This is a genomic window from Bradyrhizobium rifense (genome assembly GCF_008123425.1).
Taxonomy (GTDB): Bacteria; Pseudomonadota; Alphaproteobacteria; order Rhizobiales; family Xanthobacteraceae; genus Bradyrhizobium; species Bradyrhizobium rifense.
Map to the genome: position 1 here is coordinate 63360 of NZ_VSSS01000042.1, position 56022 is coordinate 119381.

The window sequence follows — 56022 nt, forward strand, 5'->3', positions numbered from 1 at the left end:
GCGCTCGCAATGACGGAATTGAGGCAGGCGCTGCGCCCTCTCTCGACCCCTCCGCACATTTTGTGACGTTCACAATTCGTCCCAATGACGTGCGACGAAAAGTGCGTGGAGAAATTTGTGCGGAGTCCAGCCTCGGCAAACGTCTACATCACGAGGGCAGCGGTCGCGCGTTCTGCGACCGCAGCGAGTTGAGGCCTGCCTCCGATGAAGTTTTCCTTTCCGATCTCGATGGCTGTTGCCGGCATCGCGTGCGTCGCCGCGAGCATGAGCGCCTTGGCCGCCGACCTGCCTGCAGATCCTCCCCTGCGCGGTGCGCCGGTTTATGGCTGGCAGGGCGCCTATGTCGGCCTCGCCGGCGGCGGCGGCTTTGGACGCAGCAAACATACCGATCATCTGACCGGGCTCGACGATACGCCGCGGTTCAACGTCAATGGCGGCATTGTCGGCGGCACGGCCGGCTACAACTGGCAGCTCGCAAGCTGGGTGTTCGGTGTCGAAAGCGATTTGTCGTGGACCGGACAGAACGGCAGCTCGCTCGACAGCGGCCCCGCCGGCAATCCGGATTTTTCAAGCTTCACGAAAGTGCAATGGCTCGGCACCGTTCGCGGGCGCATCGGATATACGCCCGGAAACGTGCTGCTCTATGCAACCGCGGGCTATGCCGGTGCAGGCATTGAGGCCGGTCTGAAGTCGACTGCAACCGGCGCCGTAGAGGACAGCACCTCGTCGTGGCGATCCGGGTGGACCGTAGGTGCAGGTGCCGAATGGGCGTTTGCGCCGGCATGGTCGGCGAAGATCGAATATCTCTATGTGAAACTGAACGACGGCGGCTTCGCCACGCCCAATCTCGGTGCGGCCTTCGATCGCAGTCACGTCGCATTCGACGACAACATCGTGCGCATCGGCGTGAACTACTATTTCAGCGGCCTGCCAATACGACACTATTGAGACGCCCGCACGACGCGCGGCCTATTGTCCGATAGCGTTAAGTTTAGACTCATTCGCACGCTGATTTCTGCTATAGGTCGCGGCCAACAGGCGACAGCACGGCAGCAACGATCGCGCCGATTGCACACAAGCCGATTGCATACACAGGGACTTAAGCGCGATGTCGAACAACACGACGCCGTCGTCGAGCACAGCCACGCGCCGTGCGATCCTATCGAGAAGCCTTGGTGCGGCCGCAGCAGGCGTTGCCGCGAGCGCGATGACAACGCGCGCCGCGATGGCCGACGGCAGGCGCGTCACAGCCAATTTTGTTGGTGGCGGCGGCCGCGCCGCCGCTGGCGGCAATTGCTTCCTCAAGGGCACGCGGATTTCAACGGCAGACGGTGAGCGCAGGATCGAGGATCTCGTCGTCGGCGATCTGCTGCCCACGATGTTCGGCGGCCTACGCGCGATCCAGTGGATCGGCCGCTTCAGCCGCACCAGGAGCGATTCCACCAGACCCTGGACCAGGAGCGCACGGCCGGTCCGCATCGCCCGCTCGGCGCTCGCGCCCAACGTGCCGCACACCGATCTCTACGTGACCCAGGGTCACGCCGTGCTCGTCGACGGCCTCCTCGTCCCCGCAGGCAACCTCGTCAACGGCACGACGATTGCGCTCGACGCGGCGGATGCGCACGAAACGCTCGAATTCTTCCACATCAAGCTCGCGACCCATGACGTGATCTTCGCAGAAGGCGCGCCTTGCGAAACGCTGCTCAAGGTCGACGAGACCATGAGCAACTTCGCGGAGTATCTCCGACAGCACGGCGAGCAGGATGCGCAGGAGGCCCACTGCGCGCCCATCGTCGGCCATGGCCGCCGCAGCGCGGTGATGACGCGCGCCCGGCGGCTGGTTTCGCCGTGGCTCGGCCCGCAGAAGATCGACGTCATCGGCGCCCGCCTGGGATCGCGCACCACAGGCATCATCTGAGCTTTGCCAGCTCGCTGCGTGATTTGGATCACGCAGCGTATGACGGTGATCGCAATCACGGACCGGAACTCGAACGCGGCCTAGCTTCCTCGCAACCAATCTCGCATCGAGATGAGCCCGAGGGAGCACACATGTTCCGCCTGAAATCCGCCCTGATGACCGCCGGCCTGCTGGGAAGCCTGTTCGGCTTCGCCTGCGGCCCCGCTTCCGCACAAGTCGCCCCTGTCGAACCGGCAGCACCCGCCGCGCTGCAAGGCCCGGAGCAGCGGGTGGCGCTGGTGATCGGCAATTCGAACTACCAGAACGCGCCGCAGCTCGCCAATCCCGACAATGACGCGCAGTCGATGGCGCAGTTCCTCAACTCGGCCGGCTTCGAGGTGATCTCGGCGACCAACCTCGGCCAGAACGACATGCTGCGCGTGGTAAAGGATTTCTCGGCAAAAGTGTCCGCGCGCGGTCCGAATACGGTGGCGATGGTCTATTACGCCGGTCACGGCGTGCAGCTCGCCGGCGAGAACTATCTCGTCCCTGTTGACGCGAAGGTCTCGAACCAGACCGAGCTCGTCAACGACTCGGTCCGTCTGGTCGACGTGATGTCGACGCTGGAGACGATCCCGAGCCGGATGCGCATCGTCATCCTCGACGCCTGCCGCAACAACCCGTTTCCCAACGTCAACGACGCCGGCCGCGGCCTTGCCATCGTCGATGCGCCGAACGGCTCCATCGTCGGCTATTCGACCGCGCCGGGCGCCGAAGCGCTCGACGGCAATGGCGGCCACAGCCCCTACACGCAGGCCTTCCTGAACGTCGCGCGCGAGCCCAACGTGCCGATCGAGCAGCTGTTCAAGCGCGTGCGGCTCCAGGTCAACCAGACCACCAGCGGCGCGCAGATTCCGTGGGAGAGCTCCTCGCTCACCTCCGACTTCACCTTCTTCGGCGACACGGCGGTCGCTGCCAACCGCGCGCCGGTGAACGCACCGGTGGTGCAGATGGCCTCGAACCTGCCGAGCCGTTCGACGCGCCAGGCCTATGACTACGTCGTGTCGGAGGGCCGGCCGGAATACTATCAGGAGTTCATCCAGATGTATCCGCACGACCCGCTGTGCGACCACATCCGCTGGCTGCTGTCGAACCTTCTGCTCACGCAAGCCTGGCACCAGGCGGTGCTGACGAACTCGCCGATCGGCTATCAGGCCTTCTATAAAAACTACAGCAACACTCCCTATGCGCAGATGGCGCTGAAGCTCGAGACGCAGCCGAAGCTGATCCCCCTGATGCAGGCGACCAAGTTTCTGGCTCCGCAGAGTATTGCCCCGACGCTCAAGATCGGCAATCTCGGCCAGCCCAAATACATGCCGCTGATCCAGCAGGGCAATGGCGGCTCGCAGATGAATACCAATCTGCCGGTGGTGCAGAAGCCGGTCGACGGCGTCAGTAAGATCGTCACCCTGCCCGCGCCGACCAACACGACGACGAACAATGGCGGCATCGGCAAGATCACGACACTGCCGGTAACCACCACCAATCAGAACACCGGCAACAACAATGCCGGCACGGCCAATGGCAACCCTGGCAAGGTCGTGAGCATGCCCGTGACGATCGGCAAGGGCGGTACGACCGTCGATGCGAAGCCGGTGAACGTTCAGACGCAGAACAATCCGATCCGTATCAATAACGGCGTGAAGCTCAACAACAACCCGGTGAACAAGGTGCAGGTCCTGAACAACCAGCAGAACAACCGGCCGCAGTTCAATGCGATGGGGAATGGCGGCGGCAACAACCTCCGTCAGTCGATGAACCAGTCAAACGGCGGCAACAACCACCGCAGCTTCATGCACTGATCGCATCAGCCACACATGACGAAGGGGCAGAGCGGCAACGCTCTGCCCCTTCGTCATGTCAGAAGCTCAAAAACTCAGGCCACTAGCTCGGCGAACAGATCCGCATCGACGTTGCCGCCGGAGAGCACGATGACCACGTTCTTCCCAGTGACGTCGAGACGCCCCGCAAGCAGAGCAGCAAGGCCCACCGCACCGCCGGGCTCGACCACGAGCTTCAGCTCGCGATAGGCAAAGGCGACGGCCGCGCCGACTTCCTTGTCCGACGCGGTCACGCCGCGCGCCAAAAGCTTGCTGTTGATCGCAAAGGTCATCTCGCCGGGGATCAGCGCCATCAGCGCATCGCAGATGGTACGGCCCGCCGGCGCGTGCGGCTCGCGATGGCCTGCGGTCAGCGACAGGCCGTGATCGTCGAATGCCTCGGGCTCGGCCACCACGATCTCGGCTTGCGGATAGCGCGCCTTCACGGCGGTCGCGACGCCTGCAATCAGGCCGCCGCCGGAGGCCGGCGCCACCACGATGTCGGGTGAGAGGCCGAGCGTCGCCATGTCCTCGGCAATCTCGCGGCCGGCGGTGCCCTGCCCTGCGATCACGAAGGGATCGTCATAGGGCCTGACCAGCGTCGCGCCGCGCTTCTCGGCGATGCCGCGCGAGATCGCCTCACGGTCGTCGCGGTCGCGATCGTAGAGCACGACCTCGGCACCATAGGATTTGGTGCGCTCACGCTTCGAGAGCGGCGCGTCCGCCGGCATCACGATCGTCGCCTGCATGTCGAGGATTTTTGCCGCCGCCGCCACGCCCTGGGCGTGGTTGCCGGAGGAGAACGCGACGACGCCGCCGGCGCGCTTGTCCTGCGGGATCGAGAACACCTTGTTGAAGGCGCCTCGGAACTTGAAGGAGCCGGTGCGCTGGAGCATCTCCGGCTTCAGGAACACTTTTGCGCCGACGCGCTCGTTGAGCACGGGAAAGGACAACAGCGGGGTGCGGACGGCGAAGGGCGCGAGCACGCGCGCTGCGGCATCGATATCGGCAGGGCCGATCGGAAGGGGCTGTTCGGTCATGTCAGATGTTATCGCGACGGATGCGGCGCGGGCAAGACACCTCCGCGCGAGGATCCCATAGCGTTTTCGAGCGAAGTGGATACCGGTTCGCGTGAAGAAAAACGCGTCAAAACAAGAATCTACACTTCTCAGGCGGCAAACCGGTCCGGGTCCGCCCCATTCCGAGCCGGCAGCACCGCGCCAACCGCAAAAATGCTGTCCACAAAAGCCCTCGCCGAGGCTTCCCAGGTGTAATTGGAGGCGAATTCGACGCAGGCCTGCCTGGAGATATCGAGCGCCGCGAAGCAGGCATGGCGCAAATCATGGTCCAGCGCACCCACCGGCGCATCGCCGATGACGTCGCGCGGCCCCTTCACCGGGAACGCCGCGACCGGCAGGCCGCTCGCCAGCGCCTCGAGCAGGACCAGGCCGAACGTGTCGGTCTTGCTCGGGAACACGAAGACGTCGGCCGCCGCATAGATATCGGCCAATTCCTCGCCGTGCTTCTCACCCAGGAAGATCGCGTCCGAATAGGCCTCTTCCAGTGCGTTGCGCGCCGGGCCGTCGCCGACGATCACCTTGGTGCCGGGCAGATCGAGGTCGAGGAACGCCTCGAGGTTCTTCTCCACCGCGACGCGGCCGACCGAAAGGAACACCGGGGCCGGCAGGCAGAGGTCGATGGCGCGAGGATGGAACAAATGGGTGTCGACGCCGCGCGGCCACAGCACGACATTGTCGAAACCGCGCTCGCCGAGCTCCCGGGCCAGCGCGGGCGTTGCCGCCATCACGGCCCGACTCGGGCCATGGAAACGCCGCAGCGCCCGCCAGATCAGGGATTCCGGAACCGGCACCCGGGCGCGGACATATTCGGGAAAGCGGGTGTGGAAGCTGGTCGTGAACGGCAGCTTGCGCTGCCGGCAATAGCGGCGGACCATCAGGCCGATCGGCCCCTCCGTCGCGATGTGGATGCTGTCGGGCCGCGCTTCCTCGATCAGCTTTGCGATCCGCGCCGGGCGCGGCATGGCGAGCCGCACGTCGCGATAGCTCGGCATCGCAAAGGTGCGGAACGATTGCGGCGTCAGGAACGTGAACTCGACACCAAGACCTTCGACGGTCAGCGTCTTGGCGGCGTCAGCGAGCTTGGTCAGCGTCCGAACCACCCCGTTGACTTGCGGGTGCCAGGCGTCGGTCGCGACCAGGATGCGCATCAAGCCGCCCTTGCCGCCACCTGCGGCACCTGTGCCGGTTTCTGCGCGTGGTCCGCCCAGGTGATGATCTCGAAACGGCCGTCATCGTGCTCGACGAGCGCAGTGCAGCTCTCGACCCAGTCGCCGCAATTCATGTAGCGGATGCCGTTCTCGTCGCGGATTACGGCGTAGTGGATGTGGCCGCAGATCACGCCGTCGGCGTCATGGCGTCGTGCTTCGGCCGAGAGCGCCTGCTCGAACGCGCCGATATAGTTGACGGCGTTCTTGACCTTCTGCTTGGCCCATTGCGACAGCGACCAGTAGGGCACCTTGAACAGGCGGCGGAAGAAGTTGACGAAGCGATTCATCTGGATCGCGAAGTCGTAGGCCTTGTCGCCAAGATGGGCGAGCCAGCGCGCGTTCTGCACCACAAGGTCGAAGATGTCGCCGTGGATGACGAGATAACGCTTGCCGTCCACGCCGGTGTGGACAGTGTTCTCGACGACGTCGATGCCGCCGAAATGCGTGCCGTAATAGTTGCGCAGGAACTCGTCGTGATTGCCGGGCACGTAAATGATCTTAGCGCCCTTGCGCGCCTTGCGCAGCAGCTTCTGCACCAAATCGTTGTGCGATTGCGGCCAGTGCCAGCTCGATTTCAGCGCCCAGCCATCGACGATGTCGCCGACGAGATAGATCGTGTCGGCATCGTGGTAGCGCAGGAAGTCCAGCAAAAGGTCGGCTTGCGAGCCGCGGGCTCCGAGATGAACGTCGGAGATAAACAAGGTGCGAAAGCGCCTTTCAGGGCTCTCGTCACTCACATCGTAACTTCCCATGCGACAGCCTGTAACAATGTCCCGTGACAGGGGGATGACCAATTGAACCTTTGAGGCACCCTCAGATACGAATCAAACCTCGCCTCGCCCTCCCCGCGAATATCAGTCGCATGCGACAATCAGGCGACATGAGGCGGCACTGGGTGCCCGCAAAAGTCCGGGCCGGAGCGCGGCACACACCAAATGACGCGAGTCGTAGGCGCGCTATTTTCCGGAAACGACGATCGTCCGAACAATGAAGGCGATGCGTTCACTCCGCGCGCTGAGCCTAATTCGGCCCGAACGTTCGAGTTCAACGAGCCCATGCAGGGCCGCCCAAAAGGTCTCGGTCGCGACCTCCACATCGACGCAAAACGGCGTCACGACCGCCGCAAGCGCTTCGAAACCGGCCCGTAGTTCCGGTCTGGTCCCGGCTTCGGCGAAGCGCAGATTCGTCGGAAGAGTGAACATGGCCTCATAGAGCGCTGGATTGCGGAGTGCAAAGGCGAGATAGGCCGTCGCGACATTCTTGATGGCGTTTCGTCCGGTCGGCCCGCTTGCCGCCTCCCGAAGAGCCACGGCGATGTCCCGGAAACCCTCGAGGGCTACTGCGGTGACGATCGCATCCCTGTTTTCGAAATGTGAGTAGAGGACCGGCTGACTGTGTTCGATCTCGTCGGCAAGCCGACGGATCGTAACGGCGTTCCATCCCTCGCGCTCCGCGATCACGCGCGCCGCCGCGACGATCCGGCGTTCACGTTCAGCACGCTGCCTGTCTTTCCGCTCGGCGATCCCCAACCTTCGATCTCCCAGGCCAAGATGGTCGACACTTATTATCGATGCTTGACGATCTAGCAATGCTAGACTACATAACCTAGCAACGCTAGATTATCGTGGATAGATAGAAATGAATCTCATGCATTGGCTTCCGCTTGGAACAGCAGTGCTCCTGGCTTTCGGGATCATCGCGATCGGCACCCAATATGTCGTGAGCCCGAGGACCGCGACGCGCAGTTTCGGCCTGCCGCTCCCTGAAGACGGCGCCAACACTGACTGGTGGCTTCGCCTCAAGGGCGTTCGCGACATCGCGTCGGGATTGACCGTGCTGGCATTCATGGCGTGGGGTGTCCCCCGCGGGGTCGGCATCATCCTGCTTGTTGAAGCCATCATCCCCATCGGCGACATGCTGGTCGTGCTTGGCCGCAAAGGCTCTGCAAGAAGCGCGTTCGGCATTCACGGCCTCACGGCGGCAATCATGGTTCTGGCAGCCATCCCCATGATGATGGATGTGCCCTGAGATGGCCCATGTTGTTTCTGTCTGTCTGCTCGTCGCCGGACCCTTTGGCGCAGGCCTCTACAACGCGATCGGCACGTCCGCGACGCAAAGCAGCTTCGTTCGATGGGGTTACCCGCGCTGGTGGGGCAGCCTTACAGGCGGACTGGAGATGGTCAGCGCCCTTCTGATTGCGCTCCCTGCCAGTCGCGTTGTTGGCCTGGCGCTAGGTGCGGCAATCATTTTGGCCGCGGTTCTGACCGTCCTGCGCCACCGCGAATTTTCGCACCTTGTACCGCTTGGAGTGTTTGCCACCTTGATGGCTCTCGCAGGAACGTTGTCTTGAGGGCCGACAGTGCCGGCCCGCGATCCGCAGCCGGCGTCAGTAAAACTTGTGGAAATGATGGATCGGCCCGTGGCCGTGTCCGACGCTGAAGCGGTCGGCAGCTTCAATCGCCGCACTGATCCAGCCCTTGGCGTTGCGCACGGCCGTCTCGAGAACCTCGCCCTTGGCGAGGCCCGCCGCAACCGCCGAGGACAGCGAGCAGCCGGTGCCATGGGTGTTGCGCGTGGCGACGCGCGACGCCGCAAGCGCGATCGTTTTGTCGGCGCTGACGAGATAGTCGATGCTCTCACGGCCCTCGCCATGCCCGCCCTTGATCAGGACCGCGCGGCAGCCGAGTTCGAGCAGACGACGCCCCTGGCTTTCGATCTCGGTCTCGCTTCGCGCGATCGGCTCGTCCAGTAACGCGGCCGCCTCCGGCAGATTGGGCGTGATCACCGACGCCAGCCGCATCAGCTTCGTACGCAACGCCTCGACTGCTTCCGCGGCGAGCAGGCGATCGCCCGAGGTTGCGACCATCACGGGGTCGAGCACGATATGACGAGGTTTCCAGCGCGCCAGCGCAGAGGCGATCGCATCGATGCTCCCGGCTTGCGCCACCATGCCGATCTTCACCGCGCCGACATCGAGATCGGAGAACACCGCATCGATCTGCGCGGTGACAAATTCCGCGGGCACCGCATGAATGCCTGTAACGCCTTTGGTGTTCTGCGCCGTCAGCGCCGTAATCGCGGACGCGCCATAGACCCCGAGCGCGGCAAAAGTCTTCAGGTCGGCCTGAATGCCGGCGCCGCCGCTCGAATCGGACCCTGCGATGGTGAGCGCCACGGGCGTCGTCATCGCGGAAGACACTTGCTTGATAAGGACACCGCCATGGCCTGTCCTAGCGCGCTCGCGGGGCCCCAGCAAGCCGGATCGGCCGCGATTCGCGGCACCGGCGAATCAGCCAGCCGTAATCCGGCGAGGCGCTGTCGACCCTCGACCATGCAAACGCTGCAAAATTTAGCCCGATATCGCCTTGGCCCTTGGCGTCGATACCGAGGAGTGAGACGTTAGCGGTGCAACCGTCCAACGACAATGTTGCGGGCTCGCCCCTGGCCCGCAAGTCTATCGGAGTGGAATCATGTGGGCCTACTTCGAACGCATCCTCGACTCCTCGATGTTTTCACCGCACGGCATCTGCCTGCTCTGGGAGCCCGAGCTGATCTGGCTGCACGTCGTCTCGGACGCCTGCATTGCACTGGCCTATTTCTCGATCCCGTTTGCGCTCGCGATCCTCGTCACCAAACGGCGCGACCTCCAGTTCGGCTGGGTCTTTTGGGCGTTCGCGATCTTCATCATGGCCTGCGGCCTGACGCACGTGCTGTCGATCTACACGCTCTGGGTTCCGATCTACGGCATCGAGGGCCTGGTCAAGGCAGCGACAGCGATCGCGTCGATCTTCACCGCAGCCGCGCTCTGGCCGCTGCTGCCAAAAATCCTGACGATCCCCTCCCCGTTCGAGCTGCAGAAGGTTCGGGCCGCACTCGAAGAGGAGGAGATCAAGAGCCGGGACGCGACGCTGTTGCTCAAACAAGTCGGTGACGCCCAGCGCGCGATGCGCGAGAGCATGACGCGCCTCACCGCCGTGGTCGAGACCGCGGTGGACGGCGTCATCCTGTTCGATGCGCAAGCCCGCATTCTGCTGTTCAACCCCGCCTGCGAACGGTTGTTCGGCTATCGCGCCGACGAGGTCATGAATCTCGACATTGGAATGCTGATGTCCGACGAGAAGAGACCCTCATCCACCAGTCATGCGCGGCGTCTCGCAACCGGGGAAGCCGCCGGTCTGCGCAAGGACGGATCGACCTTCCCGATGGACCTTTCGGTGGGCCAGGCGTGGCAGGACGGCGAGCTGATCTACGTCGGCATCGTTCACGACCTGACCAGACGCAAGCTGACCGAGCAGCAGCTCCAGCAGGCGCAGAAGATGGAGACGGTCGGCCAGCTCTCCGGCGGCATCGCCCATGACTTCAACAATCTGCTGACCGTCATCATCGGCAATGCCGAGCTTCTGAGCGAGCAGCTCAAGACCCGGCCCGACCTGCGGCAATTTGCCGACGACATCTGCGAGTCCGGCGAACGCGGCGCTGAGCTGACGCAGCGGCTGCTCGCGTTCAGCCGTCGCCAGCTGCTCCAGCCGCGGGCGATCGATTGCCGCGACCTGCTGCAGTCCATGCTCAAGCTGCTCAAGCGGACCTTGCGTGAAAACATCGAGATCAAGGCGACATTCGGTCCTGGCACCATCCAGGCCTTTGCCGACCGTGCCCAGCTCGAATCCGCCGTGCTGAACCTTGCGCTCAACGCGCAGGACGCGATGCCGTCCGGCGGACATCTGACGCTGAGCACGGAGCTCGCCGCAATCGACGAGGACTATCGTGCCATGCACCCGGAAGTGGCATCTGGCAGCTACGCGCTGATCTCCGTCACCGATGACGGTGAAGGCATGACACCCGAGGTGATCGAGCGCGCGTTCGAGCCGTTCTTCACCACCAAGGAGGTCGGCAAGGGCTCGGGGCTCGGGCTGAGCATGGTCTATGGCTTCGCAAAGCAGTCTGACGGCCATGTCGCGATCTATAGCGAGCAGGGTCTGGGGACGACGGTCCGGATTTACCTGCCGCGCGCCGGCGGCGGACAATCGCCGACCGACGTGCTGGACAGCGAGGACACCGCGCCGCGCGGGCACGAGACCATCCTGATCGCGGAGGACGATCCGTTCGTGCGCTCCTCGGTCATCCAAAGGGTCGAGGCGCTCGGCTATCGCGTCGTCGCCGCCGTCAACGGCAACGAGGCCCTGCAGCGGCTGCGCGCCGACCCCGGCATTGACATGCTGTTCACCGATATCGTCATGCCCGGCGGGATGAGCGGCTGGGAGCTCGCCGACCAGGCCCGGCGGATTCGGCCGGGCCTGCCGGTGCTGTTCACCTCGGGCTATGCGCTGGAGACCCTGGTCGAGCAGGGCCGTGCGCAGGCGGAAGCGGTGGTCCTGACCAAGCCCTATCGCAGGACCGAGCTCGCCCAGCGGCTCAGGGACGCCTTCGCCGCGGCGACGGTGAATTCGTAGGGCAAAACCGGTATTTGCGCGCGGGTGTCTTATCCCCGCGGGCAGCAAGTCCGCTTGCTAAATCCGGCCGGTTTTGGCCTATTAGCCGGAAGAATACGCTTTCGGAGTGACTGCAATGGTTCCCTTCTTCGTCCAGATCAAATGCAAGCTTGGCCAATCCTATGTGGTCGCCAATGCGCTTGCCGAAGCCGAGATCGCCTCCGAGATCTACTCCACGGCTGGCCATTACGATTTGCTGGTGAAGTTCTATGTCGACAACGACACCGACATCGGCCACTTCATCAACGAGAAAGTGCAGGTGCTGCCCGGCATCCAGGACACGCTCACCATCATCACTTTCAAGGCGTTTGGCGCCAGCTAGCCGGCGCAATTGGCGCAGGCCGCGATGTTGCGCCGCCGGGCGCCTGTGCTAGCGTCCGGGCCTTCGAATTGCGATCTTTGGAATTGAAGTGAGTACTGCAAGTCATGGTACTATAAGTCATGGCCCTCACCACGACGGTGCCGCTGCTGATCAGCCAGCAATTCGATAGTGAAGTCGTGTTGGCCAACTATCAGAATGGCGTCTACTATAACCTCGACGGCAGCGCTGCGCAGATCTGGCTCGGCCTCAAGCTCAACCGAACGGTTGAGGAGATCGGACGCGCGTTGGCTGCCGCGACGGACGGCGATGTGACGTCGATCACGCAACAGGTGCAAGCCTTCGTCGACAGCATGCTGGCGGAAGGCCTGATCGCGAACGGTGCCGCCGATGCGCGCAGTGAGGCCCCCATCGAGACCTGGACACCGATGCTGTCGGGCGCATTCGTCGCCCCGGAATTCCAGCGCTTCGACAATCTGCGGGAGCTGTTGTTGATGGATCCCGTGCACGATGCCGGCGAAGAAGGCTGGCCGCTGCGCGAGAACCAAGAAAAACTACAAGAGAACTAGATGAAAGCTAGCGATCTCATCCGGCGGGAGATCGCGGGGGTCTTCGCCAGGACAGCATCAGAGCCGATCGAAGCGCAGGCGCGCTGCGGGCCGTTCGCCTTGCGCCTCAGCTTCGCGTCGCAGGATCTGGCCCGCATGTTCCTGCCGGCCTATGTCCAGCGCGCGGGAGACAGCGTCGATCTCGACCTCCGCTTCATCACCGCTGCCGACCATGATCTCTCGGCGCTGGTGCCGGAGGCCTCTGAAAAACCGCGGCTCCTGATCGAGGACGGCATCTATTCGGTATGGCAGCCGGCCATCATTCCCGTGCTGTACGCGATCGATCTGGTGGCGCGGCGCGGCATCGCATGGCTACCGAAGGGCGAGGCGCCGCCCTGGATCCGCAGCCGTCCCGCGATCTCGCTGATCCACGCTTTGATGCACGAGACGCCCTGGTGCGCCGTCCATGCCGCGGCCATCGGAAGCACGGCAGGTTTCACGCTGCTCGCCGGTGAAGGTCACAGCGGCAAGACCACTGCGGCGCTCGCCTGCGTCAAGGCCGGCTGGCGCTACGCGGGCGACGACTTCGTCGCGGTCAACAGCGCCACCGGCGCGATCGAGCCGCTGTTCTGCTCGGCGCGGCTGCGCCCTGCCCTGGTCGACGCGTTTGGCGACCTCATCGGCGACACCACGCCGGTGTCGGATTTCAACGGCGAACTGCGCCACGAGCTCAGCCTTGCCAATCTCGGCGAGCGCATCGGCGGCGGCAAGTTGCGGGCGCTCTTCATTCCGCGCCGGCGCGGTGCGACGTCACCTGAATTCACGCCTGCGAAGCAATCGGATGCATTTCGCGCGCTGCTGCCGACCACGGCCTACGAGCTGCCGGGATGGCCGAACAGGATTGCCGAAAAGGTGGCGCGGATCGCAGGTCTCGCGCCCGTGTTCTTTGCCGATACCGGCACCAGGCCTGCCGAGATTCCCGCCGCGTTCGCCGATCAACTGCAACGGCTCTGAGGCCGCACCGACATGCGTGTCTCCGTCATCATCGCCGCCTACAATGCCGAGGCCTACATTGCCGAGGCGGTCGCGAGCGTGCTCGGCCAGACCGTGCCGCCCGATGAAGTGATCGTCATCGACGACGGCTCGACCGACGGCACACGCCATGTGCTCGGCCAGTTCGGCGACCGCATCACCGTGCTCACGCAAGACAACAGCGGCCAGGCCGTCGCCGTCAACAAGGCGCTCGCGACCGCGCAAGGCGATCTGATCGGCTTCTGCGATGCGGACGACCTCTGGACGCGGCGCAAGCTCGAGCTGCAGCTGGCGCTGCTGGAGCGTCAGGGCGACGTCGAGGCCGTGTTCGGCAAGGTCGAGCAATTCGTCAGCCCCGACGTACCGGACGAACAGCGCGAGCGCCTCAGGCCCGCGGTCACGGTTATGCCGGGCGAGCTGAAGCAATGCATGCTGATCCGGCGCGCTGCGCTCGACCGCGCCGGGCCGTTCGACGAGAGCCTGCCCGCGACCTTCTTCATCGCATGGCTCGGCCGCGCCAAGCAGCACGGCCTGACAAGCGCGCATGTCGACGACGTCGTCGTGCGCCGCCGGCTGCATCTCGGCAATGGCGGACGCATCAACACGGACGCTCAGAACCGCGAGACGCTGCTGGCGCTGCGCAAGGCTATCAAGGCCCGGCGCCCGCCGGAGTGAACACCGTCACGCCGTTGATCGCGACCTGCTTCACGAACAGCCCGAGCAGGCGGGGATCGATCGAATGGCCGATGTCCGCCGGGCGCTGGCCATCGAGCATCCGCAGCGCAACGACGATCTTGCGTTGGCCGCGGCCTACGACGCTTGCCTGCAGCGCGATCTTGTACGGCATCGCATCAGCGCGCCCCGCCGCCATCTGCTGGACCGATCCGATGCCGGCATAGGCGACGAAGCGAAAATTGTCCGTGCCAGGCGGCAGGAACGGCACCACCACGAGCTCCACGGCGACGGGATCGCGCGTCTGCTCGCCGACGGGCACTTCAAGGACCGCGAAGTGACGGTCGGTCCACCGCCCCTCGTCCTCCGGAATGGAAAATCCCTGCCCGAACCAGACGCCGCTCCCGCGCGACGGATACGCCGCGCGCGCAATCTGCTGCCAGATCCGCTTCAGGATCGCGTCTCTGAAGTGTGGGAAATGCACGATGCCTGCATCGAGCGCCGCGATCGCCGCGCCGGGCAGTTTTGGCCAATCCCACACCCGGAACGGCGCCTTGAAGCGCGCGCGAAGTGACGTGAAGAAGGCGACGCCGAATTGCTGCCATGGCGTGCGCTGCGCGCGCGGCACCGCGCGGATTGCGATCTCGATCGACTTCCCCGGCGGGCCGTAGTCCCACAATTGCTCCACCAGACCATCGGGAATGAGGGCCGGCATCTCGCGCGCGACCACGTCGAGCAATTGCGCCGCAAACAGGCTGCCATTGTAGCGCGTCACGATGGCGCGGAAGCGGTCCCAATCGACCTTCGCGCCGGCTTTGCTTTCAAGCACATGGACGAATTCGAGCGCGCGCGACACCATCTCGTTCTGATCGGCGGGCTCCGGCCGCATCGCCGCGATCGCCAGATGCTCGGCAACACCGGGGATCAGCACCTCATGGGTCAGCAGCGTCCCGGTCTCGGCGGTCGCGAACAGCTCTTCAGTAAAGCCTTCGTCGTCGAGCCAGAACAGGGCCCGCCAGTGCAGGTCGATGGCCCGGGCGAAGCCGGCCCGCGACATCGCCACCGCATGGATGTCGCGATCGAAATCGGATTCCTGGAACAGCTCGACCCGCATGCCGTGGCTGCGGAAACCGGCCTGCCGCAGCAGCTCGATCGCGCGCGGCGCATCAGTGCGGCGGACCAGGAGATCGTAATCTCCCGTCATGCGCTTCGCCATGTAGCTCCCGTCGCGCGCGAACAGCGCGCCGCCCTTGATCAGCAGCGCGGCGATGCCGGCGGCCTTGAGCGCTGCGGACGCCGCGACGACATCGCGCACCCGCGTCGCATTCGACAGCCAGACATGCTTGACGACGCCGCGCATCTTTTTGGTGTCGGCATCGACAATGCCGGCCATGTCGGCGGTCGCCACAAGCAGCGGCATGGTGCGGTAGACGACCTCGTCGGCCGCATCGAGCGGCTCGGAGGCGCGCCAGGCCCGAAAGGCGTCGATGGCGATTTGGCCCTGTCCGAGAGCGGCGCGAAACAACGTGAGATGACGGGGGCCGAGCGCAGCCGGGAGCTTTGGCACGATCTCAACCGAACGGCTGAGCCGCGGGGCGCGCTTCGTGCGATACGGTAAAATCACACGTCGAAGCGATCAGCCACAGCTGCACGAAAAACTCACGCCCCATTGCGACGCAATTCCAATTCCCGGATTGGCGACGATGCGGGCGCAATCACGGCGTGTCAATTGGAAAGGGCCTGCTTCAGCCGCCACCCTCCTTGCGTTTGGGCGGCGTCGGGCCGTCGACCGGCGGCAGCGACTTCAGATAGGCGGCCATCGCGGCGCGATCCTCCGGCGTCAACTGCGCGAGGTTCCTGATCACCGGCCGCATCGAGCCCGATGCGCTGTCGCCTTCGGGCATGTCGCCGGTCTCCAGGAAGTCGGCAATATCCTTCTCGCTCCAGCCGCCAATACCCTTCTGCGTGATGTTCGGTACCCAGCCCTCACCTTCGGGATTGGGACCACCGGCGAAGCGTTCGCCCCGGTTGATCCCACCGAGGGCGTTGCGCGGGCTGTGGCATTCGGCGCAATGACCAAAACCGTTCACGAGATAGGCGCCGCGATTCCATTGCGCGGACCGCGCTGCATCCGGCATGACCGGCCTGACGTCCATGAACAGCAATTTCCAGATGCCGACATTGCGGCGGATGTTGAAGGGAAACGGCAGATCGTGGTCGCGCACCCGGCCGGTCACCGGCGGCAGCGTCTTCAGGTAAGCAAAGAGATCGCGGACGTCGTCGACCTTCGAGATGTGGTAGGAGGTGTAGGGAAACGCCGGAAAATAGTGCGTGCCCTCAGGCGAGATGCCGCGCATCACCGCGTTGACGAAATCGGCCTCGCTCCAGCGGCCGATGCCGTAGGTCGGGTCGGGGGAAATGTTCGGGGCATAGAACGTTCCGAACGGCGAGCCGAGCGCCAGGCCGCCGCCAAGTCTGAGACGATCAGGCTGATTGGGCACGGCATGGCAGGACGAGCAGCCGCCGACATTGAACAGCTCCTGCCCATTGGCGAGATCAGGCCCGCGCGTCGGCGCCGGCAAGGCCAAAGCGGTCGGCGCAGTCAGCCACCAGTAGGCGGCAAAGGCTGCGACAGCGGCGATCAGGATGACAGAGATTATTCGTCGCAGCATTTAGGATCCTATCGGGCTCTGGCGAATTTACGGGATGATCCCGCGGTCGCTCCAGCCACGAATAATTTAGATGGTTTGATCGGAATCCGGGAATAAAGTCCGAACCGCACTGTTTGCAAGTTGACAGCAATCAGGCGTCAACAGGGAGAGACCCATGAACAAAGCGCTTTTTGCCACGCTGGCGCTCGGAGCCGCCGTCGCATTCGCAGGCTCGGCCAGTGCGGAGAAACTGAAGGCGACGCTGGACGGCAAGTCCGAAGTGCCGGCGACCACCAGCAGCGGCACCGGCACGGCCGATCTCGACTATGACGCCGCCACCAAGAAGCTGTCCTGGAAGGTGAGCTATTCCGGCCTCTCCGGCCCTGCCACCGCCGCCCACTTCCACGGCCCCGCCGAGGTCGGCAAGAACGCCGGCGTCGCGGTCCCGATCGCGGGCATCGCCACCAGCCCGGCCGAAGGCTCGGCGACGCTGACCGACGCGCAGGCCTCAGATCTCCTCGCCGGCAAGCTCTACGTCAACATTCACACCGCGGCCAACCCGGGCGGCGAAATCCGCGGCCAGGTGACGAAGTAAGTTTTGTAATAACTTCATCGGCGAAGGCCGGGCGCACCAAGCGTCCGGCCTTTCCGATTCCAGCTGGGACGAGTCAGGCGGGACGCTTGCGTACGGCGACCTGATGGCTCCTGAGGATCACCTCGGCATCGTCGTGCCAGGCGAGAAAAATGTCGACGGCGGGCGCAACGCGCTCCGAATCCGGATTTTCCGGCTTCCAGGTGTAATCGTCCATCAGCATCACACCGCCCGGGCGCAGCAGGCGCCAGGCGCCGAGGCAATCGATCATCACGTCGTCGCGCTGATGGCTGCCGTCGACATAGATGAAATCGAACACCGCATTCTCTTCGCGCAAGCTGCCGAGAGCCTTGATCGAGGTGCCGACGATCTTGCGCAGCCGCGGACCATAGGCGGCGAGGTTGCGATCGAAACGCCCGGCATCTTCGTCATTGAAGAGATCGACGCAGGTGAGATGGGCGCTGGCGAAGAATTCGAGCCAGAACAGCGCAGAGCGCCCTTCTTTCGAGCCGATCTCGAGCACGCGACTCGTCGTATCGCGGATGTCCTTGAACAGCGCGCTCCAGGCGACCGTGCGCGCGGCGACGTAATCGCGCCGAAATTCCTTGCCCGCAAAGATGTGCGCGTAAGGGTCCTGGGCCCGCGCCAGCTCGACAACCCGCGCGCGAAGTCGTGCCTCCCGGGCAGGATCGCTCATGAGAGGCCGAACCTTGGCTGAACGATGGCACCGGCCATTGTGCCACCGATCTGAAGCATTATGATCGCCTCCAGAGCCAAGGGGCGCAACATGACCACTCCCAACGCGAATTATCCGGCCTTCTCTGACACGCTATCGCACCAAGGCGCCTGCCGGAAGCCTGCTCGCGCGCTATTACACGTCCTGACCGGCGCCGTCGTTGCCGGAGCGCTTGTTGCGTTCTCCGGTCCGGTCGTCGCGCAAACCGACATGGAAAGGCAGGCTCAATGCGAGTTGTCGGCGATCCGCGATACGAGATCGCCCCTCGCCGTCCAGTACATCCGTTCGGCCTGCAACTGGCTGGTGGTCAATGGCGACTCCCTGCTGAATGCGTCCAGCAAGGGCTATTACATCTGCCTCGTGCGGCAGCTCTCTGGCGCCCAGTCCAACGAGGCAGCCGCGGCCATCATGTCGGCATGCCGCACGTCCAATCCGCTTTGAGTCCCGTTCAAGCGGCGTTCAGCGCGTGCTCAAGATCCGCGATCAGGTCCGACGGGTGCTCGATGCCGATCGACAGCCGGATCGTGGAGTCCAGCACGCCGATCTTGCGGCGGATGTCGGCGGGCACGCCGGAATGGGTCATCGTTGCCGGCAGGCTCGCCAGCGATTCCGTTCCGCCCAGGCTGACCGCGAGCTTGAAGATCTGCAAGCCGTTGAGGAATTTCTCGGCCGCCGCCTGACCACCGACGATGTCGAACGAGAACGTCGATCCCGCACCTAAGCATTGCCGCGCGAACACGCGCCCCGCAGGCGAGGTCTCCTCGTGATGGCCGAGATAGTGCACCTTCGCCACCTTGGCGTGGTCGCGCAAGAAATCCGCGACGAGGCGCGCGTTGCTGTTGGCCTTGTCCATGCGCAGGCTCAAGGTTTCCAGCGAGCGGTTGATCATCCAGCAGGAATGCGGATCAAGCTGGGTGCCGATGGCGCCGCGCAACGCCTTGATGCCCTTCATGATCGCCTTGGCGCCGAGGGCCGCGCCCGCGATCAAATCGGAATGACCGCCGACATATTTGGTCAGCGAGTACAGCGAAATATCAGCGCCATGCTCGATCGGCCGCTGAAACACCGGCCCGAGCAGCGTGTTGTCGCAGGCGATGATCGGCGTGTGGCCCTGGGCCTTGCCGATGGCGTCGGCGACGCGGCGCATCAGCGCGACATCAACGAGGCCGTTGGTCGGGTTGGCCGGGGTCTCGATCAGGATCATCGAAACCCGGCCCTTGCGCATCGCCTCCTCGGCGGCCTGGTTGACCGCCGCCTCGTCGACGCCGTCGGCAAAGCCGACCGCGCCGATCGAGAGCCGCGCCAGCGTGTTGGTCAGCAGCGTTTCCGTGCCGCCATAGAGCGGCTGGGAGTGCAGGATGACGTCGCCGGGACGGATGAAGGCCAAAATCGTCGTCGAGATCGCCGCCATGCCCGATGAGAACAGCGCACAGCTCTCGGTGCGCTCATAGACCGCGAGCCTGTCCTCAACGATCTCGCTGTTGGGATGGTTGAAGCGCGAATAGACGAGGCCTGCGCCCATGCCCTCCGGCGGCTCGCGCCGGCCGGCGACGAAATCAAAGAAGTCCTGCCCGTCCTCGGCCGTCCTGAACACGAAGGTCGAGGTCAAAAACACCGGCGGCTTGATAGCGCCTTCCGACAGTTGCGGATCATAGCCATAGGTCAGCATCAGCGTTTCCGGATGCAGCATATGGTTGCCGATATGGGTCTTCGACGGAAACGGTTTGACCATGGCCTGCCTCGCTGTTGACTGAGATCGTCGCCGCGCGTCGGAACTCCGGACGTCGTGACGCATCAACGCCGCGACGGCGCGAGCAAACATAACCACTCTGACGGCGATCCGTCAGGCCATATGAACAGAATTTGCTTGTGAGCTGCCGTAGCCCGGATGGAGCGAAGCGCAATCCGGGGCAGGCCTATCCGCTTCGACAGTTCACCGGATTTCGCTGCGCTCCATCCGGGCTACGAACTGGAACCGCTACTTCAGCTTCAGCCGATACGTCTCGTGGCAGTCGGTACAGCGGTCGTTCATCGCAGTGTAGGCGGCCTTCAGGCTCGCCACATCGGTGACCTTGCCCTTGACCTCGGCGATCGCCTTCTGCACCGGCGGAATCTTGGAGTCGAAATCGGCCTTGTTCTGCCAGACCTTTGGCGAGGAACCATAAGTCGCGTTCACAACGTCCTGCTTGGGATTGACCTCGAAGGTCTTCGCGATCTTGGCGACGTCAGCCTCGAGACTGGCGATCGCCTCGTCGACGGCTTTCTGATTGTAGGGAATTTCGCCCTTCGTCATCTTGAGGATGACGCCGTACATGCTCTTGGCCTGCGAGCGCATCAGATTGTCCTGCTGGACGGCAATATCCTGCTGCGCCATCACGGCGCCCGCACCCAGCACCAGGGTGCCCGCGACAATCAAAATTCGTTTCATCGGCGTGTTTCTCCGGCTCGCAAGTCGGTTTGGGGGAAGGTCATTCATGGTTAGAACCCGGCGGCGGGCGATTATTCCCGCCGCCGAGAAGCCGCGCTCAAAGCATGATCCGGAAAAGTGCGCAGCGGTTTTCCGAAAAGGTCATGCTTAAACAACAACCTAAAGCGCGATGAGATCATCGCGCTTTAGAGGCTGTGGCGGCGATGATGCTCGTTGATCGCGATCCAAACACGTTCTGGTGTCGCCGGCATGTCAATGTGGTCGATCTTGTATTCGCGCCAGAGCCCGTCGACGATGGCGTTGACGACGGCCGGACAGGAGCCGATCGCGCCGGCCTCGCCCGCGCCCTTCACGCCCATCGGATTGGTCGTGCAGGGAATATTGTTGGTCTCGAACACGAAGGACGGGCCGTCGGCCGCGCGCGGCAGCGCATAGTCCATGAAGGTCGCGGTGATGAGCTGGCCATCGCCCGCGCCATAGACCACCTGCTCCATCAACGCCTGGCCGATGCCCTGCATGGCGCCGCCATGCACCTGGCCCGCCAAAAGCAGCGGATTGAGCGTCTTGCCGAAATCGTCGACGATGACGTAGTTGACGATCTTGATGATGCCGGTCGCCGGATCGATCTCGACTTCCGCGACATGCGTGCCGTTGGGATAGGTGCCGTCGGCGCTGGCAAAGGTCGCGCTCGCGTTCAGCTTGGACGGATCGGCCCCCGGCCGCTTGGCGAGATCGGCGAACGAGATCGACCGGTCGGTGCCGGCGATGCGCACGATGCCATCGGTAATCTCGAGGTCGCCGGCGCTGGCTTCCAGCGCCTGCGCCGCGATCTCCTTGAGCTTTTGGCCGAGCTCGCGCGTGGCGCGCTCGACGCTGACGCCGCCGGAGGGGATCGAGGCCGAGCCGCCGGTGCCGAGGCCGGTGGCGATCATCGCGGTGTCGCCCTGGTGGACGTGCACGCGCTCCGGCGCGACGCCGAACTGCTCGGCGACGATCTGCGCATAGGCGGTCTGGTGGCCCTGCCCGCTCGATTGCGTGCCGATCAGGACGGTGATGTCACCATTGGGGTCCATCCGCACATTGGCGGTCTCCTCGCCCATGGTGCCGCAGACCTCGACATAGCTCGCAAGCCCGATGCCGCGGATCAGGCCGTCCTTCTTGGCCGCCTTGGCGCGCTTGGAAAACTCTTTCCAGTCGCCGATCTCCATCGCGCGCTTCAGATGCGCGGCGAAGTCGCCGGAATCATAGACCTTGCCGGTCGCGGTCTTGTAGGGCAGCGCCTTCGGCTGGATGAAATTCTTGCGGCGAATGCCATCAGGCGTCATGTCGAGTTTTCGCGCGCAGGCATCGACCAGCCGCTCGATGACATAGGCCGCCTCGGGCCGGCCCGCGCCGCGATAGGCATCGACCGGCACGCTGTTGGTGAAGACGGTCCGCACCCGGCAGTGGAAAGCCTGGATGTCGTAGAGGCCGGGCAGCATGCCGGCGCCGCCATGCGGGATGTAGGGGCCGAAGGTCGACAGATACGCGCCCATGTCGCCCATCAGGTCGCAATCCATCGCGAGGAATTTGCCGTCTTCAGTCATCGCCATCTTCGCGGTGGTGACGTTGTCGCGGCCCTGCGCGTCGCCCATGAAATGCTCAGTGCGGTCCGCGGCCCATTTCACCGTTTTCTTCAGTTGCTTTGCCGCGACCGCCACCAGGGCGTATTCGCGATATGGAAACAGTTTTGTGCCGAAGCCGCCGCCGACGTCGGGGCAGATCACCCGCATCTTGTCGGTCGGGATATTCAGCACGTTCTGGCACAGGATGTCGCGCAGCCGGTGGCTGCCCTGGCTGCCGATTGTGAGCGTGAGATGATCGTTCTTGGCGTCGTATTCGCAGACCGCCGCGCGCGTCTCCATGAAGCTAGCGACCACGCGCGGATTGACGATGGAGATCTCAGCCACCGTATGCGCCTTGGCAAACGCAGCTTCGGTCGCGGCCTTGTCACCGATCGAAACGTCGAACAGCACATTGCCGGGCTTGTCCGGCCAGACCTGCGGCGCGCCCTTTTTGACGGCGTTGACGAGGCCGGTCACCGACGGCAGCGGGCTCCATTTGACCTCGATGGCCTCGATCGCGTCGCGGGCCTGGTCGATGGTCTCGGCAACGACGAAGGCGATGCAATCACCGACATGGCGCACCTCGTCCTTGGCGAGGATCGGGTAAGGCGGGCCGGTGAACGGATCGGTCTCGAAATTGAACAGGCAGGGCAGATTGCCGAGATCGCCAACCTCTGCGGCGGTCAGGATCAGCGCCACCCCGGGAAGGGTGCGGGCGCGGCTGGCGTCGATGGTGAACTTGGCATGCGCATGCGGCGAGCGCAGCATCAGGCAGCGAAGCGCGGCCTGCGGCGCGTAATCGTCGGTATAGCGGCCCTTGCCGCGGATGAGCGCGTCATCCTCCTTGCGCAGCACGCTTTGGCCAACGCCGAACTTGATGGGAGCCGCCATTTTCTTGTCCCGTCCTATGGTTGTTTTGCCGGCATACTGCCGTGGAAAAAGTGGCAAGGCAAACGGCTTTGTCGGTACCGGACCTCAATCCCGGGCGTGGCGACTTCTGCCAAACGGCCGCAGCTCGTAGGGCAGGAACAAATCCTCGCTGGAAAAGCTTGTATTTGCGGAGACGGAATCCGGAGCGGGACGGTCGCCAGCGTGGTCATACCATGTAACGCCCGTGTGGCCGCGTTTACGTCCCCAATGAACGAGCGGACCCATGCCCAACCCGACCGAAGAACAGATCCGAATCCGTGCACATCAATTGTGGGACCTCGCCGGACAGCCTGAGGGGCGCGAGGACGAATTCTGGCACGAAGCCGAACGCGAATTGAAGGACGGCGCCACAAACAATCCCGACGAGAAGTCCGAGACGTTCCTGGAGTAGCAGGCACGGGTGCAAGACACGCCTGAGAACAAGCAGCCATTCTCGCCGCCGCCTGCTCTCAGAGCGCATGTCCACGTCTCGCAGTTGATCATTTACATCCCACCACGGTTCAACAGATACCGCGTGCTGTCTCTCAGCGTATCGATCGATCGCTGAGGCGTGAGATGGTCGATCTCGCCGCGCGTCAGGCCGATGTCCCTCAGCTCCCTATCACTCAATTCCTGCAACGAGAGCGGTCGGTTCTGGCGCCGCTGCTGAAACGCACGCCAACATTGCTTGACCAAGCCGAGGATACTTCGCGTCGGTCCGGCGGCGTTCTCGTCCGACAAGGCGTTGTCCAGCGCTGCAGCGGACGCCTTGAGGCGTGCTGCCAAAGCCTGGTCGACGGCGTTCTTGGCCGACACGATGGAGAGCTTGGGGACGCGCCTTGCGGCATCGCCCTCAATCCCGGGTGAGATGTTCGTCAGTTGAGGTGGCATCGCATGCTCCTGCTGTTGTGCCGGCAGGGAGCGTGGCCAAACAAAAGGCCCCGTCCGATGCCGGCGGGGCCTGGTGGAAAAGATGTCGTCGACGAATTCCTAGCGCGCGACTCCTTCCACGGCCCAGCCGAAGCGGGTCATGTTCGAGAAGTTAACGTTGCGCGACCATTTAATCATGGCGAGGCCAATAGCACGGTAATCGCGCAAAATCAAGAGATGTGCGGAGTTTGGCTGCACCCAGGAGGCGAGCCTCCGTCTCAGCCGTCGCAGGCTGCTCCGAAATGCGCGGTCGCAAGGGTAAGTGACATTCGTTCAAGTTGTACGTTTAATTTAACCCGCGCGATACACCCTATGGTTTAGTGAGGTCCCAGTGAGAATGGGCACCTCGTATGATCAGGGATGTTTTGAGCTCTGCGGCTGCAAGGCCGGGCGTCAGCAGCCTCCAACGATCCGAGGTCGCGGAACGGACCCCGCGAGAGCATCATCTCGCCAACGTGGATCGCGAATCGCGGGCGCACACGTCCGGGGCCGCGCCTGGCCGATGACCATGCCCCTACTTACAAGGGTGGACGCCTCGCCCGCCTCGCCATTTGACCCTCGGCTGGAATCCCTGCGCGGCCTCGCCTGCCTGACGGTATGCGTATTCCACGCGACGCACGTATTTGCGAGCAATCCCCAATCGGTTTTCTTTGACACGCTGCTGCTGGCCGCCAATCCGGCCGCGGCCGTGATGTTCTTCTTCGTGCTCAGCGGCTATGTGCTCGGGGCCTCGCTGGAGCGCGACCTTGCAATCGCGCCTTACCTGGCGCGGCGGCTGTTCCGGCTGATTCCAGCGTTTGCAGCAGCGGTCGTGTTCGCTTTCGCCTGCGAGCGCCTTTTGCGCCTAGATCCCGCCCCGGCCGGGCTCACAACCGGCTTCCAGCACCTGTTCTGGCCGCAACCGACCTGGCACGATCTGTGGGACAATCTGCTGCTTGGCTCCAATCGGGTGAACGGTCCGACCTGGACGCTGTTTCCCGAATTGTTGGGATCCATGATGTTGCCGTTCGTGGTCGCTGCGCATGGCAGGATTGAACCACGATGGCGCTGGGCATTGTTCGCCGCGGTCACGATCCTGCTCACGAGCAGCCCTTACCGAACGCTGCTGTGGTTCTATTTCGGCTGTTTTCTCGTCAAGGAGTTTGCCGCGCTGCTCGCTGGTCGAAGGCAGCTTGCCACGGTCGCGTTCATCTCGGGCCTGGTCGGACTGGAGATAGCCGGCTCCTACGATGAGTTCTATACGGTGGGCATTGTGCTGGTTTCGGCCACCGCAGCCGCGCTGATGATGGGTGCGGTGGTGTCGTCGCGCGACATGCTGCGGTGGACAACGACCGCGCCGCTCCGCTTCCTTGGACGAATCTCGTTCAGCCTCTACCTCGTGCACTGGCCGATCTTTTATGTCTGTGCCCTGGTCGCGGTTAACTGTGGCTCGATCGTACCGACACAGATTTGGGGCAATCTGTTCGTGATGGTGACCTCACTTGTCGCGGCGATCGGCATCGCAGCACTGGCGTATCGGTTCATCGAAGCCCCTTCGATTCGCGCAGGCGCGCTCGCGGCACGCCTCCTTGCGGAGACGTGGAGAAGCCGGGCAGTTGTTAACAGCGCCGGCTGATATCTGCTCTAACCACGCACCAGCGGGACCAGCCAGTTGCGGCCGAACAATACCAGGATCGCGAGCGCATAGACGATGGCGCCGCCGACGGCCAGCAGCACCAGAGTCATTTCGTCCCGGAAGTGCATCGCGCCTAACCCTGAGGCGCTGAAGCGTGCGATCAGCCAGAAAGCGGCCGCCAGGATAATTCCGGTCAGCAGGAATTTGCCGAGCGACAGCAGCCAGGCACGATCAAGCACGAGAAAGCCTCGTCGCACGGCGAAGAACAGCACCAGCAGCAGATTGGTCCAGACGCCGACGGCTGTTGCGAGCGCCAGGCCGATCTGGGCGAACGATCCCATCAGGGCGAGTTTCAGCGCGACGTTGACCGCGATGCCCGACAGCGAGGCGCGAACCGGCGTCGCGGTGTCCTTGCGCGCATAGAAGGTCGCGACCGCGCTGCGGATCAGCACGAAGGGGATCAGCCCGATGGCATAGGCCGCGAGCGTGCTGCCTGCGGCAACCGCATCGGCCTTGGAGAACGCTCCGCGGGCGAACAACGCCCGCATGATCTCGTCGGGCACGGTGAGGAAGGCCGCGACGAACGGCACCGAGAACAGCAGCGTGAAATCGAAGGCGCGGCGTTGCGCCTTCATCGCGCCGTCATGGTCGTTGGCCGTGATCCGCCGCGACATCTCCGGCAGCAGCACCGTGCCGATCGCGATGCCGATGACACCGATCGGCAGCTGGTTGAGTCGGTCGGCATAATAGAGCGCCGAGAGCGCGCCCGCGGGCAGGAAGGTCGCGATGATGGTGTCGGCGAACAGCGCGACCTGCGTGCCCATCGAGCCCAGCGTCGCTGGTCCCAGTGCCCTGAAGAAGCCGCGGACGTCCTCGTCGAGCTTGAGCGGCGCGAAGCGCGGCAGGCCGCCATGACGGGCGAGGTCGCCTGCCAGCAGAAAATATTGCAGGAAGCCCGAGATCAGCACACCCCAGGCGGCGGCATGGCCGGCTGTCGGAAACCAGGCGGCGAGCGCCAGCGTCATCATCATCGCGACGTTGAGGAAGATCGAGGCGGCGGCGGCGCTGGCAAAGCGCTGCATCACATTGAGCATACCGCCATAAAGCGTCACCAGCGTGATCAGCAGCAGATAGGGAAAGGTGATCCGGGTCAGCTCGATCGCGAGCTTGCGCTGCTCGGCATCCTCGCTGAAACCGGGCGCAAGGATGCTCATGGCCTGCGGCATGAACAGCCAGGCGACGATCAGCAGCACCACCTGCGAGGCCAGCAGCAGCGTGAAGATGCGGTCCGCAAACAGCCGCGCCGCCCCCTCCCCGCGCTCGCCATGGACGTGGGCATAGGCCGGCACCCAGGCGGCGTTGAAGGCGCCCTCGGCAAAGATCGCGCGGAAATGATTGGGCAGCCTAAGCGCCACGAAAAAGGCGTCGGCCACGGGGCCGGCGCCGAGGATCGCCGCGAGCATGATGTCGCGGGCAAATCCCGTCAGCCGCGAGAGCAGCGTATAACCACCGACCGTGAAAATGCGTCCGAGCATGCGTCCCTTCTAGAGGAAGAGACTGCTCGCTGCAAAATCAGGGCAGGTCAGGCCGACAGCGCGCCGCGCACGGCCGCGATGATTCGCTCCTGATCGGCTTCGGTCAGGTAGGCGTGCATCGGCAGGCTGATGACGTCCTGCGAAAGGCTCTCGCAAGCAGGCAGGCCGCCGTCGGCGACCGGATACTGCTTGTAGGCGGTCTGCTGATGCATCGACTTGCCATAATAGATCGCGGTCGGCACGCCCTGCGCCTTCAGCGCGGCGGCAAAGCCATCGCGGTCGGTCCCCTCAGGGAGGCGGATGGTGTACTGCGCCCAGACCGAGGTATTGCCCGGCGCCAGACGCGGCACGGTCACGACGTTGGACAGGCCCCGCGCGTAGCGCTCGGCGACCTTGTTGCGGGCGGCGATCTCGTCGTCAAAGATCTTCAGCTTCTCGATCAGGATCGCGGCCTGCATGGTGTCGATCCGGCCGGTCAGGCCGAGGCGGACGTTGTCGTATTTGTCGACGCCCTGCCCGTGCACCCGGATGCTGCGCAGCGTGGCCGCGAGCTCGTCGTCATCGGTGAGGATCGCGCCGCCGTCGCCGAAACAACCGAGCGGCTTTGCCGGGAAGAAGCTGGTCGTGGTGGCCAGCCCGAAGGTGCCGAGCTTGCGACCCTTGTAGCTGGCGCCAAAACCTTGCGCGGCATCATCGATCACGAACAGGCCTTCGGCCTTTGCGATCTCGGCGATGGCATCGTGGTCGGCAGGCTGCCCGAACAGATCGACCGGAATGACCGCGACAGGCTTCAGGCCAGCCTTGCGCGCGGCCGCGATGGCGCGCCTGAGCGACTCCGGGCTCATGTTGAAGGTCGCTTCGTCCACATCGACGTAGACCGGCGTCGCGCCCATCCGCGCCGCGGGCGACGCGGTCGCGATGAAGGTGAACGACGGACACAGCACGGCATCGCCGGGACCGACATTCTTCGCCATCAGCACCATCAGAAGCGCATCGGTGCCGCTGGCGCAGCCGATGACGTGCTTGGCGCCGCAATAGGCCGCGAGCTGCTTCTCGAGCTCCGCGACTTCGGGTCCGTTGACGAACTGGCAATGGTCCATCACGCGCTTGACCGCGGCATCGAGCGAGGCGCCGAGCCGGACGCGCTGCGAGGCGACGTCGATGAAGGGAATGGGTTCGGAACGCAGATGCTGGTTCATGGTCCGGTTCTTGGCGCCTTCTTGCGTGGTCGACATGGAAAGGGTTTTAGCCGGCGACGCGGCGCGGGCCCTTGCGGGCGGGCGAGCTGGCTGCGGGCCGCGACGGCGTCTCGAGGCACTGCGTCGCGATCTCGAGGCTGGCGACGCCCTCGTCGCCGGTGACCGCTGGCGTCTCGCCGTTGCGCACGGCCTTGAGGAAGGCGATCAGCTCGGCGCGGAGCGGTTCGTCATGGCCGACCGGCAGATGCCGCATCGAGTAGCTGCCATCAGGCTTGAAGCCGAAGCATTCGGTGACCTGGCGCGTCAGCAGGTCGCCCATCACGTATTTGCCGCGGGTCGCGACCGTGACGCTGCGCGCCTTGAACGGCGTCAGCCAGTTGGTGTTGATGTGCGCAAGCACGCCGTTGGCGGTGCGGAACTGGAGCAGCGCAATGTCCTCGCGCTCGGCGACCGCGCTCGACAGCTGCGGCTGCACTTCGACGATGTCGGATTCGGTGAACCAGCGGATCAGATCGATGTCGTGCACGGCGAGATCGATGACGACGCCGACATTGGACATGCGCGGCGGGAACGGGCCGACGCGCGTGATCGCGATCGAGAGGATGTCCTCGCCCGCGATGGCCTGCTTGACGGCGGCGACCGCCGGATTGAAGCGCTCGACATGGCCGACCATCAGCGTGACGCCGGCTTTTTGCGCGGCGGCGACGATCTCGCGGCCTTCCGCGACCGTGGATGCGATCGGCTTCTCGACCATCACATGGATGTTCTTGGCGATGCAGGCGAGCGAGACCTCGTGATGCAGATGGGTCGGCGCCGCGATGGTGACGGCATCGACGCCCTCAGTGAGGAGCTCGTCGAGCGTCTCGAAGCTCGCGCAATTGGCGAGTTCCATCGCGCGCGTACGATGCGCCGGCGAGGGATCGACCACGCCGACCAGGCTGATGCCGGGCAGACCGCTCAGCACGCGCGCATGGTTGCTGCCCATCACGCCCGCGCCGATGACGCCGACGCGCAGGCCGGCCTGTGCCGGTTGTGACCCTTTGGAACTCATCTGATCGAACCCCGATTCAACGCAAATCCCCGGGCCGCTTCTAGCACGGGTGCCACATTTGTGGCGAATGCCGGCCAAACTGCCCGGACACGATTTGATTCAAAAAGTTACACGTTCTCCGGGCCTTAAGCCGCCTAAAGCGGACTTTTCAGGCCCGGATCCCGTGATTCGGAGTTTGCTGGTTACGACCTTTGATAGTCGTCTTCAATCCGGATGATGTCGTCTTCCCCGAGATAGGAGCCGGTCTGGACCTCGATCAGTTCCAGCATGATCTTGCCGGGATTCTCCATCCGGTGGACCGCGCCCATCGGGATGTAGATCGACTCGTTCTCGTGCACCGTCTTCACGGTCTCGTTCACGGTGACGCGGGCGGCACCACGGACCACGATCCAGTGCTCGGCACGGTGGTGATGCTTCTGCAGCGACAGCCGCCCGCCCGGCTTGACCACGATTCGCTTGACCTGATGGCGCTCGCCATTGTCGACCGACTGGTAGCTGCCCCAGGGGCGATGCACCTTGAGATGCTCCTCGGTCACCTTCGGCGCGACTGTCTTGAGTTTTGTGACCAGCCGCTTGAGTCCGTTGGCATCCTTCTGGCGCGAGACGAGGACTGCATCCGCAGTCGCAACAACGATAAGGTCGTCGACGCCTTCGAGCGCGACCAGCGCGGAATCGCTGGTGACGTTGCAATTGCGGGAGTCCTCAAACACCGCGGTGCCGTGCGCGGCATTGCCTTGCGCGTCCTTGTCCGACAATTCCCACACCGCGTGCCAGGAGCCGACGTCGGACCACCCGCAAGACACCGGCACCACGGCTGCGCGCGAAGTCTTCTCCATCACCGCATAGTCGATCGAGATCGCCTTCGCGGCGCCGAACGCCTGCGGCTCCAGCGTCACGAAGCCGAGATCGCGGCCGGCGTTCGTGACCGCACTGGACACCGCCTCCACGCTTGCCGCATCAACCTTGCGATATTCGTCGAGCAGCAGGGCCGCGGGGAACATGAAGTTGCCGCTGTTCCAGAGATAGCCCGAATTGACGTAGTCGGCGGCCTTCACGGCATCCGGCTTCTCGACGAAGCGCGCGACCGCGTGCACCTCGCCGGAGATCACCTCACCCGGGCTGATATAGCCGTATTCGGTCGCCGGCCGCTCCGGCTTGACGCCGAAGGTGACGATGCGCCCGGTGCACGCGGCAACCAGGCCCTCGCGGCACGCCGCGACGAAGGCGGCATTGTCCTGCACCACATGGTCGGCAGCGAGCGCGAGCACGATCGCTTCACTGGTGCGGTTCTGCGCGAACGCAGCACCTGCGGCGATCGCGGGACCGGAGTCGCGCCGCATCGGCTCGAGGATCACGTCGGCCTCGATGCCGATCTCGGCGAGCTGCTCCAGCACGATGAAGCGATAGGACGCGTTGGTGATGACGATGGGGCGATCGAACAGCGAGGCATCCGAGACGCGCGAGAGCGTGTCCTGGAAGGTCGAGCGCGCGCCGAACAGCGGCAGGAACTGCTTTGGGCGCACCTCGCGCGAAGCCGGCCACAGCCGCGTGCCGGCGCCGCCGCACATGATCAGGGGGATAATGCGTTTGTCCATCGTCATTTCAAACCTTGTAGTGGTCGCGATACCAGGTGACAAAATTGTGGACCCCGTGCTCGATCGGCGTTGACGGTGCAAAGCCGGTGTCGCGCATCAAATCCTCGACATCCGCGAACGTTTCCACCACGTCTCCCGGCTGCATCGGCAGCAATTCTTTGACCGCCGTCCGACCCAGCTCCCGCTCGAGAAGTCCGACGACATGCATCAGCTCTTCGGGGCGGTGATTTCCGACATTGTAGACCCGAGACGGCGCATTTGCGGCAGCCGGATTGTCCGCAGGCACAAGATCAATCAGCTTGGATACTACACGGGTCACGTCGTCAATATAGGTGAAGTCGCGGCGCATTTTGCCATGGTTAAAGAGCCGGATCGGCTGGTCCGCCATGATGGCGTTTACAAACAGAAACATGGCCATATCAGGCCGTCCCCACGGGCCGTAGATGGTAAAAAAGCGCAAGCCCGTGACCGGCAGCCGGTAGAGATGACTGTAGGACTGCGCCATCACCTCGTTGGCCTTCTTGGTCGCAGCGTAGAAGCTCACGGGATGATCGGTCCGGTCCTGCACGGAAAACGGCAGTTTAGTGTTGGCGCCATAAACGGACGATGACGAGGCGTAGACGAGATGACGACAACCGCAATTCCGGCAGCCCTCGATCAGGTTGAGAAAGCCCTGCAGATTGGAATCGACGTAACTCTGCGGATGCTCGATCGAGTGGCGCACGCCGGCCTGGGCGGCGAGATGCACGACCTCCGGAAAGCGATGCCGCGCAAACAGCGCCATCATCGTCTCGCGATCGGCGAGATCGGCCTGGACAAAGGAGAAACGGCGCTCGTTGCCGAGTTGCGCAAGACGCGCCTGTTTCAACGCCGGATCGTAATAGCTGTTGAGATTGTCGAGCCCGACCACGGACCGCCCCTCGGCCAGCAGCTGCCGGGCGACGTGAAAGCCGATGAAACCGGCGGCACCCGTGACCAAAATCGCCCGATCCGTCATCCTGTTCCCAAGCGATCCCCAAAGCCAGCCCGCGACGCCTCTTAGCCGGTATCGAGGGGGCGCAATAGCCCGCACGGTTCATAACCGCTTCCTATAACGGCTATTGCAAGATCGGCGCCAAAACCATACCAAAGCGGCCGAATTCGGCGCGTCGCGTCGGGTTGCCCCGAAACCCTGTTGAAGCGGGTGAAATGCGCCGAATCCTTCTGTCGACAGCCAAGATCGTGATTTCGGCGGCGCTGCTCTATCTGGCGCTGCGCAAGGTCAACCTGTCCGAACTGTTCTCGCGCTTCACCGTGTCCAGCCTATTCTGGATTGGCATGGCAATCGCGGTCACGTTCCTTCAGATCTTCGTCGGCGTATTGCGCTGGCGCGAGGTCAGTGCCGCATGCGGCGCGCCGCTCGGGATCGGCCGGGCCATGCGCTACAACGTGATCGGCTCCTTCTTCAACCAGACCTTGCCGTCCGCGATCGGCGGCGATGCGGTCCGGCTCTGGCTGGTGGCGCGCGCCGGTGCCGGATGGCGTGCGGCGACCTATTCGATCTTCGTCGATCGCGCGATCGGCCTCGTTGCGCTCGCGATCCTCATCGTCGCGAGCCTGCCCTGGAGCTACACGCTCATCACCGATCCGCACGGCCGTTCGGCGCTGCTGCTCGTCGACTTCGCAGCACTGGCCGGCGGCATCGGCTTCCTGATCTTCGGCGCGCTGAAATGGTCGTGGCTGAAGACCTGGTGGGCCACCCACCATATCCACGCTTGCGCCGTGATCGCCAACCGCGTGATCTTCAACCGCACGCGCGGACCTGTCATCGCGATCCTATCGCTGCTGGTTCACGTGCTTGCCGTCGTCATCGCCTGGTGTGTGGTGCAGTCGATCGCAGCACCGGTCAGCTTCGCGCAGGTCTTCCTGCTGGTGCCGCCGGTGATGCTGATCACACTGATGCCGATCTCGATCGCCGGCTGGGGCGTGCGCGAGGCAAGCATGGGGCTCGCCTTCGGCTTCGCCGGGCTGGCGGCCAATGAAGGCGTCAACGTCTCGCTGCTGTTCGGCGCAGTCTCCTTCATGGTTGGCGCATTCGGCGGCCTGGTCTGGATCCTCAGCGCGGAAAAAGCCGCGCAGGGCTCGGCGTCGATTGGGGAGCGTGAATAAGGGTTCACAAGGTCGGCACGGACGCACCGCGACCGCAGCAGTTATCTATCAACCTTCGGGGTTGTTTCCTATAATCTCCGGCGCGTAGCATCACGGATCCGGAATGAAGATCAGCGTCATCACTGCCAGCTACAACTCCCAGGCGACGATCGGCGCCACCATCGAATCCTTCCTCGCCCAGACACATCCCGACAAGGAGATGCTGGTGGTCGACGGCGCCTCGAAGGATACGACGCTGAAGATCGTTGAGTCGTTCGGCTCCAGCGATATCCGCGTGATCTCCGAGCCCGACAAGGGTGTCTACGACGCCATGAACAAGGGGCTACATCTGTTCAAGGGCGACGCGATCGGATTCCTCAATTCCGACGACACGTTCCACAACGACAGCGCGCTGGCCGCCATCGCGGCGGCGCTGGAACAGGCCGACGTCGTCTATGGCGACCTCGACATGGTCACCGATCACCAATCCAAGACCCTCGTGCGGGCCTGGCGTGGCGGACACTACGGTCGCTACTCGTTTCAGCTCGGCTGGGTCCCGCCGCATCCGACGTTCTACATGCGGCGCCAGGTCGCCGAGACGGTCGGCGACTACGATCTGAGCTACATCACGACCGCCGACTACGATTACATGCTGCGTGCGCTGGCGCTGAACGACTACAGGGTCGCCTACCTTCAGCGCGTCATCGCCGATTTCCAGATGGGCGGCATCAGCACCCGCGGCTGGCGCGTAACCTTGCGTGCCAATCTGGAGTGCCTGCGGTCGCGCCGGCAGCATCTGAACGCGCCGGTCGTCGATGCCGCGTTCTTCCTGCGCTTTGCCCGGCGAATCTTTCAACTCCGCTCGCCGGCGTCCCTCAAGATGCAGCGCTCGCGTTGACGCTGAACTCCGGAACGGCATCCTTCAGGATGGTCCTGATAGTGGCGCGATCGTCATGCGCGATGGCGAGCTCGAGCGCGGAGATCCATTTGCGCAGCGTCTGCATCGGCGGCTCGTTCGGCCTCGCCGCCATGACGCCTGCGACCCCGATATCGACGGTCGGCTCCTCGGAGGCGAACAGGATCTCGTTCAGCCGCTCGCCCGGCCTCATGCCGCTGAACACGATCTCGATGTCGTGGCCGGGCTGCAAGCCCGAGAGCCGGATCATCCGTTCCGCCAGATCGACGATCTTCACCGGCTGGCCCATGTTCAACACGTAGACCGAAACGTCGAAACGCCTGGCGCCGAGCGCATGGGTGGCCGCCGTGATGACGAGATCGCAGGCTTCGCGGATGGTCATGAAATAGCGGACCATGTCGGGGTGCGTCACGGTAACAGGACCGCCGGCCTCGATCTGCGCCTTGAACTTGGGCACGACCGATCCGTTCGACGCCAGCACGTTGCCGAACCGGACCGAGATGAAGCGCATCGCCGGCTTGCTGCCGCCGCCCTGCGCCACGAGGTCGTGGTCGAGCGCCTGGCAATACATCTCGGCGAATCGCTTGGTCAGACCGAGCATCGAGACCGGCTCGATCGCCTTGTCGGTCGAGATCATCACCATGGCCTCGGCGCCTGCCGCGAGCGCGGCATCGGCCACGTTGATCGAACCGAAGATATTGGTCTTGACGCCCTCGCTCCAGTCCCGTTCCAGGATCGGAACATGCTTGAGCGCCGCGGCATGGAACACGATGTCAGGCTTGAACTCCGCCATCAGACGCGTGATGCGCTCTCGGTCGCGGATATCGGCGATCCGGCCCTCGATCTCGGCGCCGGAACCGCGCGCGGCGAGCGTCTCGGTGACCGCATAAAGGGCCGGCTCCGAGTTCTCGACGATCAGCAGACGCGCCGCGCCGAACGCACCCACGCGCTCGCAGATCTCCGAGCCGATCGAGCCGCCACCGCCGGTGACGATGACGCTCTTGCCTTTGATCAGGGCCTCGAGACGCGCATAGTCGATCGTCTCGCTCGGCCGCAGCAGCAGGTCCTCGACCGCAACCGAGGTGAGCCGCGGCATATCCCCCTGCTCGAGCGACGGCAGGCGGCTGACGATCAGGCCAAGCCGCCGCGACCGCATCAGCACGGATTCGGGATGCGCATCCGGCTCGAAGGCGGACGGCGTCATCACCACCCGGGCGATCGGTTTGTCGCGCTTGGCGAAACTGGCGATGACGTCCTCGATGTCGTCGGTCGCGCCCACGACCGGCACGTTGCGGATGAGCTGGCCCAGATCGGATCGGGACGGCGACAGCACCCCGACCGGCCGCAGATGCTTGATGGCGCCGCTCTCGATGCCACGCAGCACGACCTCGGCATCGGCGGTGCGCCCAATCAGGAGCGTCGGCGCGGCATTTTCGGTCCTGACGTGATGCATCACGCGGGTGTAGCGGAAATAGCGATAGGCCAGCCGCAATGCGCTCAGCGCGGAGATTTCCAGGAACCAATAGAGGACGATGGTGATCTTGCCGAGAAAGAAGGTGCCGTGCACGTTCGGTGCGACGAAGATGTAGTCGAGCGCGAGAAGCGCGACGGTGAGCACCGTGGCGACGCGGATGATGTTCAGCGCATCGGGCAGCGAGATGAATCGCCACTTCGTGGTCGTCAGGTTGAAGACGTAGAAGACGACCACGCTGAAGGCGAGGAAATAGGGCAGGATCTGCAGCAGCAGCGGCAAGCGGGCTGTGAAGCCCGCGCCACCCTCGAAGCGCAGATAGAACGCAACGAACAGGGCCGCGGCCGTGGCCACCACGTCGTGAAGCGCGATCAGGAAATTGCGCAAGGTAAGATGCGATAGACGGGTCATCTGCCGGCTGACTATATCCAGTTCTTCCACACAACCTGACCGCGCTGATAGCCCATCTGCCCGGGACTTGCCAGCGCCCCGAAGCTCAGCTGCGAGCCTCTCCCGGGCTCCGGCCGTTCCGGCGCGAATTGAGCACCATGCCGCCGGCCACGCCGACACCAAGCACATACATCCACCCTTCGTGGAAGTCGAAAAGATGGGAATTGAACAGCGAGGTGAACACGTTTTGCACAACGACCAAAAGCCCGATCCAGTTGGCGAGATCGTCGCCGCGGAACAGGAGAAGATGCACCGCCCACATCGCATACAGGATGATAATGCCGACAACGCCCCATTGCACGGCCACGTTCAGCGTCTGGTTATGGGGATTGCCGATCACCTCGCGTGAGGCCTGGTAAGGGCCGCCGGTCGCAGCCTGCTCGAACAAGCCGCGCGTCGAGCCGGTTCCATGACCGACGACCGGCGCCTCGGCAAAGAAACCCAGCGATTTGCGCCAGAACTCGAGCCGAAGTCCGATCGATGTCGGAATGCCCCTGTCCCTGTACAGCTCGTACTGCACGGAGAATGTCTCAATCGTCGTGTGCAGCTTCGACGAAGTCTGCCATGCCAGCGCCGCGAGGGCCGCGAGAGCCACGAAGATGATGAGGACGCTGCGCCATTTCAAATGCAGCAGCCCGAACACCGCCAGCATGATCGGCACGGTCACGAGTGCGGTGCGCGAGATCACCACAAAGGCCATGTTGACGAAGAAGCTGAGCGCGATCGCCGCCAGCAGGGCGGCCAGCCAGCCCCTGTTCCGCTGCAGCAGCTTCACGATCGGAAACGCGAGCGCGACCGCGCACAGCGTGAATTCCTGGCTCTGGTCGATGTAGTTCTTCACGAAGATGCCGCGCGAATTGGGTTCCTCGGGCGGCTTCAGCGAGAACGTGGGATGGAGAAACACGAGCCATGACATCACCGACAGCAGCGCGCAGGACACCAGAAACGCGATGAACACAAGGTGTCCGCGCGACGAGCGTTCGAAATGATAGATCAGGACCGGGAGCACCAGCAGCTTCGTCGTCGGGTTCACGGCGTAGAACCGCGCGCCCCAGGACGCCTCCGACCACAGCGTGCCGACGAGCGCGAGCACGAACAGCGCGATCGGCAGCGCACAGACCGGTCGCTTCAGCGACTGCAGGAAGTCCCTGACGTCGAGAAACGGCACCATGCAAGCCAGCATCGCGACATTGAAGATCGCCGCCAGCGACGTCGACCACGGCAGCGAGGCCGCGGTCAGGATGGCAAACAGATCGACCGTCTCGGACCATGCCGCCGGACTGCGCAGGCGCCGGAGCGTCGTCCCCCACATCGATTCCCGCGCGAGCTCCATCACTTCGTCTCTCCGCGCGCGCGATGAACCAGCGCGGTCGTGCTGAAACCCTTGAGAATGTCGATCAACACGACCGTTCCGCCGGCGGCCTCGACGACCTCGTGGCCGACCACCTGCTCGCGGGTGTAGTCGCCGCCCTTGACCAGCACGCTCGGCGTGATGCGCGTGATCAGGTCGATCGGCGTGTCCTGCTCGAAGATGACGACGAGATCGACGGCTTCGAGCGCGGCCAGCACTTCGGCACGTGCCCGCTCGTCCTGGACCGGGCGATCCGCGCCCTTCAGCCGCCGCACCGAGGCGTCGCTGTTGAGGCCGACGATCAGGCGGTCGCAGGCGGCGCGCGCCGCGGTCAGCACCTTGACGTGGCCGGGATGCAGGATGTCGAAGCAGCCATTGGTGAAGCCAACGCGCAAGCCCTCCCCGCGCCATTCGGCGAGCTGGGCGTCCAGCCCCTCCGGTGCGCTCACGACCTTCTCCTCGGCCGCGAGAGTGGCATGCGGCAGAATCCTTCGCCGCAGCTCGGCCGCGCTCACGCTCGCGGTGCCCTGCTTGCCGACCGCGACCGCGGCGGCCGCACTCGCCATGCGCAGCGCCGTGTCCCAGTCCGCCCCGGCCGCGATCGAGACCGCGAGCGCCGCGGCCACGGTGTCGCCGGCGCCGGAGACGTCGCGCACCTTCACCGGGAACGCCGGAACATGGACGGCCTCGCCCTTGCGCGGAACCAGCGTCATGCCGTGCTCGCCCTGGGTGACCAGGATCGCCTCGCAATCGGCCAGCCGCATCACGTCCTCGCTGGCATCGACGATGCTCTGCGGCGTGTCGGCGCGGCTGCGGGTGGCTTCCGCGAATTCCTTGCGATTGGGCGTGAGCAGCGTGGCGCCGCGATAGATCGCCCAGTTCAGGCTCTTGGGATCGACGATCACGGGCTTGCCGAGCTTTCGCGCGGCATCGATGGTATGGCGGATCACGCGCGCGGTCAGCACGCCCTTGGCGTAGTCGGACAGCAGCACGATATCGGCGCGCGCGATCTGCGGCACGATCGCCTCGATCAACTTCGTCTCGATTTCATCGGAGGCAGGCTGCGCCTGCTCCCAATCCGCGCGCAGCATATGCGTGGAGAAATGCTCGGAAACAAAGCGGACTTTTCGCGTGGTCGGCCGCGACGGGTCGCACACCAGCGCGCTCTCGATGCCGGCATGGTCCGCCAGCGTGGCCTTGAGCCGCGCCCCCGCATCGTCCTCCCCGACGAGACCGACGAAGACGCAGCGTGCACCGAGCGAAGCGATATTGCGCGCGACGTTGCCGGCGCCGCCGATATGGATCTCGCTGCGCTGGGCCACGATGACGGGGGTCGGCGCTTCCGGCGAAATCCGCGACACCTCGCCATAGACGAACTCGTCCAGCATGATGTCGCCGATGCAGAGCACGGTGCGGCCGGAGATGGCTTGAGCGAGGGCATCGAAATCGAGAAGGGGCGTCGGCATGGTCAATAGGCCTTAACGGAAGCGATCGGGCCGGTCGAGATAATCGGCGACATAGGCCTTCACCGCGTCCTCGAGCGTCGTGAAACCGCCGTTATAGCCGGCGCGGTGGAGACGATCGACCTTGCTCTCGGTGAAATATTGATAGCTGCCGCGGATCTGCTCGGGCATGTCGACATAGTCGATGTTGGGCCTGGTGCCGAGCGCGGCATAGGCAGCCAGCATCAGGTCCCGGAAGCTGCGCGCCTTGCCGGTGCCGACATTGAACAGCCCCGACACCGCAGGCGTCGCCAGCAGCCACAGGATCACGCGCACGACGTCGTCGACATAGATGAAATCACGGCGCTGGTCGCCGTCGGCGATGCCGTCGCGATGCGACTTGAACAGCTGCACGACGCGGCCGGCTTTGACGTCGTCGAAGCGGCGCGCCAGCACGCTCATCATCGTGCCTTTGTGGTATTCGTTCGGGCCAAACACGTTGAAGAATTTCAGGCCCGCCCATTGCGGCGGCAGCGGATCGCCGTTCGCTGCGCGACCGGCGACCGCGAGATCGAACAGCTGCTTGCTCCAACCGTAGAGATTCATCGGCCGCAGCTTCTTCAGCGCCGGCAGCGAGGCATCGTCGTCAAAGCCTTCCGCGCCGTCGCCATAGGTCGCCGCCGACGAGGCGTAGATCAACGGAACCGCGTTGGCCGTGCACCAGTCGAGCAGGCGCATCGAGAAGCGGAAATTGGTCTCGATCACGAGATCGCCGTCGGTCGCGGTGGTCTCGGAAATCGCCCCGAGATGGATCACGGCATCTAACTTGCGGCCCTTCAGCCAGTCAGGCAGCTCGGCCGGGGGAACGATATCCACAAGCTGCCGCTTGGCGAGATTGCGCCATTTGCCGTCGCGACCGAGGAGATCGCAGACCACGACGTCGCTGCGGCCAGCGCCGTTCAGCGCCGCGACGACATTCGATCCGATAAAACCGGCCCCGCCGGTCACCAGCAACATTCCAACCACCCTGCCCGATTTTTGCGGCCCCGATACCTGCCCTAGCGCATCATCTGCCAAAGTGTAAGCATTTTGGGATCCCGCTTCTGCGGCTTTACCTGCCGGCCGGGAGCGGCTAACCGAACCGCCACATCAAAGCGCCCGCGGCACAATTAACGAATGAATATAGATTCACAATTTGGCGGAAGTGAGGATCGGAGCGACACAAGCCCGATCCTGATCGTCCCCTATATGTGGATCGGCGATTTCGTCCGGAATCACACCGTTGTCCGGGTGCTCAACGAGCGATGGCCGAATCGGCCGGTCGATCTCCTAACCACGTCCCTGTGCGCCCCGCTGGTCGCTTACATGCCCGGCGTACGCACTGGGCTCGTCTGGGATCTGCCCCGCAGCCGCCTCGCCGTCGGCCGCCAGTTCGGCCTGGCGCGGCTCCTGCGCGAGCGGAACTACGGCACCGCCCTGGTGCTGCCGCGGACCTGGAAGGCGGCCATTGCGCCGGCGCTAGCCGGCATCCCTGAAAGGGTCGGCTTTGTCGGCGAATTCCGGTTTGGCCTGCTCAACCGCTGGCGCTGGGGCGAGAAGAAGCTGCCCCGTTTCATCGACAAGAACGCCGCGCTGGCCCGGCCCGACGGCGCCCCCCTGCCGGCGGAATGGCCGGTGCCGCAATTGCGGGTGCCGGCCGACGAGATCGCCCGCTGGCGGCAGGCCAATGGCCTCAGCGCCGGAGCCGCCGTCGCGCTCGCCCCCGGCTCGGTCGGGGCGTCAAAACGCTGGACCTATTATCCGGAGGCCGCCCGCCTGCTGGTCGAGCGCGGGCTCGAGGTCTGGGTGGTCGGCGGCCCCGCGGAAAAGGGCCTCGCCCAGGAAATCGTCGCAGCCGGTGGCCCGGGGGTGCGGGACCTCACCGGCAACGATCTGCGCAACGGCGTCCTCGCCATGGCCGCGGCCGGCGTCGCGATCTCGAACGATTCGGGCCTGATGCATATCGCGGCCGCGCTCGACACGCCCACCATGGGCATCTTCGGCCCGACCAGCCCCTATCTGTGGGCGCCCCTCAACGGCCTCGCCGCGACCGTGGTCCAAAACAAGAGTGTGCTCGCCTGCCAGCCTTGCCAGAGCACGATCTGCCGGATGAACGACCACCGCTGCATGCGTGACATCGCGGCGCAGGATTTGGTCGAGATCGCAAGAGACGTGCTTGCGAGGACGCAGGGACTTGCAAATGTCTGACGGCCGCGCGGCGAAGCCCGCCGCATTCCTCGATCGCGACGGCGTCATCAACCATGAGGATGGCTATATCGGCACGCGAGACCGCATCCGCTGGATGCCCAACGTCGCGAGCGCCATCCGCCGTCTCAATGAGGCCGGCTATTTTGTGTTCGTCTTCACCAACCAGTCCGGCGTCGCGCGCGGCCTCTTCACCGAAGCTGACGTGAACCGGCTACACGACTGGATGCGCGACGAGCTCGCCCGCGACGGCGCTGGGATCGATGACATCCGCTTCTGTCCGTATCATCCGCAAGGAACGGTCGCCGGCTACATCGGGGAGCATGACTGGCGCAAGCCCGCGCCCGGCATGTTGCGCGATCTCGTCCAGCACTGGCCCGTGCAGCTCGACGGCAGTTTTGTGATCGGAGATCAGGCCCGGGACATCGAGGCAGGGCAAGCGCTCGGTCTGCCGGGCTTTCTGTTTCCGGGCGGCGACCTCGACGCGTTCGTGGCGGGGGTGCTGGCGAAGACTGGGCGGGTATAGAGGGCTGCGGGACGTCTTTATCGATACCTCGCGATGTTGGCACTCTAGAGGTGTTTTGCCCGACGCGTCAAATAAAATTCGTAAAATCCGCATCTGCCACGCGGCCGCCCGGCAAGCCGTTGATTTTGCTGCCACGGGCTACTGTGCATGGGGTTGTTTTCGCGTCTTTTGTCCGCGGTTGCTCAGAGCAACGGACGATAGACCTCGCCGATCCGCGCCGCCTCGGCATCGAGGCTGAACTTGTCGAGCACGCGTTCGCGACCGCGCTCGCCCATCGCGGTTGCCACAGCCACATCGCGCATCAGCGGCTCGAGCGCTGCCGCCAGCGCTTGCGCATCACCTGTCGGGATCAGCATGCCGCTCACACCATCCTCGACGACGAGCTCGGCCGCACCGGCGCGCGCAGCGACAAGCGCGCTGCCGGCTGCCATCGCCTCGATCAGCGTCAGGCCAAAACCTTCGTTGCGCGAGGTGAAGGCGTAGATCGTCAGCCGCTGATACCAGCGCTGCACCTCTTCGATCGGCAATTCGCCGGTGATGACGATGCGCGCTTGCAGGCCGGCTGCTTCGATGCGCTTCTTCAGATCGTTCGCAAACGGCGTCTGCTCGGCCGTGACCTGTCCGACGATGACCGCCGTGAAATCCGGATAGCGCGGCAGCAATCGGCACATCGCATCGACGAATACATCCGTGCCCTTCTGCGCGCGCACGCGGCCGAAGCAGCCGATGGCGTAACGGCCCGGCACGCCGCTTTCCGCGAAGGCGGCAGCGCGATCGATGGGCGGCGCGTAGACATCGGTGTCGACGCCGTGCGGAATCACCGTCGAGTGCACTTTGAGGAACGAGGCCGAGATGTCCGATGTCGCGATGATCGCGTCCATCTGCCGGATCAGCCAGCGCGTGATCCAGCTGTGATGCCGCTGCGCCGCCGAGGTGAACACCAGCCTGAGCGGCCAGCCCAGTGCGCGCAGCACGACGCCTGCGATCATCTCGTTATTGCGGCGCGCATGCCAGATCAAAGGCGACTTGCGGCGCCATAGTTTCAGGACATCGGCGACGCTCAGCCGCGAAATCCCCTCCGGCGCGTCCGAGCCGAACCATGCCGCGCGATAGAGTTTTGCCAGCCGCGGCGCGACCATCCGGTTGGTCGCGGTGACCCCGGAATAGCGCCTGTGCAGATTTGGCACGATCACCTGCGGATCGCCCGGGGAATTCGCCACGTCATGCTCCGTTTCGCAAAGTCCTATACGCAACATTAAGCATAGTGACCAGTTCAGGGCTGCCGAAACTCCCTCTTCACCGCGCAAACGTTAACGTGGCGCGTTGATCGAAGACGGGTGAGATCATGACTGTGCTAGTCACCGGCGGCGCCGGCTATATCGGAAGTCACACGGTCCTGGCGCTGGCGGAAGCCGGCGAGGACGTCGTCGTGATCGACGATCTCTCCACCGGTTTCTCAGCCTACTTGCCGGAAGGCGTGCCGCTGTTCATCGGCGACGCCGGCGACGAGAATCTGCTCGAGGGCGTGATCGCCCAGCACAACATCGAGAGCATCATCCATTTCGCAGGCTCCGTGGTCGTACCGGAGTCGATGCGCGATCCGCTCGGCTACTACCGCAACAATTTCATGACCGCGCGCAATTTGCTCAACGTCGCGGTGAAGCGCGGCATCAGCCGCTTCATCTTCTCCTCGACCGCCGCCGTCTACGGCAATCCGGACCAGGTGCCGGTGCCCGAGCACGCGCCGACGAGGCCGCTGTCGCCCTACGGCTCGTCGAAGCTGATGACCGAGATCATGCTGCACGACGTCGCCGCCGCCTACGGCATGCAGTACGTGACCTTGCGCTATTTCAACGTCGCCGGCGCCGACCCGCAAGCCCGCATCGGGCTTGCCACTGTTGGTGCCACGCATCTGCTCAAGATCGCGGTGGAAGCCGCGACCGGCCAGCGCGCCAAGATCGACGTGTTCGGCACCGACTATCCGACCCAGGACGGCAGCTGCATTCGCGACTTCATCCACGTGACGGATCTTTCGCAGGCGCATCGCTCGGCGCTGGCTTACCTGCGCAACGGCGGCGCCTCGACCACGCTGAACTGCGGCTACGGCCGCGGCTATTCGGTGCTCGAAACCATCGACGCCGTGCGCCGGGTGTCGGGCCGCAGCTTTGCCGTGCAATACGCCCCGCGCCGGCCCGGCGACATCATGACCATGGTCGCCGACACCAGCCGCATCCGCGGCCTGCTCGACTGGAAGCCGCAATACGACGACCTCGAGACCATCGCGGCGCACGCGCTGGCCTGGGAGGACAAGCTGTTCCGCGAACGCCACGGCGAGCTCCGCCACGCCGTCTCGGCCTAGATTCCCTCCAGGCGCAAGCCCTTAATTGGGCTTGAAAAGCCCCGCTTTAGCGGGCACAGAGGCCATTCGATCCCTGACGCGCGGGCAGGCTTTTCGCCTTGGCCGTCAATGGACTACGGATGGCCCAGTTTCCAAAGAAAATCACCGACGATCCCTATGAGGCGATGGTCCTCATCCGCCGCCTGGTCGCGGAACAGGGGATCATCTACTGGCGGCGCTACCTCGTCGCCTTTGCGCTGATGGCGGTGGCCGCCGGCGCCACCGCAGGCGCGACCTACGTGCTCGGCCAGGTCATCAACCAGGCCTATGTCGACAAGAACATCCCGGGCATCGCGATGTTCTCGGGCATCACGGTGATCCTGCTCTTCATCAAGGGCGTGGCGACCTACGGCCACATGGTGATCCTGACCAAGATCAGCAACGCCATCCTCGCCACCAACCAGCGCCAGCTGTTCGCCAAGCTGATGCGTGAGAGCGTCGGCTTCTTCTCGGAGCGGCATTCGTCCGAATTTCTGGCGCGGCTGACGGCCGGCGCCAAGTCGATCACCGACGTGCTCAACATGCTGGTCAACGCCATCGGGCGCGACTTGCTGATGCTGCTCGCCATGATCGGCGTGATGGTGTGGCAGGATCCGCTGATGTCGCTGATCGGCCTCATCGCGGTGCCACCGGCGATGCTGGTGCTGCGCAAGCTGGTCAAGCGCATCAAGGGCCTCGCCTACAACCAGTTCACCGGCACCGCCGACATCCTGGAGACGATGCAGGAATCGCTGCAGGGCATCCGCACGGTGAAGGCGTTCACGCTCGAAGACACCATGCAGAGCCGCATCGACGAGAACATCGCGATCGTCGAGCGCAACGCCAACAAGATGGCCCGCGTCGCCAACCGCTCCAACCCGCTGATGGAAATGCTCGGCGGCTTCGCGGTCGCCGGCTGCCTGCTCTATGGCGGCTACAGCGTGGTCGCGCTCAACGCCACGCCCGGCGCGTTCTTCTCGTTCATGACCGCGTTCCTGATGGCGACCGAGCCAGCCAAGCGGCTGGCGCGGCTCAACATCGACCTCAACAGCCAGCTCGTCGGCGCGCGCATGCTGCTCGAAGTCGTCGACAGCCCGGCCAGCGAACATTCCGACGACGACAAGCCGGCGCTCAAACTCTCCGATGCACGGATCGAGCTGCGCGACGTCAGCTTCTCCTACCGCGCCAACGAGACCGTGCTCAACCGCATGAGTTTTGTCGCCGAACCCGGCAAGGTCACCGCGCTGGTCGGCCCCTCCGGCGGCGGCAAGTCGACCGTGCTGGCGCTGCTGTTGCGCTTCTACGAGGTGACGCAAGGCCACATCGTGATCGACGGCCAGTCGATCGGCGCGGTGTCGCGCAAATCGCTCCGCGCCCAGACCGCCTATGTCGGCCAGGACGTCTATCTGTTCCGCGACACCATCCGCAACAACATCGCCTTCGGCAAACCGGGCGCGAGCGAGAACGAGATCATCGACGCCGCGAAAGCGGCCTGCGCGCATGATTTCATCATGAGCTTCCCACTCGGCTACGACACGCCGGTCGGCGAGCACGGCACGCAAGTGTCGGGCGGCCAGCGCCAGCGCATCGCGGTGGCGCGGGCGCTGCTCAAGGACGCGCCGATCATCCTGCTGGACGAAGCCACCGCCGCGCTCGATTCCGAGTCCGAGCGGCAGGTGCAGGAGGCGATCGAGCATCTCTGCCAGAACCGCACCACCATCGTGATCGCGCACCGCCTGCACACCATCATGCATGCAGATAGCATCCTGGTGGTCGAGGGCGGCGAAATCGTCGAGCAGGGCCGGCATGACGAGCTGCTTCGCCGCTCGGGCCGCTACGCCTCGTTCTTCCGACTGCAGCACTACGACGCCGGCGCTCTGGCGCCGATCAGCGCCACCGCATAGAGTTCGTTCCACCCCAAGAGCAGCGAGATCGCTTCATGAACGCCGCCTCCTACGTCATCCCGCTTCCCCCCCAGGCTTCGCTTCCCGTCGTCGGCGAGGCCGGCCGTTATCCGGTGCGCCGCATCTGGTGCGTCGGCCGCAACTATCTCGAGCACATCCGCGAGATGGGCAATGACGAGCGCGCGCCGCCGTTCTTCTTCGCCAAGCATGCCGACATGCTGGTGCCCGATGGCGCCACCATTCCCTATCCGCCGCTGACCAAGGATCTGCATCATGAGGTCGAGCTGATCGTCGCGCTGAAGAGCGGCGGCCTCAACATCCCCGCCGAGAAGGCGCTCGACCACGTCTACGGCTACGCCGTTGGCATCGACCTCACCCGCCGCGACCTCCAGATCGCCTCGCGCAAGAAGGAGCGTCCGTGGGAGATCGGCAAGTCGTTCGACGGCTCCGCGCCGGCTTCCGCCGTGCAGCCGGCCTCGAAGATCGGCCACCCCTCCAAGGGCAAGATCTGGCTGACGGTCAACGGCAAGGAAGCGCAGACGGGCGACCTCGAGCAGATGATCTGGAACGTGCCGGAGACGATCTGGCAGCTGTCCCAGCAGGTGAAGCTCGCCGCCGGCGACATCATCATGACGGGCACGCCGGCCGGCGTGTCGCAGCTCCAGCCCGGCGACAAGCTCGAATGCGGCGTCGACGGCGTCGGCACGCTGAAGGTGTCGATCGGCCAGCCGGAATAGGCCGCACAACGCCTCGCAATCAAAAGGCCCCGGACATCGTCCGGGGCCTTTTGATTTCCGATCACTCTACCAGGCCTTCACCGGCCGATTGGCGTGGCTCGCCTGGGGCACACCGCGATTGAGCGACATGTGCGAATGCACGCACAGCCAGCCATCGCCATCCCTCGAAAAGATCATCGTTGCCCGGCCCGGCCGCGGAAATGCGCTGCCATCGGGATGATAGCCCGTGCTGGTCCAGGGCGCGATCACCGTCGCCATGGTGCCGTCGGGGGATGCCAGGACCGAGGTCTGCTCGAGCGCGAACCGAAAATCGGTCGTCTTCGGCCAGACGTTGTTCCATTGGGACGAGACCCACTGATCGAGGCCCGGGATGACATCGTTATGCGTCCCGAAGGCCAGCACATCGGGATGGAAGAGTGGGCGCGCCGAGGCGTAGTCGACCTCGCGGACGTAGCCTGAGAAGGTATCCAGCCACTCGCGGAAGAATTGCACGGTCTCGGTGTTCGCAAGTGGCAACGGGGCCATTGCCTGCTCCATGTTTGGCCGCTAAATCGCGGCAGCCTTGTTGCCATGGACGGAACTGTGCAGCAAGATTCGCGGGGTGAGGACCGGAGGGTCCGCCGCGGAGCCTGCAGCGGAAAACGAGAGGACGTCTCGGATGTCGAACACGATCACGGAGCTCGAGGGGCTGCTGATGCAGCGCTCGCTCACCGACCCACAGCTTGTCGCGGCAGCGGAGAAAGCTTCGGACTTCCGCATCCTGCCGGATGCGACCGTCATCAAGATCGGCGGCCAGAGCATGATCGATCGCGGACGCGCCGCGGTCTATCCGATCGTCGAGGAGATCGTCGCGGCCCGTAAAAACCACAAGCTCCTGATCGGAACCGGCGCCGGCACCCGCGCGCGGCATCTCTATTCGATCGCCGCAGGCCTTCGCCTGCCGGCCGGCGTGCTGTCGCAGCTCGGCGCTTCCGTGGCCGACCAGAACGCCGCGATGCTTGGACAGCTTCTGGCCAAGCACGGGATCTCCGCCGTCAGCAGCGCCGGGCTCTCATCCGTGCCGCTGTTTCTCGCCGAAGTGAACGCCGTCATCTTCGCGGGCATGCCGCCCTATAGCCTGTGGATGCGGCCCGCGGCGGAAGGCGTGATCCCGCCCTACCGCACCGATGCCGGATGCTTCCTCGTCGCCGAGCAGTTCGGCTGCAAGGCGATGATCTATGTGAAGGACGAGAACGGCCTTTACACCGCGAACCCGAAAACGTCGAAGAACGCGACCTTCATTCCGAAAATCTCGGTGGCGGAGATGAAGGCCAAGGGTCTGCAGGACTCGATCCTGGAATTCCCGGTGCTCGATCTCCTCGCCGCGGCGCGCCACGTCCGCCAGGTGCAGGTTGTGAACGGCCTCGTCCCCGGCAATCTCACCCGCGCGCTCGCGGGCGAGCATGTCGGCACCATCATCACCGCGAACTGAGGGGCAGGACCGTCATGGCTGACACCAACCAGATCAAGCACGTCGCCTCGCCGCTCGCACGCCAGACCCTTCTGGACAGCGACCTCACTCGCCCCGTCGCCGGCAACCGCCCGATCAAGCTGCTGCCCTGGCTGCAGGTCATCAAGATCGGCGGCCGCATCATGGACCGGGGCCATGAGGCGATCCTGCCGCTCGTCGGCGAGCTGCGCGCGCTCCTGCCCGAGCATCGCCTGCTCATCCTGACCGGCGCCGGCATCCGCGCCCGCCATCTCTACAGCGTCGGTCTCGACCTCGGCCTGCCGGCCGGCTCGCTCGCGCCGCTCGCTGCCAGCGAGGCCGGCCAGAACGGCCACATCCTGGCGAGCCTGCTCGCGCCCGAGGGCGTCTCGTATGTCGAGCACGGCACCATCGCGAGCCAGCTCGCAATCCACCTCCAGGCGGCGCGCGCGGTCGTCGGCAGCGCCTTCCCGCCCTACCACCATCACGAGTTCCCGACTGCGCGCATCCCGCTGCATCGCGCCGACACCGGCGCCTTCCTGCTCGCCGACGCGCTCGGGGCCGCAGGCCTCACGATCGTGGAGGACGTCGACGGCGTCTACACCACCGATCCCAATGGCGCCGATGGCAAGAAGGCCGAGCTCTTGAAGGAGACCAGCTTCGCCGAGCTTGCGAAGCTGAAGGGCACGCTGCCGTTCGATCCTGCGCTGCTCGAGGTGATGGCCAACGCACGCCACATCGCGCGCGTGCAAGTGGTCAACGGCCTCGTGCCGGGCCGGATCAGCGCGGCACTGCGCGGGCAGCATGTGGGGTCGATCATCAACACCGGTGCCAAGCCGGTGTGAGACAAAACAAAACCCCGGAGCATGCTCCGGGGTTTTTCGTAGGGCGGATTACGCTGCGCTAATCCGCCCTACGCATTCGCCTTACTTCAACGCCGAAAACACGATGAGGCCCAGGACCAGCGCCGTGAGCGAATATTTCAGCGTGTAGTAGACGTTGCGGTTCCACGCCTTGACCTTGCGGCTGCCGAGATGGATCTCGTAGAGCTTGCCGAACACCTTGTTGAGCACGCCGACGCTCTCGCCGTCGACGTTCTGAGTTGCCGACGCCTTGACGATGTGATGGCTGACCCAGCGGTTGATCGCGGTCATGAAGCCGTACTTCATCGGACGCTCGACGTCGCAGAACAGGATGATGCGGTTGACGTCGGTCGCATTCTCCGCGCTGTGAATGAAAGTTTCGTCGAACATGAAGGCCTCGCCGTCACGCCAGACGCATTCGACCCCGTCGACCAGGATGCGGCACTTGTTCGAGTTCGGCGTGACCAGGCCGAGGTGATAGCGCAGCGATCCGGCAAAGGGATCGCGGTGAGCGCCGAGCTTGCCGCCCGGCGGCAGCATCGCGAACATCGCGCCATGCACGCTCGGGATCGACTTGAGCAGCTCCACCGTCTTCGGGCACAGCGTGTTCGCCGAGGGCAGGAAGTCGTCGTACCATTTCAGGTAAAAGCGTTTCCAGCCGCTCTTGAAGAACGAATAGAAACCCCAATCGTTGTTCTTCGCTGCCGCGCGGATAAAACCTTCATCGAACAGGCGGACGGCCTCGTCGCGGATGGTCTCCCAGTTCTCGCTGAGCGGCTTCAGCTCCGGAAACTGCTCGACGGAGATGACGGGCTTGTTCGGCACCGCCGAGCCCGCATACATCAGCACATTGTAGGGTGCGAGATAGGTCGAGTGATCGCCGAGCTGGCGCGCGAAGCGCAGCCGCTGCTTGCCGCGGAAGTGAACGTAAATCGTCGAAGCCGCAAGCACATACAAAATGACGAGTTGCGGTGCAAAAAGCTGCTTTAGCATTTCCCCAAATCCCGAGTGACCCAGCCGGGGACGTGATCTAACGCGACCCAGCCCGAGCGGCAAGATATTCACCGCTGGGTTGCGGTCACTCTGGGGAGAACACCCGACGACAGATCGGGCCGAAACGGAGCAAAACGAGCCGGATCAGGCCCGCGACAGCGCCTGAAGACCCTTGAAGGTCAGGCGCTTAGGGTCGGTGACGCCGGCGAGATAGAGCCGGCGAATAAAAGCGATGACGGCGTCGCGGTCGCAATCGGTCAGCGCGACGACAGCGTCGACCGCGATCTTCTGGGCTTCCATTGGGCAAACCTCGGCCTTGCGAGTAACCCCGGCCGAGACAGGCTAGGACTCATCCGTTAATCCGGCGTTAACCGTCCAGAACCATCGCTGATTCATCCCGCGGGCCGTATACGCAAAACAACGCATTGGCAGCCGCGACGCGGCACCTCAGCGAGCGCCAATGCTCTTCTTGAGCTGTGCAAAGTGCTTCTTCAGTCGGGGCACGGCAAAATCGGTGAAGGCACGCACCTTCGGCACCGAGAGCCGGCCCTGCGGAGAGATCAGGTTGGCCGGCATCTCCGGATCCTCGTCGCTGGCAAGCAAGACCTCGAGTTCGCCGCGCGCGACCTGCTCGGCAACTTGATAGGAATACATCCGCGCGATGCCGCGCCCGGCCACCGCGGAGGCGACCGCCGCATAGGTGCTGTTGACCATCAGGCGCGGCGTGAACTGGACCGTGCGCGGCACCGTTGAGTTCTTCGACGGCGCAAACGTCCATGAATTCGGCAGATGCGCCATCGCCACGATCTGGTGTTTGGCGAGGTCGCCGGGCTCCGCGATGCGCGGATGCTGCTTCAGATAGCGTGGCGCCGCGACCACGACCCGTCGGACCTCGCCGAGACGCATCGCCACCATCGCCGAATCCGCAAGCGGGCCGATGCGCAGCGCGATATCGAACCCCTCCTCGATCAGATTGACCGCACGGTCGAACAGCAGCAGCTTGGCCGAAACGGTCGGATAGACGTCCAGAAACGCATCCAGGATCGGACGCAGCACCATCTCGCCTGACACCACGGGAGCCGTGATCGTCAGCAAGCCACGTGGCGCCGCGCGCGGGCCGGCTGCAATGGCGTCGGCCTCTTCGAGCTCGGTCAGCACGCGCCGGCAGATCGCGACATAGCGCTCGCCCTCCTCGCTCAGCTTGATCGACCGCGTGGTCCGGTGCAGCAGCTCGGCGCCGACCTGCCCCTCCAGGAAGGCGATGGCGCGGCTCACCGCCGCCGGCGAGCGACCGAGCTTGCGGCCTGCGGCCGCCAGGCTGCCCTCGTCCACCGCAAGGACGAACACCTTCATCGCGTCCAGACGATCCATGCGTTCCCGCCACCCCCAAGATTCCTCTGGCAAATTAAGCCGTTGCCCCAACCGCGACAACTGCGGCAAGGCGCCGGTCCGGCATTCATACGCGCCGCGAAAGAGTGTCTGCCGGACAGCGCGTATTCGCAGCCGGGACGCCGCGGCGTACCTCAAAGCCCAGGCCAGCCAGTGCTGGCACGGATCAACACCAGGAGCCCGTCATGGGTATCGAGCAAAAGGTTGCCATCATCACCGGTGCATCGCAGGGCATCGGCGCCGCCCTGGTCCAGGGCTTTCGCGATCGCAATTATCGCGTGGTCGCCACCGCGCGTTCCGTCAAGCCGTCGGGCGACGATGATGTCCTCACCGTTCCCGGCGACATCGCCGACCGGAAGACCGCAGAGCGCGTGGTTGCGCAGGCCGTCGCCCGCTTTGGCCGTGTCGACACGCTGGTCAACAATGCCGGCATCTTCCTGGCAAAGCCGTTCACGCAGTACACGGCCGAGGACTATGCGGCGGTGATGGGCACGAACGTGGCCGGCTTCTTCAACATCACGCAGCTCGCCATCGCCGAGATGGAGAAGCAGGGGTCTGGCCACGTCGTCCAGATCACAACCACCCTGGTCGATCAGGCCAACTCCAACGTGCCCTCGGTGCTGGCCTCGTTGAGCAAGGGCGGACTGAACGCCGCGACCAAATCACTCGCGATCGAATACGCCAGGCGCGGCATTCGCGTGAATGCGGTTGCGCCCGGCATCATCAAGTCGCCGATGCACCCGGTCGCGACGCACGCCCAGCTCGGCGCGATGCACCCGGTCGGTCACATGGGCGAGATGTCCGACATCGTCGATGCCGTGCTCTATCTGGAGCAGGCGAGTTTCGTCACCGGCGAGATCCTGCACGTCGATGGCGGCCAGAGCGCAGGCCATTGAGCCCGTGCAGGAGGATGGCATGACTGAACTCAGCGCAGATACCAAGCACCACGCCCGGCCGCATCCGCGGCCGGGGTCGACGTCCCAGCAGACTTGGCGATTTGCGATCGCGGGCTTGTCCGCGTCGCTCGTCGGCCTTGGTCTCGCGCGCTTTTCCTACACACCGCTGATCCCTGCCCTGATCGCTGCAAAATGGTTCGGCGCATCCGACGTTGTCTATCTCGGTGCCGCGAACCTTGCCGGCTATCTCGCCGGCGCGCTCGCGGCGCGAGCCGTCGCCGCACGTATCGGCGCGGTGAACGCGCTGCGTGCGATGATGCTGCTCGCGACGCTCTCGTTCTTTGCGAGCTCAACGCCTGTGTCGTTCATGTGGTTCTTCGCCTGGCGTTTCCTCTCCGGCCTGACCGGCGGCATCATCATGGTGCTGGCGGCCTCCGTCATTCTGCCGCACACCTCGCCCGCCCGGCGCGGCATTGTCGGCGGCGTGATCTTTGCGGGCGTCGGTCTCGGCGTCGCCGCATCGGGCACGCTGGTGCCGCTGTTGCTGCAACAGGGCTTGCAGCAGAGCTGGTATGGCCTCGGCGTGCTCTCGGCCGTGCTGACGTTCGCGAGCTGGTGGAACTGGCCTGCGGAGGCCAAGGCCGATGCTGCGCCTGTGCATCAGGCGAAGCAGCGTCACACGCCGACGGCCGCCCGTGCGTTGCTGATCCAGTACGGCCTCAACGCGGTCGCGCTGGTGCCCCACATGGTCTTCCTCGTCGATTTCGTGGCACGCGGCCTCGGCCAGGGCATTGCGGCGGGATCGCGCTATTGGGTGCTGTACGGCCTCGGCGCGATCGTCGGCCCGCTGGTCACCGGCCATCTCGGTGATCGATCCGGATTCGGCCCGGCCTTGCGCGCGGCCTTCTTGATCGAGGCGGCCGCCGTGCTGCTCCCGACCGTCAGCACCGCGCCGGCGTCACTGATCGTGTCGAGCATCGTGGTCGGCGGCTTCACGCCGGGCATCGTGCCGCTGGTGCTCGGACGTATCCATGAGCTTGTCCCGCATTCGAGCGAGCAGCAGCGCGCGACATGGAGCCACGCCACCACGAGCTTTGCGCTGTTCCAGGCCGCGGCCGCTTACGGCTTCTCCTGGATCTACGCAAACACCGGCGGCGACTATCTCGTCCTGTTCGCTCTCGGCGGCGGCGCCGTGGTGCTCGCACTCGCGATCGACCTCGGCCTCGCGCTCACCACGCGCAAGGCATAGAAGCGGCGGCGTGATCAGGAATATCGCATCACGCCGTCGTCGATCCGGCCGAAGCGCAACGAGACGATGTCGAGGGCATAGTTCTGGTACAGCCGCCACGGCTGCTTCGAGCCCTGCTTCGGCATTTTTGCGACCGAGCGCTGCACATAGCCAGAGGTGAAATCGAGCGACGGCTGCGCGGTGATCTCGGGGTCGTCATTGTGCGGCATCGCCTGCCGGAAATTGTGCCGGTCCATGTAGTTGATCAGACGGCAGACATATTCGCAGGTGAGATCGCATTTCAGCGTCCAGGACGCGTTGGTGTACCCGAAGGCCGAAGCCATGTTCGGAACGTCGGCATACATCATGCCCTTGTAAGTCAGCGTGTTGGCAAAATCGACGGCGTTGCCGTCGACGCTGACTTCGAGGCCGCCGACGACCTGGAGCACCAGGCCCGTCGCCGTCACGATGATGTCGGCCGCGAGCTCGCTGCCATCCTTCAGGCGGATGCCATCGCGGGTAAAGCTGTCGATCTCGTTGGTGACCACGGCGGCGCGCTTTTCGCGGATCGCCTTGAACAGATCGCCGTCGGGCACGAGGCAGAGCCGCTGGTCCCAAGGGTTGTAGCGCGGCGTGAAATGCGTGGCGATGTCGTAGTCCGGCCCGAGCGCCATCCGCACGCCCCCGAGGATCAGGTTCTTCACCTTGTCCGGCCTCCGCCGGCTGAGCTGGAAGAAGAACATTCCCCACATGACGTTGCGCCAGCGGATGACGTGATAGGCCAGCCGCGTCGGCAAATTGCGGCGGAGCTTGTTGGCGACCGGATCCTGTGCCGGACGCGACACCACATAGGTCGGCGACCGCTGCAGCATGGTGACCTGCGCCGCTTTCTTGGCGAGTTCCGGCACCAGCGTCACCGCGGTCGCGCCCGAGCCGATCACGACGACGCGCTTGCCCGCGTAGTCGATGTCCTCGGTCCATTTCTGCGGATGCACGATGCGGCCGGCGAAATCAGCCGCGCCATTGAACTCCGGCGTATAGCCCGCCTCGTATTTGTAATAGCCCGAGCACATGAACAGGAAGTTGCAGGTGAAGCGCACGAGCTCGGTCGCGCCCTCGCCCGTGATACGCTCGACCTCGACAGTCCAGCGCGCGTCCGGCGTCGACCACGCCGCGCGCTTGACGCGATGACGGAAGCAGATGTGCTTCTCGATGCCGTTCTCGGCCGCGGTCTCGCGCACATAGTTGAGGATCTGCGGTCCGTCCGCGATCGCCTTCGGATCGGTCCACGGCTTGAAGGAATAGCCGAGTGTGAACATGTCGCTGTCGGAGCGAATGCCGGGATAGCGAAACAGGTCCCAGGTCCCGCCGATGCAATCGCGCCCCTCCAGGATGACGTAGCTCTTGCCCGCGCACTTGCTCTGCAAGTGATAGCCCGCGCCGATTCCGGACAGCCCGGCACCGACGATCAGCACGTCGAAATGTTCTTGTTGCATGGTTTCCTCCGCCGGGAGGGATTGTCCGACCGTTGCAGGGGCCAGTCAACCGACCATGACGGAGGAGGACGCTCGACGCTGCTCCGCCGCGACGGCGCAGAGCAGCACAAATGGCAAAATCAAGAACAACGGCCCAAGGGCCAGCCCGGTGAAGCTGGCCAGCGAGGCGGCCACCAAGGGTAGCAGCAGCACCATCGCCGCCCCGGCATCGAACCATTGAGCGCCGATTTGCGAATCCTGCTGAGCGTTCTTGAGCCACACGACCACGAATGCTCCGAACACGAGGTCGTAGTCCTGCAGATAGGGCGTGGCGAGGCAGGTCCCGACGAGGACCAGGGCGTTGCGAATGTGCGCAGGATCGTCGCGCAGCCAACTCCAACCAACGACAAGAGCCGCCACGACCGCGCAGACCGCCTGCAGCGCGTAGGACAATTCGACCCCGCCTCCCAGACGCCGAACCAGCACGAACACCGAAACCATGCGGTGCCAGACCCCGGCGCCATCCTCGAGGACCACTGTGCGCAGCACCGACAGATTGTGCTGGTACTCCACCCAGACGGCGGGACCGAAGATCACAATGCTGGCCGCGATCAGCAGGAGCGCGGTGGCGCCGGCCGCACCGATCACCCGCCAGCGCCGGCCCGCGATCATTGCAACAGGCAGCATCAATGCGAGGTGTGGTTTATAGATCAGCAGGCCAAACAGAATTCCCGCCACTGCCGGCCGGCGGTCGACCAGCAGGAGCCCGCCACCCAGGAGGGCTGCCGTCAATGTGCCGTTTTGTCCGGTCAGCGCGTTGACGAACACGGCCGGCGCCGCCAGCGAGAGCACCAATGCCTTGTCGCCCGCAGCGAGCTTCAGCGCGCGATAAAAGCCGTACCAGGTCGACGCGAGCCATACGAAGAACGCAGGCACGTAGGGAAGGAGCGCGAACGGCGCGGTGAGCAGCAGGAGAACCGGTGGGTAGGAATAGTTATGGAAATCGATCTGAAACCCGGTCAACGAGGTCTCGAAATCATGGAAGGCGACGAAGTCGTAGACCTCGGCTGCACGGCCATGCAGTGCCAGATAGGCGCCCGTCCAATAGTTGATGAAGTCCGCGCAGATCGGATCGCCAATGCCATCCGCCGGACCCACGCGGGTGCGGGCAACCAGTTCGACCACGAAAGCGATCG

General features: G+C 64.4%; 53 protein-coding genes. 25 read left to right on the plus strand and 28 right to left on the minus strand.

Translation table 11 applies throughout. From position 1 onward, the window contains the following. Positions 1-204: 204 nt before the first annotated feature. From FXB40_RS27310 to FXB40_RS27320, 3 genes are all read left to right on the plus strand, one after another. The gene (locus FXB40_RS27310) at positions 205-948 is read left to right on the plus strand and encodes an outer membrane protein (protein ID WP_246207988.1); all 744 of its coding nucleotides are present in this window, start codon (positions 205-207) and stop codon (positions 946-948) included. Between the two features lie 160 nt (positions 949-1108). Then, positions 1109-1918, plus strand: coding sequence for a Hint domain-containing protein (locus FXB40_RS27315; protein ID WP_148775231.1), 810 nt, complete (start codon positions 1109-1111; stop codon positions 1916-1918). Positions 1919-2049: 131 nt separating this feature from the next. Beyond that, positions 2050-3759, plus strand: coding sequence for a caspase family protein (locus FXB40_RS27320; RefSeq protein WP_148775232.1), 1710 nt, complete (start codon positions 2050-2052; stop codon positions 3757-3759). A 74-nt stretch (positions 3760-3833) separates the two neighbouring features. Here the strand turns inward: FXB40_RS27320 and FXB40_RS27325 are convergent, their stop codons facing one another. From FXB40_RS27325 to FXB40_RS27340, 4 genes are all read right to left on the minus strand, one after another. After that, positions 3834-4817, minus strand: a complete 984-nt coding sequence (locus FXB40_RS27325; protein ID WP_148775233.1) for a threonine/serine dehydratase family protein — start codon at positions 4815-4817, stop codon at positions 3834-3836. A 128-nt stretch (positions 4818-4945) separates the two neighbouring features. Then, complete coding sequence (locus FXB40_RS27330; protein ID WP_148775234.1) at positions 4946-6004, minus strand: glycosyltransferase family 4 protein; 1059 nt, start codon at positions 6002-6004, stop codon at positions 4946-4948. After that, positions 6004-6816, minus strand: coding sequence for a UDP-2,3-diacylglucosamine diphosphatase (locus FXB40_RS27335; RefSeq protein WP_148775235.1), 813 nt, complete (start codon positions 6814-6816; stop codon positions 6004-6006). Before FXB40_RS27335 ends, FXB40_RS27330 begins: the two co-directional genes overlap by 1 nt. A 204-nt stretch (positions 6817-7020) precedes the next feature. After that, positions 7021-7593: a TetR/AcrR family transcriptional regulator gene (locus FXB40_RS27340; protein ID WP_148775236.1), complete on the minus strand. Its 573-nt coding sequence runs from the start codon at positions 7591-7593 to the stop codon at positions 7021-7023. Between the two features lie 118 nt (positions 7594-7711). Here FXB40_RS27340 and FXB40_RS27345 point away from each other — a divergent pair, with 118 nt between their 5' ends. Then, a complete protein-coding gene (locus FXB40_RS27345) occupies positions 7712-8092 on the plus strand; it encodes a DUF4267 domain-containing protein (RefSeq protein WP_148775394.1) in 381 nt (126 codons plus the stop codon). Position 8093: 1 nt separating this feature from the next. Beyond that, on the plus strand, positions 8094-8414 hold the full coding sequence (locus FXB40_RS27350) for a DoxX family protein (protein ID WP_148775237.1): 321 nt from the start codon (positions 8094-8096) through the stop codon (positions 8412-8414). Between the two features lie 36 nt (positions 8415-8450). Here the strand turns inward: FXB40_RS27350 and thiD are convergent, their stop codons facing one another. Continuing rightward, positions 8451-9251: a bifunctional hydroxymethylpyrimidine kinase/phosphomethylpyrimidine kinase gene (gene thiD, locus FXB40_RS27355; RefSeq protein ID WP_148775238.1), complete on the minus strand. Its 801-nt coding sequence runs from the start codon at positions 9249-9251 to the stop codon at positions 8451-8453. A 283-nt stretch (positions 9252-9534) separates the two neighbouring features. On the opposite strand from thiD, the gene FXB40_RS27360 reads away from it, so the two are divergent. From FXB40_RS27360 to FXB40_RS27380, 5 genes are all read left to right on the plus strand, one after another. Next, the gene (locus FXB40_RS27360) at positions 9535-11514 is read left to right on the plus strand and encodes a hybrid sensor histidine kinase/response regulator (protein ID WP_148775239.1); all 1980 of its coding nucleotides are present in this window, start codon (positions 9535-9537) and stop codon (positions 11512-11514) included. Positions 11515-11629: 115 nt separating this feature from the next. Further along, complete coding sequence (locus tag FXB40_RS27365; RefSeq protein ID WP_148775240.1) at positions 11630-11875, plus strand: Lrp/AsnC ligand binding domain-containing protein; 246 nt, start codon at positions 11630-11632, stop codon at positions 11873-11875. Between the two features lie 119 nt (positions 11876-11994). Then, entirely contained in the window at positions 11995-12441 is a 447-nt protein-coding gene (locus FXB40_RS27370; protein ID WP_148775241.1) for a PqqD family protein, read from the plus strand. Continuing rightward, positions 12442-13434 carry a hypothetical protein gene (locus FXB40_RS27375; RefSeq protein WP_148775242.1) on the plus strand — a complete coding sequence of 331 codons (993 nt, stop codon included), beginning with the start codon at positions 12442-12444 and terminating at the stop codon, positions 13432-13434. A gap of 12 nt (positions 13435-13446) precedes the next feature. Continuing rightward, positions 13447-14127 carry a glycosyltransferase family 2 protein gene (locus tag FXB40_RS27380; protein ID WP_148775243.1) on the plus strand — a complete coding sequence of 227 codons (681 nt, stop codon included), beginning with the start codon at positions 13447-13449 and terminating at the stop codon, positions 14125-14127. Here the strand turns inward: FXB40_RS27380 and FXB40_RS27385 are convergent. Together FXB40_RS27385 and FXB40_RS27390 are read right to left on the minus strand one after the other, a co-directional pair. After that, positions 14102-15691 carry a nucleotidyltransferase family protein gene (locus tag FXB40_RS27385; protein WP_246207989.1) on the minus strand — a complete coding sequence of 530 codons (1590 nt, stop codon included), beginning with the start codon at positions 15689-15691 and terminating at the stop codon, positions 14102-14104. The two genes, FXB40_RS27380 and FXB40_RS27385, sit on opposite strands and share 26 nt — an antisense overlap. 178 nt (positions 15692-15869) lie before the next feature. Next, positions 15870-16796: a c-type cytochrome gene (locus tag FXB40_RS27390; protein ID WP_148775244.1), complete on the minus strand. Its 927-nt coding sequence runs from the start codon at positions 16794-16796 to the stop codon at positions 15870-15872. Positions 16797-16950: 154 nt separating this feature from the next. On the opposite strand from FXB40_RS27390, the gene FXB40_RS27395 reads away from it, so the two are divergent. Beyond that, the gene (locus FXB40_RS27395) at positions 16951-17370 is read left to right on the plus strand and encodes a CHRD domain-containing protein (RefSeq protein WP_148775245.1); all 420 of its coding nucleotides are present in this window, start codon (positions 16951-16953) and stop codon (positions 17368-17370) included. Between the two features lie 73 nt (positions 17371-17443). Here the strand turns inward: FXB40_RS27395 and FXB40_RS27400 are convergent, their stop codons facing one another. Further along, positions 17444-18064 (minus strand): class I SAM-dependent methyltransferase, encoded by a 621-nt coding sequence (locus tag FXB40_RS27400; RefSeq protein WP_148775246.1) that lies wholly within the window; start codon positions 18062-18064, stop codon positions 17444-17446. 90 nt (positions 18065-18154) lie between these two features. On the opposite strand from FXB40_RS27400, the gene FXB40_RS27405 reads away from it, so the two are divergent. Further along, on the plus strand, positions 18155-18544 hold the full coding sequence (locus tag FXB40_RS27405) for a VF_A0006 family four-cysteine protein (RefSeq protein ID WP_246207990.1): 390 nt from the start codon (positions 18155-18157) through the stop codon (positions 18542-18544). 7 nt (positions 18545-18551) lie between these two features. Here the strand turns inward: FXB40_RS27405 and FXB40_RS27410 are convergent, their stop codons facing one another. From FXB40_RS27410 to FXB40_RS27420, 3 genes are all read right to left on the minus strand, one after another. Beyond that, positions 18552-19835 (minus strand): cystathionine gamma-synthase family protein, encoded by a 1284-nt coding sequence (locus FXB40_RS27410; protein ID WP_148775247.1) that lies wholly within the window; start codon positions 19833-19835, stop codon positions 18552-18554. Between the two features lie 246 nt (positions 19836-20081). Continuing rightward, positions 20082-20531, minus strand: a complete 450-nt coding sequence (locus FXB40_RS27415; RefSeq protein WP_148775248.1) for a c-type cytochrome — start codon at positions 20529-20531, stop codon at positions 20082-20084. Positions 20532-20716: 185 nt separating this feature from the next. Continuing rightward, positions 20717-23026 carry a xanthine dehydrogenase family protein molybdopterin-binding subunit gene (locus tag FXB40_RS27420; protein ID WP_148775249.1) on the minus strand — a complete coding sequence of 770 codons (2310 nt, stop codon included), beginning with the start codon at positions 23024-23026 and terminating at the stop codon, positions 20717-20719. A 262-nt stretch (positions 23027-23288) separates the two neighbouring features. Here FXB40_RS27420 and FXB40_RS27425 point away from each other — a divergent pair, with 262 nt between their 5' ends. Further along, a complete protein-coding gene (locus FXB40_RS27425; protein WP_148775250.1) occupies positions 23289-23456 on the plus strand; it encodes a DUF2934 domain-containing protein in 168 nt (55 codons plus the stop codon). A 92-nt stretch (positions 23457-23548) separates the two neighbouring features. Here FXB40_RS27425 and FXB40_RS27430 read toward each other — a convergent pair whose 3' ends face one another. Beyond that, entirely contained in the window at positions 23549-23935 is a 387-nt protein-coding gene (locus tag FXB40_RS27430) for a DUF1127 domain-containing protein (protein ID WP_148775251.1), read from the minus strand. A 565-nt stretch (positions 23936-24500) separates the two neighbouring features. On the opposite strand from FXB40_RS27430, the gene FXB40_RS27435 reads away from it, so the two are divergent. Continuing rightward, positions 24501-25589, plus strand: coding sequence for an acyltransferase family protein (locus FXB40_RS27435; protein ID WP_187437180.1), 1089 nt, complete (start codon positions 24501-24503; stop codon positions 25587-25589). Positions 25590-25597: 8 nt separating this feature from the next. Here FXB40_RS27435 and murJ read toward each other — a convergent pair whose 3' ends face one another. The 5 genes from murJ to FXB40_RS27460 form a co-directional block, all read right to left on the minus strand. Beyond that, the gene (murJ, locus tag FXB40_RS27440) at positions 25598-27124 is read right to left on the minus strand and encodes a murein biosynthesis integral membrane protein MurJ (protein WP_148775253.1); all 1527 of its coding nucleotides are present in this window, start codon (positions 27122-27124) and stop codon (positions 25598-25600) included. A 47-nt stretch (positions 27125-27171) separates the two neighbouring features. After that, complete coding sequence (locus FXB40_RS27445) at positions 27172-28359, minus strand: DegT/DnrJ/EryC1/StrS family aminotransferase (RefSeq protein ID WP_283812953.1); 1188 nt, start codon at positions 28357-28359, stop codon at positions 27172-27174. Positions 28360-28369: 10 nt separating this feature from the next. Further along, the gene (locus tag FXB40_RS27450) at positions 28370-29374 is read right to left on the minus strand and encodes a Gfo/Idh/MocA family protein (protein ID WP_148775254.1); all 1005 of its coding nucleotides are present in this window, start codon (positions 29372-29374) and stop codon (positions 28370-28372) included. Positions 29375-29556: 182 nt separating this feature from the next. After that, positions 29557-30969: a mannose-1-phosphate guanylyltransferase/mannose-6-phosphate isomerase gene (locus FXB40_RS27455; RefSeq protein WP_187437181.1), complete on the minus strand. Its 1413-nt coding sequence runs from the start codon at positions 30967-30969 to the stop codon at positions 29557-29559. A 7-nt stretch (positions 30970-30976) separates the two neighbouring features. Continuing rightward, positions 30977-31966 carry an SDR family NAD(P)-dependent oxidoreductase gene (locus FXB40_RS27460; protein WP_148775256.1) on the minus strand — a complete coding sequence of 330 codons (990 nt, stop codon included), beginning with the start codon at positions 31964-31966 and terminating at the stop codon, positions 30977-30979. Positions 31967-32157: 191 nt separating this feature from the next. Here FXB40_RS27460 and FXB40_RS27465 point away from each other — a divergent pair, with 191 nt between their 5' ends. Beyond that, a complete protein-coding gene (locus FXB40_RS27465) occupies positions 32158-33117 on the plus strand; it encodes a lysylphosphatidylglycerol synthase transmembrane domain-containing protein (protein WP_148775257.1) in 960 nt (319 codons plus the stop codon). 103 nt (positions 33118-33220) lie between these two features. Further along, positions 33221-33994 carry a glycosyltransferase family 2 protein gene (locus FXB40_RS27470; RefSeq protein WP_148775258.1) on the plus strand — a complete coding sequence of 258 codons (774 nt, stop codon included), beginning with the start codon at positions 33221-33223 and terminating at the stop codon, positions 33992-33994. On the opposite strand, the gene FXB40_RS27475 is transcribed toward FXB40_RS27470, so the two are convergent. From FXB40_RS27475 to rfaD, 4 genes are all read right to left on the minus strand, one after another. Then, positions 33972-35894 (minus strand): nucleoside-diphosphate sugar epimerase/dehydratase, encoded by a 1923-nt coding sequence (locus FXB40_RS27475; protein WP_148775259.1) that lies wholly within the window; start codon positions 35892-35894, stop codon positions 33972-33974. The two genes, FXB40_RS27470 and FXB40_RS27475, sit on opposite strands and share 23 nt — an antisense overlap. An 85-nt stretch (positions 35895-35979) precedes the next feature. Next, positions 35980-37269, minus strand: coding sequence for an O-antigen ligase family protein (locus FXB40_RS27480; RefSeq protein ID WP_430648160.1), 1290 nt, complete (start codon positions 37267-37269; stop codon positions 35980-35982). Continuing rightward, positions 37266-38750: a D-glycero-beta-D-manno-heptose-7-phosphate kinase gene (gene rfaE1, locus FXB40_RS27485; protein ID WP_148775260.1), complete on the minus strand. Its 1485-nt coding sequence runs from the start codon at positions 38748-38750 to the stop codon at positions 37266-37268. The genes FXB40_RS27480 and rfaE1 overlap by 4 nt, the downstream gene beginning before the upstream one ends. Before the next feature lie 12 nt (positions 38751-38762). Further along, a complete protein-coding gene (gene rfaD, locus FXB40_RS27490; RefSeq protein WP_148775261.1) occupies positions 38763-39743 on the minus strand; it encodes an ADP-glyceromanno-heptose 6-epimerase in 981 nt (326 codons plus the stop codon). A gap of 159 nt (positions 39744-39902) precedes the next feature. On the opposite strand from rfaD, the gene waaF reads away from it, so the two are divergent. Together waaF and FXB40_RS27500 are read left to right on the plus strand one after the other, a co-directional pair. Then, the gene (waaF, locus tag FXB40_RS27495; protein WP_148775262.1) at positions 39903-40973 is read left to right on the plus strand and encodes a lipopolysaccharide heptosyltransferase II; all 1071 of its coding nucleotides are present in this window, start codon (positions 39903-39905) and stop codon (positions 40971-40973) included. Further along, positions 40966-41496 carry a D-glycero-alpha-D-manno-heptose-1,7-bisphosphate 7-phosphatase gene (locus tag FXB40_RS27500; protein WP_148775263.1) on the plus strand — a complete coding sequence of 177 codons (531 nt, stop codon included), beginning with the start codon at positions 40966-40968 and terminating at the stop codon, positions 41494-41496. Before waaF ends, FXB40_RS27500 begins: the two co-directional genes overlap by 8 nt. A gap of 182 nt (positions 41497-41678) precedes the next feature. Here the strand turns inward: FXB40_RS27500 and FXB40_RS27505 are convergent, their stop codons facing one another. Beyond that, on the minus strand, positions 41679-42716 hold the full coding sequence (locus tag FXB40_RS27505) for a glycosyltransferase family 4 protein (RefSeq protein ID WP_148775264.1): 1038 nt from the start codon (positions 42714-42716) through the stop codon (positions 41679-41681). 125 nt (positions 42717-42841) lie between these two features. Here FXB40_RS27505 and galE point away from each other — a divergent pair, with 125 nt between their 5' ends. From galE to FXB40_RS27520, 3 genes are all read left to right on the plus strand, one after another. Continuing rightward, on the plus strand, positions 42842-43855 hold the full coding sequence (gene galE / locus FXB40_RS27510; protein ID WP_148775265.1) for a UDP-glucose 4-epimerase GalE: 1014 nt from the start codon (positions 42842-42844) through the stop codon (positions 43853-43855). Positions 43856-43974: 119 nt separating this feature from the next. Further along, positions 43975-45777, plus strand: a complete 1803-nt coding sequence (locus FXB40_RS27515; RefSeq protein WP_148775266.1) for an ABC transporter ATP-binding protein — start codon at positions 43975-43977, stop codon at positions 45775-45777. A gap of 35 nt (positions 45778-45812) precedes the next feature. Beyond that, positions 45813-46514 carry a fumarylacetoacetate hydrolase family protein gene (locus tag FXB40_RS27520; protein WP_148775267.1) on the plus strand — a complete coding sequence of 234 codons (702 nt, stop codon included), beginning with the start codon at positions 45813-45815 and terminating at the stop codon, positions 46512-46514. 66 nt (positions 46515-46580) lie between these two features. On the opposite strand, the gene FXB40_RS27525 is transcribed toward FXB40_RS27520, so the two are convergent. Then, complete coding sequence (locus tag FXB40_RS27525; RefSeq protein ID WP_148775268.1) at positions 46581-47039, minus strand: YybH family protein; 459 nt, start codon at positions 47037-47039, stop codon at positions 46581-46583. 133 nt (positions 47040-47172) lie between these two features. On the opposite strand from FXB40_RS27525, the gene FXB40_RS27530 reads away from it, so the two are divergent. Both FXB40_RS27530 and FXB40_RS27535 read left to right on the plus strand, forming a co-directional pair. Next, positions 47173-47985, plus strand: a complete 813-nt coding sequence (locus FXB40_RS27530; RefSeq protein ID WP_148775269.1) for an amino acid kinase family protein — start codon at positions 47173-47175, stop codon at positions 47983-47985. A 14-nt stretch (positions 47986-47999) separates the two neighbouring features. Beyond that, the gene (locus tag FXB40_RS27535; RefSeq protein WP_148775270.1) at positions 48000-48827 is read left to right on the plus strand and encodes an amino acid kinase family protein; all 828 of its coding nucleotides are present in this window, start codon (positions 48000-48002) and stop codon (positions 48825-48827) included. Between the two features lie 81 nt (positions 48828-48908). Here FXB40_RS27535 and FXB40_RS27540 read toward each other — a convergent pair whose 3' ends face one another. The 3 genes from FXB40_RS27540 to FXB40_RS27545 all read right to left on the minus strand — a co-directional run bounded on the left by FXB40_RS27540 (position 48909) and on the right by FXB40_RS27545 (position 51209). Next, positions 48909-49838, minus strand: coding sequence for an aspartyl/asparaginyl beta-hydroxylase domain-containing protein (locus tag FXB40_RS27540; RefSeq protein ID WP_148775271.1), 930 nt, complete (start codon positions 49836-49838; stop codon positions 48909-48911). Between the two features lie 144 nt (positions 49839-49982). Next, positions 49983-50138 (minus strand): hypothetical protein, encoded by a 156-nt coding sequence (locus FXB40_RS48150; RefSeq protein ID WP_014493894.1) that lies wholly within the window; start codon positions 50136-50138, stop codon positions 49983-49985. Positions 50139-50285: 147 nt separating this feature from the next. After that, complete coding sequence (locus FXB40_RS27545; RefSeq protein WP_148775272.1) at positions 50286-51209, minus strand: LysR family transcriptional regulator; 924 nt, start codon at positions 51207-51209, stop codon at positions 50286-50288. A 203-nt stretch (positions 51210-51412) separates the two neighbouring features. Between FXB40_RS27545 and FXB40_RS27550 the strand changes: the two genes are divergently transcribed. Together FXB40_RS27550 and FXB40_RS27555 are read left to right on the plus strand one after the other, a co-directional pair. Then, a complete protein-coding gene (locus FXB40_RS27550; RefSeq protein WP_148775273.1) occupies positions 51413-52123 on the plus strand; it encodes an SDR family NAD(P)-dependent oxidoreductase in 711 nt (236 codons plus the stop codon). Positions 52124-52142: 19 nt separating this feature from the next. Then, positions 52143-53372 carry a YbfB/YjiJ family MFS transporter gene (locus FXB40_RS27555; protein ID WP_187437182.1) on the plus strand — a complete coding sequence of 410 codons (1230 nt, stop codon included), beginning with the start codon at positions 52143-52145 and terminating at the stop codon, positions 53370-53372. Positions 53373-53386: 14 nt separating this feature from the next. On the opposite strand, the gene FXB40_RS27560 is transcribed toward FXB40_RS27555, so the two are convergent. After that, complete coding sequence (locus FXB40_RS27560; RefSeq protein ID WP_148775275.1) at positions 53387-54847, minus strand: flavin-containing monooxygenase; 1461 nt, start codon at positions 54845-54847, stop codon at positions 53387-53389. 45 nt (positions 54848-54892) lie between these two features. Beyond that, on the minus strand, positions 54893-56011 hold the full coding sequence (locus tag FXB40_RS27565; RefSeq protein WP_246207992.1) for a glycosyltransferase family 87 protein: 1119 nt from the start codon (positions 56009-56011) through the stop codon (positions 54893-54895). Between the last annotated feature and the right edge of the window lie 11 nt (positions 56012-56022).

Excerpts from the sequence above, each read along its gene's own strand:
- FXB40_RS27310 (WP_246207988.1), top strand. The coding sequence starts at position 205 with ATGAAGTTTTCCTTTCCGATCTCGATGGCTGTTGCCGGCATCGCGTGC.
- FXB40_RS27315 (WP_148775231.1), top strand. The coding sequence starts at position 1,109 with ATGTCGAACAACACGACGCCGTCGTCGAGCACAGCCACGCGCCGTGCG.
- FXB40_RS27320 (WP_148775232.1), top strand. The coding sequence starts at position 2,050 with ATGTTCCGCCTGAAATCCGCCCTGATGACCGCCGGCCTGCTGGGAAGC.
- FXB40_RS27325 (WP_148775233.1), bottom strand. The coding sequence starts at position 4,817 with ATGACCGAACAGCCCCTTCCGATCGGCCCTGCCGATATCGATGCCGCA.
- FXB40_RS27330 (WP_148775234.1), bottom strand. The coding sequence starts at position 6,004 with ATGCGCATCCTGGTCGCGACCGACGCCTGGCACCCGCAAGTCAACGGG.
- FXB40_RS27335 (WP_148775235.1), bottom strand. The coding sequence starts at position 6,816 with ATGGGAAGTTACGATGTGAGTGACGAGAGCCCTGAAAGGCGCTTTCGC.
- FXB40_RS27345 (WP_148775394.1), top strand. The coding sequence starts at position 7,712 with ATGCATTGGCTTCCGCTTGGAACAGCAGTGCTCCTGGCTTTCGGGATC.
- FXB40_RS27350 (WP_148775237.1), top strand. The coding sequence starts at position 8,094 with ATGGCCCATGTTGTTTCTGTCTGTCTGCTCGTCGCCGGACCCTTTGGC.
- thiD (WP_148775238.1), bottom strand. The coding sequence starts at position 9,251 with ATGACGACGCCCGTGGCGCTCACCATCGCAGGGTCCGATTCGAGCGGC.
- FXB40_RS27360 (WP_148775239.1), top strand. The coding sequence starts at position 9,535 with ATGTGGGCCTACTTCGAACGCATCCTCGACTCCTCGATGTTTTCACCG.
- FXB40_RS27365 (WP_148775240.1), top strand. The coding sequence starts at position 11,630 with ATGGTTCCCTTCTTCGTCCAGATCAAATGCAAGCTTGGCCAATCCTAT.
- FXB40_RS27370 (WP_148775241.1), top strand. The coding sequence starts at position 11,995 with ATGGCCCTCACCACGACGGTGCCGCTGCTGATCAGCCAGCAATTCGAT.
- FXB40_RS27375 (WP_148775242.1), top strand. The coding sequence starts at position 12,442 with ATGAAAGCTAGCGATCTCATCCGGCGGGAGATCGCGGGGGTCTTCGCC.
- FXB40_RS27380 (WP_148775243.1), top strand. The coding sequence starts at position 13,447 with ATGCGTGTCTCCGTCATCATCGCCGCCTACAATGCCGAGGCCTACATT.
- FXB40_RS27390 (WP_148775244.1), bottom strand. The coding sequence starts at position 16,796 with ATGCTGCGACGAATAATCTCTGTCATCCTGATCGCCGCTGTCGCAGCC.
- FXB40_RS27395 (WP_148775245.1), top strand. The coding sequence starts at position 16,951 with ATGAACAAAGCGCTTTTTGCCACGCTGGCGCTCGGAGCCGCCGTCGCA.
- FXB40_RS27400 (WP_148775246.1), bottom strand. The coding sequence starts at position 18,064 with ATGAGCGATCCTGCCCGGGAGGCACGACTTCGCGCGCGGGTTGTCGAG.
- FXB40_RS27405 (WP_246207990.1), top strand. The coding sequence starts at position 18,155 with ATGACCACTCCCAACGCGAATTATCCGGCCTTCTCTGACACGCTATCG.
- FXB40_RS27410 (WP_148775247.1), bottom strand. The coding sequence starts at position 19,835 with ATGGTCAAACCGTTTCCGTCGAAGACCCATATCGGCAACCATATGCTG.
- FXB40_RS27415 (WP_148775248.1), bottom strand. The coding sequence starts at position 20,531 with ATGAAACGAATTTTGATTGTCGCGGGCACCCTGGTGCTGGGTGCGGGC.
- FXB40_RS27420 (WP_148775249.1), bottom strand. The coding sequence starts at position 23,026 with ATGGCGGCTCCCATCAAGTTCGGCGTTGGCCAAAGCGTGCTGCGCAAG.
- FXB40_RS27425 (WP_148775250.1), top strand. The coding sequence starts at position 23,289 with ATGCCCAACCCGACCGAAGAACAGATCCGAATCCGTGCACATCAATTG.
- FXB40_RS27430 (WP_148775251.1), bottom strand. The coding sequence starts at position 23,935 with ATGCCACCTCAACTGACGAACATCTCACCCGGGATTGAGGGCGATGCC.
- murJ (WP_148775253.1), bottom strand. The coding sequence starts at position 27,124 with ATGCTCGGACGCATTTTCACGGTCGGTGGTTATACGCTGCTCTCGCGG.
- FXB40_RS27445 (WP_283812953.1), bottom strand. The coding sequence starts at position 28,359 with ATGTCGACCACGCAAGAAGGCGCCAAGAACCGGACCATGAACCAGCAT.
- FXB40_RS27450 (WP_148775254.1), bottom strand. The coding sequence starts at position 29,374 with ATGAGTTCCAAAGGGTCACAACCGGCACAGGCCGGCCTGCGCGTCGGC.
- FXB40_RS27455 (WP_187437181.1), bottom strand. The coding sequence starts at position 30,969 with ATGGACAAACGCATTATCCCCCTGATCATGTGCGGCGGCGCCGGCACG.
- FXB40_RS27460 (WP_148775256.1), bottom strand. The coding sequence starts at position 31,966 with ATGACGGATCGGGCGATTTTGGTCACGGGTGCCGCCGGTTTCATCGGC.
- FXB40_RS27465 (WP_148775257.1), top strand. The coding sequence starts at position 32,158 with ATGCGCCGAATCCTTCTGTCGACAGCCAAGATCGTGATTTCGGCGGCG.
- FXB40_RS27470 (WP_148775258.1), top strand. The coding sequence starts at position 33,221 with ATGAAGATCAGCGTCATCACTGCCAGCTACAACTCCCAGGCGACGATC.
- FXB40_RS27475 (WP_148775259.1), bottom strand. The coding sequence starts at position 35,894 with ATGACCCGTCTATCGCATCTTACCTTGCGCAATTTCCTGATCGCGCTT.
- rfaE1 (WP_148775260.1), bottom strand. The coding sequence starts at position 38,750 with ATGCCGACGCCCCTTCTCGATTTCGATGCCCTCGCTCAAGCCATCTCC.
- rfaD (WP_148775261.1), bottom strand. The coding sequence starts at position 39,743 with ATGTTGCTGGTGACCGGCGGGGCCGGTTTTATCGGATCGAATGTCGTC.
- waaF (WP_148775262.1), top strand. The coding sequence starts at position 39,903 with ATGAATATAGATTCACAATTTGGCGGAAGTGAGGATCGGAGCGACACA.
- FXB40_RS27500 (WP_148775263.1), top strand. The coding sequence starts at position 40,966 with ATGTCTGACGGCCGCGCGGCGAAGCCCGCCGCATTCCTCGATCGCGAC.
- galE (WP_148775265.1), top strand. The coding sequence starts at position 42,842 with ATGACTGTGCTAGTCACCGGCGGCGCCGGCTATATCGGAAGTCACACG.
- FXB40_RS27515 (WP_148775266.1), top strand. The coding sequence starts at position 43,975 with ATGGCCCAGTTTCCAAAGAAAATCACCGACGATCCCTATGAGGCGATG.
- FXB40_RS27520 (WP_148775267.1), top strand. The coding sequence starts at position 45,813 with ATGAACGCCGCCTCCTACGTCATCCCGCTTCCCCCCCAGGCTTCGCTT.
- FXB40_RS27525 (WP_148775268.1), bottom strand. The coding sequence starts at position 47,039 with ATGGCCCCGTTGCCACTTGCGAACACCGAGACCGTGCAATTCTTCCGC.
- FXB40_RS27530 (WP_148775269.1), top strand. The coding sequence starts at position 47,173 with ATGTCGAACACGATCACGGAGCTCGAGGGGCTGCTGATGCAGCGCTCG.
- FXB40_RS27535 (WP_148775270.1), top strand. The coding sequence starts at position 48,000 with ATGGCTGACACCAACCAGATCAAGCACGTCGCCTCGCCGCTCGCACGC.
- FXB40_RS27540 (WP_148775271.1), bottom strand. The coding sequence starts at position 49,838 with ATGCTAAAGCAGCTTTTTGCACCGCAACTCGTCATTTTGTATGTGCTT.
- FXB40_RS48150 (WP_014493894.1), bottom strand. The coding sequence starts at position 50,138 with ATGGAAGCCCAGAAGATCGCGGTCGACGCTGTCGTCGCGCTGACCGAT.
- FXB40_RS27545 (WP_148775272.1), bottom strand. The coding sequence starts at position 51,209 with ATGGATCGTCTGGACGCGATGAAGGTGTTCGTCCTTGCGGTGGACGAG.
- FXB40_RS27550 (WP_148775273.1), top strand. The coding sequence starts at position 51,413 with ATGGGTATCGAGCAAAAGGTTGCCATCATCACCGGTGCATCGCAGGGC.
- FXB40_RS27555 (WP_187437182.1), top strand. The coding sequence starts at position 52,143 with ATGACTGAACTCAGCGCAGATACCAAGCACCACGCCCGGCCGCATCCG.
- FXB40_RS27560 (WP_148775275.1), bottom strand. The coding sequence starts at position 54,847 with ATGCAACAAGAACATTTCGACGTGCTGATCGTCGGTGCCGGGCTGTCC.